The organism is Arthrobacter sp. 01T428, from assembly GCF_056398685.1.
Window position 1 is genome coordinate 1 of the sequence record NZ_JBFTPW010000021.1, and the last position, 57,309, is coordinate 57,309.

The following is a 57,309-nucleotide window of genomic DNA, read 5'->3' on the forward strand; positions in this document are numbered from 1 at the left end:
CCAGTCCTGCCACGCCGGCAGCAGTGCCGACCAGGGCCAGGGATGCGATGACTTTGCCGGTGGTGGTTTTCAGGTTGAGACCCATGATCGTTTTCCGTTTCTTGAAGCCCGTGAGACCGGGACTTTGCTGTCCGATGTCCTCTACTTTCGGGCAGGTTTTTTAGGAAGCCGCAAGGTTCCCGCAAGCTTTTCTCGAAGTTTGGTTAAAGATTCGATCAAGTAGTTTTCGAGTGGTGGGAGGCAAATGCATTGCTGCCTCCCAGTAGTGGAAACGAGTAGCCCGCGGAGCCTCAGTAACCGTGGGCTGCCACATACTGCGGGAGGGTGTCGTCCCGCAGCGCCGCGGCCACTTCCCCGATCCCCGCGTAATCCGGCAGAACGATCGATTGTCCGTCCGGGGAAGTACCCGTGCCCGCGGTGGGCAAGGTGAAGAAGACTGATGCCGCGGGATCCACGGTGCGGAGTCCGTAGGCCAGGATGGCGACGGACATCGGGTCAAAGCCGTCGTCCACGGTGAGGTCATTGGCTGCGAATTGGACGAGTCCCAGCACGCTGGCAGGATTCTGCACGCCTCCCGAAAGCTTGACCAGGAGAGCGCGGAGGAACGTCTGCTGGTCGCGGACGCGCTGGTAGTCGCCGTCGACGAAGGCATGGCGCTCGCGGACAAACTCCAGGGCGGCCTGGCCATCCAAGTGGTTGATGCCGGCCACGAATTGATGCTGGGTCTCAATAGTGGAGGTGAACGGCAGCGTGACATTGACGTCGATGCCACCTAAGGCATCCGTGAGGAGTTTGAAGCCGTGGAAATCAAGCATGACCGTGTGGTCCACATGGGCGCCGAGCAGCGATTCCACCGTACGGACCACCAGGGGGGTGCCTCCCAGCCCAAGGGCCGAATTTACTTTTGACGCGCCGAAGCCGGGGATGTCCACCCAATTGTCGCGCATGATCGAAATACCGTAGACCTTGTGCCGGTCCGCCGGAACGTGGATCAGCATCAGGCAATCCGAACGTTGGTCCGATGCCTGGCCTGTTGTGATGGTCTGGTTGTTCTCCTCTTTGGCATTTTCACGGCTGTCGCTGCCGATCACCAGGATGTTCATTGGCGCCGCCGGAAGCTCCGGGATTGTCGGCGGGGCAGGTGCGGGGGCGGGTGCGGCAGCGGTTGGCTTACGGGTTTGAGTTGCCGACGGCGTGGGGGTCGCGGTGGGGCTTGAGGAGGACGGTGCGGAGGACGGGGTCTTGTTGGATCCGGCGATGACCGCGGCCAAAACCACCACCAGGGCCAGCAAAACTGCCAGTCCCGCCGCAAGCCACAGTCGCCGTCGTCCGTTCATGTCCGGAACGTATCACCCAGGTGGGTTAAAAACGCGGCAGGGAAGGCCTCATTTCGGCCACAAAAATCTCCCGGGCGCAGTCCTGGTGTCTCGACAAAATAACGTCTTGGTAGCACGATGAGAGATAAATCTCTCGCCTTCACATGGGCCGGTTTTGCCGTGTCCTTTCGGTTCCGTAATGGGGGGCTCTCGGCCCACGGAACCGGACGTTATCCCTGCGAGCAAGGGAGGATCCTGCATGGCCCCAACGCCGTGGCGCCGCGCCGTATGCGGGGGACGGGCAGCAGTTGCGAGCTGAAGTTCATAGGGAATTAAAAGAAACCGAGTCACCGTCAAACGACGCCATGGTCTCCGGCGCCTCAAAATTTCCAGGCTAATAACAGCCGGTCAGCAAAGATTTTCCTAAGGAATGAGTCTTATGACTGCTCATCCAAAACCCCTCTTATTGCCGCGCTTTCGGGCGCTCATGATTTTGCTCCTTGCCCTGGTATTGCCGGTCGCGCTCAGCGGCACAGCGGCAGCGGACACTGGCAAATCCCCAAGGACGTGGACCGTCCAGGTCGGCTCCGAATCGTCGGACCAGGCCATCCAGGGAATGTCCTTCCTGCCGAAGAACATCTACATCAATGCGGGTGACAAGGTCACCTGGGAGGCCAACGCGGCCGAAATACATACAGTCACGTTCCTGGCCGCCGGGCAAACCATCGAGTCCACGCAACCCTTTGATCCATTCAGTCCCCTCTATATATCCGCGCAGGGCGGCACCTCCTACGACGGGCACTCCTATTACAACTCCGGCGTGATGTCGAACGTCTCGAACAGTGGGTTCGCCGAAGTCGGTTCCTACACCTTGAAGTTCCCGGATGCCGGCGATTTCACGTACTACTGCCTGGTGCATGGCGCGGCCATGAAGGGCACAGTCCACGTGCGGGCCAAGGGTACGGACTACCCATACACCCAGGAGCAATACAACAACCGGGTAGAGCGGGCTGAACGGGCCATCATCCGTGACGGCAACCAGCTATGGAGCGACGCCCGCGACCAAGCGGACAACCACACCGTGATTGCCGGAGCCGACGACGGCGTGGCTAGTGTCATGCGGTTCATCGAGCCAAAGGTGGTCATCCATGTTGGCGAGAGCGTGAGCTTCGTGAACAACGGCATGGGCGAGCCGCACACGGTGACCTTCGGTGCCGAGCCGGCCAACCCGTTCCCGCCGCTGGGCGATCCGACGAATTATACGGGCGGGCAGCTCAATTCGGGTATCTTGCCGCCGGGCGTGACGTTCACGGTGACCTTCAACAAGGCAGGGGTGTACGACTACATCTGCGCACTCCACGACTACTTTGGAATGGTCGGCAAGGTGGTGGTGAAGGACTAGCTGCTGATTCGAACGCATACTGGGGCTTGTTTCCCGTACGTGGTAGTTTCTTGCATATCCGGGGCTGGTTTCCTGCATGTGCGCTACAAACACCCGGCCGGGAACCAAGCCCCGGGTTGCGGCGGGCCGTGAGCAGGCGGTGCGCACCGCCGTCGTACGCGTTGTATTCTGTACGCTTAGCTGAATTAATAAGCAACCTTATGAAATGAGTCTTTGCGCCATGTTGGACAGCCCTCATACGTACTCGAGTGCACTGGGCGCCCCCGGCTTTCCGGCCGGAACTTTCCTCTTTGACCCGCTCACCGGGAAAGCGGAATGGTCCGACGGGCTCTTCAATCTCCACGGCTACCAGCGTGGGGAAGTAGTGCCCACGCTCGAGCTGCTGATGTCGCACAAGCACCCGGATGACCGGCCGCGGGCCATGGAGATCCTGGCTCAGGTATTCCGCGAGGGCGGACACTTCTGCATTTACCACCGGATCATCGACGCGCAGGGACATGTCCGCAGGGTCCTGACGGCGGGGAATGCGCAACGGGGCCCCTCGGGCACCGTCGCGCTCGAGGGGACCACGGTGGACCTGACGTCCACGCTGCGGCGGGAAACCGAGCAGGCGGCGCGTGACGCCGTCGCGGGCGCCAATGCGACGCGGGGCGTCATCAATCAGGCACGCGGCATCCTGATGGGGCGGTTGCTCCTCAGCTCCGAGGCCGCCTTCAAACTGCTGGCGGGTTGCAGCAGCATGACGAACGTCAAAGTCGCAGTCCTCGCCTCCCACCTTGTTCGCGTGGCTGACACCGACGCGGGGCCGGAAGCAATGGACGAGTTCATCCGTGTTCTCCAGGCCTGCGACCAAGCGGCGGTGAAACGCGCGTTGAGCCCGCAGTAAGAAGCCGGCCGGCCCAGCCATCGCCTCGCGCCCGACGGCGTGGCAGTATGTTGTGGGTCAGGCTCGATGAGGGCGTCTCCGCGACAAGGAGCGACGGTCATGACCTACATCTACAACTTCGCCGATGTCCAGGCAGCGGACGTCGCCGTGGCGGGCGGCAAGGGCGTCGGGCTGGGCAACCTGGTCCGCGCCGGGCTGCCGGTCCCTCCCGGGTTCGTGCTGACCACCGCAGCGTATGAGGCCTTCGTGGATGCCAACGGGATCCAAGCGCGCATCGAGGAGCTGGCGACCCTCCCGTCCGAGGCCGCGCCGCAGGATTACGAGGACGCCTCGGCCGCGATCCGGGACCTTTTCACCGGCGGGACCATGCCTGCGGCCATCGCATACGAGCTCGCCGCCGCTTATGAACGGCTTCGCGGCGGCGAGGGCGGCGAGGGCGGGCCCGAGGGCGGCGAGCGGCCCGACGGCTTCCGGGGCGACGACGGCGACGGCGACGGCTCCCGGGGCGACGACGGCGGCGACGGCGCGCCCGTGGCGGTGCGCTCGTCCGCCACGGCCGAGGACCTTGCCTCGGCCAGTTTCGCCGGGCAACAGGAAACCTACCTCAACGTCCGCGGGGCGGAAGCGTTGGATGCCGCCGTCGTCGACTGCTGGTCTTCCTTGTGGACGGCGCGGGCCATGGCCTACCGGAACCGAGAAGGCATTGCGCCTGGCGACGTACGCCTCGCGGTGGTTGTCCAGCGAATGGTGGAGGCCGAGGCCGCCGGAGTCATGTTCACCGCCAATCCGGCCAACGGTCGCCGCGACCAGATCGCGATCAGTGCCGCGTGGGGCCTGGGGGAGTCCGTGGTCAGCGGAACCGTCACCACGGATGACCTCGTTGTCGAAGCGGGAACGGGCAGCGTGCTCTCCCGCCGGACGGCCGACAAGGAAGTCATGACTGTGTACGCCGAGGGCGTCCCGGACCGCGCCGCCGACCGCGCTGCCGACGTCGCGCCGGACCAAGGAGGCACTACGGAGCAGCCGGTCCCGGCGGAACATCGCAACCGGGCCGTGCTCGACGACGGGGCTGCCGCCGCGCTGGCCCGCTATGGAACGAGGATTTCGGACTACTTCGGAACTCCGCAGGACATCGAATGGGCGCGGGCGGACGGCAATTTCTTCATGCTGCAATCCCGACCCATCACGGCATTGCCTGAACCCGTAGCCGATACCCCGGACACCTGGCCGTTGCCCTACCCGAAGGGGCTCTACTTCCGGGCCAGCATCGTGGAACAACTGCCGGACCCGCTCTCGCCCCTGTTCGCCGACCTCATCGACGGCTCGGTGACCAGGTCCCTCAAGGCCCTGATGAACGAGGCCGTCGGGAGCGAAGTGGTCAGGGACGGCGACGTCGGGCTGCCCACGATCAACGGGTACGCGTACTACTACTACCGCACCGCGGCGATGTGGCGCGTGATGGGCAAGGTTGGTCCCGCCGTGGTCGCCTTGGCTCGTGGCAAGGCGCACATGGGCTTGGCTGGCTGGAGGGAATTCTCGCATCCGCGCTATAAGCAGGTGCTCGAGGACTGGTCCGCAAAGTCCCTGGGGGAGCTTTCGGGAGAGGAGCTGCTTGCGGGTGTCCGGACGCTGCTCGACGCCGGAACCGTGTACTACACGGCCGTGGAGTCCGTCATACCGATCGCCGCCACGAGCGAAATTTCCTTCCGCGCGTATTACGACAAACTCATCCGACGCGCCGGAGATCCTTCGGCGGAGACATTCCTCCTCGGCTACGACAGTGAACCCATACGTGCAGAGAAATCGTTGTACGACCTCGCCGCGTGGGCCCGGGAAGTCGAGGGGCTCGCCCCGGCAATCCTCAATCAACCGACGGCCGCACTGGCCGAGTCGCAGCGAAACTGGCTCCCGCCTGCCGGCATGGACCCGGCCCTTTGGCAGCAATGGCGTCCGCGTTTCCAAGCCCACCTCGATCGCTTCGGCCATGCGGTCTACAACCTGGATTTCGCCAGCCCGGTGCCGGCCGACGATCCTTCGGCGCTATTGGACACGGTGAAGTTCTACCTCCGGGGCCAAGGCAACGATCCGCATGAGCGCCAGCGGCTCTCGGCCGCCCGGCGGGAGGACCAAACCGAGCGCATACTCGCCCGGCTCGGACGGACCCGGCTCGGGCGGAGTCGTAGGGCGCCGTTCATCCGTCTGCTCCGGTGGGCGCAGAAGTCCGCACCGATCCGCGAAGACGCGCTCGCCGACGTCGGGCTCGCCTGGCCGCTGATCCGGCGGATGCTGCTCGAACTCGGACAACGGCTGGTCTACTCCGGCGTCATCGCCCGTCCCGCCGACGTGTTCTGGCTGCGGCAACAGGAGCTGCAAAGCGCCGTCGAGTTCGGCCTCGCCGCGCCGCAACCGCCGGGCTCGACGGAACCGCCCGCACCCGTGGCCGTGGCAATTACCGGGGCGGCGCGCCCCGTCCGCGCCGACGTCGTCGACGAGCGCAAGATGCTTTGGCGCGGCCAGGCCAAGGCGGCCGCGCCGCAACTGCTGCCGGAGACCCGTTGGATGAAGGGCGCTTTCGAATCGATGATGCCGGCACGCTCCCAGGACCAGCCGGGCGACGTCATCAAAGGGGTGGGCGCCAGTGCGGGCCGGGTCAGTGCTCCTGCGCGTGTGCTGGGCGGGCCCCAGGATTTCAGCCAGATGGCGCCCGGCGAGGTCCTGGTTGCCCGTATCACCACTCCCGCGTGGACCTCGCTGTTCGCGATGGCCTCCGCCGTGGTCACGGACGTTGGCGGCCCGTTGAGCCACAGCTCCATTGTGGCGCGGGAGTACGGCATCCCCGCCGTGCTCGGCACCGGAGTCGCCACCCAACGGCTCACGAGCGGCCAACAAATCACCGTCGACGGCGACGCGGGCACGGTGACCGTCGAACCCCCGCCCGCCTAGCGTTGCGCCCCCCCTCCGACGCCCGCTCACTTTTGGGGTGTTTTCGGCGGACGCTCGCTCATTTGATCTGAGCGAGGGTTCGGGGATTTGGCCGTATATCCGAGCGAGGGTTCCGGGATTCGGCCGTATATGTGAGCGAGGGTCCAGGGGTGGGGCCCGACGGCGGCGGGGCGGTTGCGCTGTTGGGGCACCTTTGGGTTGTGCCCCCTCGGACGCTCGCTCACTTATGTCGTGTTTTCTGCGGACGCTCGCTCACATATGGGGTGTTTTCGGCGGACGTTCGCTCACATATGGGGTGTTTTCGGCGGACGTTCGCTCACTTGATCCGAGCGAGGGTTCCGGGATTTGACCGTATATCCGAGCGAGGGTTCCGGGGGTGGGGCCCGATGGCGGCGGGGCGGTTGAGCTGCTTTCCCACCTTTGCTCGGGCTCGGCAGGAAAGCCCGAGATCGCAAGGGTTTCCCTAGGTTTAACCCAAGAAATGCGCAGGATCGCGAGTCTTGACACAGGAAGTCCCAAGGACTGCTCCACGGGGCATTTGGCGTTGCTAAGTTGCTAGAGAGCTGGTGCTGGACCAGCCCACATTCCCCAACTCGCTCAGGAGTTTCACATGTTTTCTCTGGTCTCAAACACCGCGTCCCGCATCCGTCGTGACGAAACCGGCGCCACCGCCGTCGAGTACGGCATCATGGTCGCCCTCATTGCTGTTGTCATCATCGTCGCTGTCACGCTGCTGGGTGGAAACCTGAAGGAGACCTTCAGCAACACGGCTTGTAGCGTGAAGGGCGGCGTCTACACGGCGGCAACCGCTACGGTTCCCGGCTCATGCTCCAAGTAAGTACACCCCACTCAGGGTTGAACGTTAGCCCGGGGCATGTGCCCCCGCTACGTTCGCCGATACATGCTAGGAGATTCAGTGCTTTCCAACGTCCTAAAATCCATGTCCCGCGCGCAGCGTGACGAAACCGGCGCCACCGCCGTCGAGTACGGCATCATGGTCGCCCTCATCGCTGTTGTCATCATCGTCGCTGTGTCACTGCTCGGCGGGAATCTCGTCGAGACCTTCAACAGCACGGCTTGCAGCGTCAAGGGCGGCGCTTGGACCGGGACCGTCGCTGCATCCGGTTCGACGGCGGCAGTTCCCGGCAGTTGCTCGAAGTAGCCGTCACCGCAGGAGCCAGTTTGGTGGGTGGGGCTCAAATCCCACCCACCGACACCCCTTTTTTCTAGAGGCTCCCTTCTTGTTTCAACAGCACGCGACTCCACAGCACGAAAGGCAGACTCTCATGGCCAGGGCAGCAGAGCGCGGTGCCGTGGCGGTCGAATTCGCGTTGCTGGCACCAATCTTGGTCATGCTGCTCCTGGGCATCATGGAATTCGGCAGGGCCTATAACGCGCAGGTATCGCTCTCAAATTCAGCCCGGGAAGCGGTCCGGGTTATGGCGATCTCGAATGATCAAACGGCGGCAAAGACAGCAGCTAAGAACGCAGGCGTCTCGCTGAATCCAAAACTGCAGGACACGAATTTCGTCTTCACTCCCGCCAGCTGCACCTCGGGCGCCCAAATGTCCGTGACGATCAACTACACCCTCAGCACCCTCACGGGAATCGCGGGGCCTTTTCCCATGCAAGGCGTAGGAGTCATGGTATGCAGCGGCTGAGGGGCGAGGAGAGCGACGGCGAACGCGGAGCGGTAGCGGTCCTCGTCGCGCTCATGTTGGTGGTGCTGCTCGGTTTTGCAGCCATGGCAGTGGATGTAGGAATGCTGTACTCGGAAAGGGCGCAGGTCCAGAACGGGTCCGACGCCGCGGCCCTCGCAGTGGCACAAAAGTGCGCCGCCAACACGAGCGATCCGAACTGCTCATCGACGTCTCCCATCGCAAGCAGCATCGCAAACAAAAACGCCATCGACGGTTTGAACAACATCAAGTCCGTCAGCTTGGATCTGACGAACCGGCAAGTCACCGTGACCGCCGGAGCCCAGCAGGCGGGCGGCGCGCCGAACGCCGTCTCGCTGTTCTTCGCCCGCGTCCTGGGCTTCAGCTCGAGCGACGTTGTGACCACGTCCAGTGTTCAGTGGGGGAGCGCCGTAGCTGGTAGAACCGCCTTTCCCCTCGTATATTCCATCTGCCAGGTGCAGGGATACATCGGCGGAGCCCTCCAGCTTCTTCAGGATCATGGCTCCGGTGCCAATCCCAGCTGCAATTACGGCCCTTCAGGCGCCACGGTTGCCGGGGGATTTGGCTGGATTGTCCAAGATCCCGGCGTGTGCGGCGGCACCATAAACCTCGCGGCGAGTGAAGGCGGGAGCGCGCCGGGCAACAGCACACCGGGTAACTGCGCAACCACCCTTCAAAAGTGGGCAGATACCATCACCGCTGGTCGGGACGTCGTCGTTCTGCTTCCGGTCTTCGACGCTGTCACAGGTACGGGAAGCGGCGCCGTTTACCATCTGGTGTCCTTCGCCGCATTCAAAGTGACCGGGTGGAAGTTCAGCGGCAACAACAGTCTTCCCGACAGCTTCCGCAACACGAATTCCGATGTCTCCAACGCTCTTGCATGTACCGGAAACTGCCGCGGGATCATCGGGAGTTTCGTTAAGTACGTTTCGCTGGCGGATGGCTACTCGCTGGGCCCGGTAGACGCGTTTGGGGCGACCATTGTCCGCCTCACCAATTAGCTTTCATCCATTCATTGAGCACAGGAGTAGTAAGTGAAGTCACGCTTGTTGGCCGGATCGGCAGCGGCACTGCTGGCCGTCGTCGGGGTGATTCTCGTCTTCTCCTACGCTCAGGGCGCGGACCAGCGGGCTGTCCAGAACCTGGCTCCGGTTGACGTGTTGGTTGTCAAGGCCGCGATCCCGGCCGGCACCTCCGTGGACGCCATGAAGGATTCCGTCGTTACCCAGCAAATGCCGGGATCGGCCGTGCCAAAGACAGCGCTACACACGCTCGGGGATTCGGCAGGCAAGGTCGCCGCCGTCGACCTCGTCCCTGGCGAGACTTTGGTGGCCGAACGTTTGGTGGCCCCGGATGCACTCAAGACTCCGGGGGATGTCAAGGTGCCGGCAGGGCTTCAAGAGGTCTCCTTTCAACTGGAACCCCAGCGGGTAGTCGGGGGACTGCTGGTTCCAGGTGATCACGTCGGAATCTTCATCTCCATGGCGAATGGTGGAATCGAGGCGAAGCCGGACAAGGAAACCACTGAATTGGCGATTCACAAGGTTCTTGTGACCATGGTGCAGCGCGCCCCGCAGCCGGCAGCGAGTGCACAGGCGACGCCGAATCCGAGTTCCGGTGCGGCCGGCTCCAAAGACAGCGCGCTTCCTACGGGCTCCCTCATGCTCACCGTTGCAGTGAGCGACGTGGACGCATCCAAGATTGTCTTCGCCGCCGAGTTCGAAAAGATCTGGCTCAGCAAAGAGCCGTTGGATGCCAAAGACAGTGGTCCCACCGTCATGCAGAAGAGCGGGGTATACAGGTGAGCCGTTTTGTCCTGATAACCCCCAATACCGATTTTGACCAACGGCTGCGCCAAGCTGTTGCGGGTGGCCTGCCCGGAAGCGTGCAGACATTCTTCACGAGCGTTTTGCCTGCCGATCCTGCTGAGCTGTTTGGCGCGCTCAATCAGGAACAACTCGAAGTGCTGATTCTGGGACCTGACGTTCCCGTTGAGGACGCCCTTCGCTTGGCTACCGTCTTCGATGTGCAATTGCCGGAGCTGAGCGTGATCCTTGTGAGCGAATTGGATCCGTCTTTCGTGCTCCAGGCCATGCGGTCCGGTATTCGCGACATCATGAGCCCGGCAGCGGACGTGGCCCAGATACGGATCATGCTTGAGCGCGCATGCCAGTCTTTCGCCAGCCGGCAGCGCACCATGGAACCCAAGCAATCGGGCTCCCCGAAGGGCTTGGTGATCGGCGTCTTTTCGCCCAAGGGTGGCGTGGGCAAGACGACCATCGCCACAAACATCGCCGTGGGGCTGGGGAAGATCGCGCCCATGAGCGTGGTGATCGTCGACCTGGACCTGCAATTCGGTGACGTCGCCTCCGGGCTCTACCTCAATCCGGAACATACTGTTACCGACGCCGTCACGCCGTCGGCCAGCCAGGATTCCTTGGTACTCAAGGCCTTCCTGACGGTCCACCCGGCAAGCATTTATGCCTTGTGTGCGCCGAAGGACCCCGTTGAAGCAGACGAGATCTCGCCGGAACAGGTGGGCAGGCTCCTCGAACAGCTCGCCCAAGAGTTCCAGTACGTGGTAGTGGACACGGCACCCGGACTACCCGAAATCGGGCTTGCTGCCCTCGAACAATGCTCGGACGCTGTCTGGGTGACGGGCATGGACGTTCCTAGCGTCCGCGGCCTTCGCTCCGGCCTGGACATTCTCCGCAGGCTGAACCTCCTGCCGGAAACCCGGCACGTGGTGCTCAACATGGCTGATTCCAAGTCGGGGCTGTCGGTCCAGGACGTCGAATCGACCGTCGGTGCTCCGGTTGACGTGAGTATCCCTCGATCGAAAGCCGTCGCATTCTCAACAAATCGCGGCATTCCCGTGCTCCAGGACTCGGTAAAGGATCCGGCCGTCAAAGGGCTCAAGCAACTTGTGGAGCGGTTCAATCCCACGTGGCGTGCCACGGCGCAGCGCAAACTGCACAGAAGGGTAGTGGTCTAATGAAGCTTTCCGAACGCCTGCATGCTGCCGAGGACAAGGTCGAGGTGTCTGTCGGCCGGAGGGTCGCAAACACGCCGTCTTCGCCCAAACCGACGTTCGCTGAGTCCACTCAGCAAATCATGTCATTTCCCGCGGGGAAGCCTGGCAGCGCGGTAAAATCCCACACGTCAGTCAAGCTGTCCGACGTCCCTGACTCGCCGAAGCTCAGGACCCCGCAACCGGTGGACGCTTTCGCTGCCCTCAAGCAGCGCGCCGCTACGGCGCTGTTCGAGCGACTTGGGGCAAGGTTCAACGACTCGAGCGTCAGCGAACAGGAGTTGCGGTCTACTGCTCGGGAAGAGCTCATCCGGATCATCGACGGCGAGCAGGTTCCATTGTCCGCGGACGAACGCAGCAGGCTCGTGGCGGACGTGGCGGATGACGTCCTTGGCTACGGGCCGCTTCAACGATTGCTGGACGATGCAGACGTTACCGAAATCATGGTCAACAGGATGGACCAGATTTACGTCGAAAGAAAAGGCAAGCTGACCTTGACGGATTCCGGCTTCAGCTCCGAGGACCATCTCAGGAGGGTCATCGAACGCATTGTTTCGAAGGTGGGGCGCAGAATCGATGAGTCGTCACCCCTCGTTGATGCGCGACTTGAGGACGGGTCCCGAGTCAATGCCGTGATCCCTCCCCTCGCGGTGGGCGGATCGTCGCTGACCATCCGAAAATTCAGCAAAATACCGTTGACCATCAGGAACCTGATCGACTTCGGCACGCTCACACCCGAGATGGCTGAGCTCCTTAACGCTTGCGTCAAGGCGAAGCTGAACATCATTGTTTCCGGGGGTACCGGAACGGGTAAGACCACGTTGTTGAATGTCCTGTCTTCTTTCATCCCCGAGGACAACCGGATTGTCACGATTGAGGACGCCGTAGAACTGCAGATCCAACAGCAACATGTGGTCAGGCTTGAGAGCAGGCCGCCGAACACGGAGGGCAAGGGTGAAGTAACCATCAGGGAGTTGCTCAGGAACTCCCTCCGTATGCGGCCGGACAGGATCGTCGTCGGCGAGGTCCGCGGCGGAGAGTCCCTCGATATGCTTCAGGCGATGAACACCGGGCACGACGGTTCACTCTCAACGGTGCACTCAAATTCCCCTCGCGATGCGGTGGCACGCCTTGAAACCTTGGTGCTCATGGCCGGCATGGACCTGCCGCTGCGCGCAATCCGCGAGCAAATTGCCTCGGCCGTGAATCTCATCATCCAGATCTCCCGTTTGCGGGACGGAACGCGCCGAATCACACACGTCACCGAGGTTCAAGGGATGGAAGGCGACATCGTCACTCTCCAGGACGCCTTTGTTTTCGACTACTCGGCTGGTGTTGACGCCCACGGGATGTTTCTTGGAAGGCCCGTCCCGACGGGTATCCGTCCGCGGTTCATCGACCGCTTCGATGACCTGGGCATCCGCGTTTCTCCCGGGGTATTTGCCGCTCCCCTGGCAACTGCAACAGCAGCAAGGACGTGAGTGGAACATGGTGCTCATGATCGGAATGGCCTTGATGCTTTCAGCCATCCTGCTTTTCGGGGTGGCTGTGATTTTGCCGAAAACCCCGGAAGTTCCGTTCGATAGGAGGCGTCCGTATCACGAAGGCTCGGGGTCCCAGCTGACGCGGTTTGCGGGTTCTGCCACCGAGGTACTTCACGGGGTTCTGGCCAGGCGCAACGTGCGGCTCTTCAATCGTGAAGAACTGGAGAATGCCGGACTGCGGATGAGCCAGGCGGATTTCTTCATCCTTGTGATTGCGGGTGCACTCGTGGGTGCCTTGATCGGGCTGGTGATCGGGGGCCCGTGGGTGGCCATCCTATTCTTCATCCCGGCACCCTTCGTTGCCCGGCTCATCCTCGGTTCCCTGGCTGGCAAAAGGCGCGGGAAATTCGACGCTCAGCTTGGCGACACCCTCCAACTACTGTCCGGCGGCTTGAGGGCCGGACACAGCATCCTCCGCGCCATCGACGCTGCGGCCAATGAATCGGCCAGCCCGACTGCAGAGGAAATGCGCCGGATCATCACCGAGACAAGCCTTGGCCGCGATCTCCAGGCCTCGCTCAACGACGCAGCGGAGCGAATGCGGAGCGAGGACTTTGTGTGGATCGCGCAGGCCATCCAAATCAACCGCGAGGTGGGTGGAAACCTCGCGGAGGTCTTGGACCAAGTCAACGAGACCATACGTGAACGCAGCGAGATCAAGGGACATATCAAATCCTTGGCCGCGGAGGGAAAGTTCTCCGGATACATCCTGATGGCGCTTCCGTTCGGCATCGTGACCATGCTTATGGTTGTCAACCCCGGCTACATGGACGTGATGTTCTCCAATCCGCTCGGCTGGGGAATGATAGCGGGTTCAGCCATCCTGATGACCATTGGCGGTCTCTGGATGCGCAAGATCATCGACTTGAAATTTTGAGGTGACGCGTGAATCCCTCTCTCCTCCTCTCACTGCTATTAGTTCCCCTGCCTGTCGCCTACCTGGCTTGGTCGTTCCTCTCGGTTGACCGCAAAACCCAGCGCGCCGTCCAGGAGCTTTTGACGCAGGGTCAAAGTGTTGCCGAGGCCGGTCCACAAAATCGTGGCGGCGCACTCGAGTACATTGGTTACCGCCTGACGCCTGGAAGCTACGTCCAGAAGCTGGATCGGCTGATCGCGCTGGCTGGCCGCCCGCCGTCGCTCCCTTTGGGACGCGTCCTCGCGGCTAAGCCCTTCCTTGGATTATGCGGAGCGCTCTTGGGCCTATTCATCAGTGCCAACAGCTCGAGTGGGATCATCAAGCTCGTAGGGATTTTTGTTGTATTGCTTGGTTACTTCATTCCGGATCTTTTGCTCTACAGCAAAGGACAAGAGCGTCAAAAAGCCTTGCAATTGGAACTCGCAAATACCATGGACCAAATGCTGATATCGGTCGAGGCGGGCCTAGGTTTCGAAGGAGCATTGGCCCGCGCCGGGGAAAACGGGAAGGGGCCGCTGGCCGAGGAGTTGGTGCGGACACTGCAGGACATGCAAGTTGGACGGAGCCGCCGCGAGTCCTATCTGGCACTGGCCGAGCGTACCAACGTTCCTGAGCTCCGAAGCTTCGTGCAGGCCGTAATTCAGGCGGACACATACGGCATTGCGATCAGCCGGGTCCTGCGGGTCCAGGCAAAGGTGATGAGGGTGAAGCGCCGCCAACGCGCCGAAGAAAAGGCAATGAAGCTTCCGGTCATGATCCTCTTCCCTCTTCTGTTCTTCATCTTCCCGGTGCTGTTCATAGCGATCCTGGGTCCGGCAGTCATCAACACCATAACCACGTTCAGCGGAGGCTGAGCGCAATATCACATTCTCCGAATTGGGCGGACCAGATGAAAAAGGCTTAAATCAAGAAAGGCCTAAGATTTCCTTAAGATAGCCATAACTTCGGTTTTTCCGGAAATTCAGAAAGTAGCATTGGGCTATGTTCAGTTCAGGTTCCAGCGAGGTCAACGAGGATTCAGATCCGAGCCATCCCGGCTCAGTCGACGACTCTACTGGGCTGCCCATCGTCCCGCTGGCCGAACATCCCATACTGGATCTCGCGGAATTCCAACTCCTGGAAGACCAAGTGGACAATCCGCTGATCGCACGCACGTTTGCCGGCGACTTCGCAAAACTCTGGGTTAAGCGATACGAAATCCTGGCCACCGCCGTCGAGCGCGGCGACGTGGCCGCGGCCCTGAACGCGGTCCTAAGCCTCCGAACCTCGTCAATTATGGTTGGCGGTGTTCGCCTCGCGGTGCTTGCAGCGCAACTGGAGGAACGCATTCGAAAAAGTGAATTGCGGGAGGCTCGGCCCCTCCTCAAGGAAGTTGCGGAATGCGGGCATCTGACGGTCCAGGAACTAAAGGACAGCTACGTACTCCGGAACGATTGACCTTCGCCGGCTCAATCTGACCTTTTCGGTGTCAGGCGATACCCGACTCCCCGGACGGTCTGTAGAAATCGCGGCGATTGTGGATCTTCACGGAGCTTTCGGCGGAGGTTGCCGATGTGGGTCTCAACAGCCCGTTCGTCGGCGTCGCTGATGTACGCATCGTCGTCGTAGTAGTCTCCGCGGGCCGCCCTCACAAGGTCAGCGCGCGTCCGCACCTCGCCCTTGGCCCGAAGCAGGTCATAGAGAAGATCGAACTCGCTTCGCGTCAGAGTCAGGACCGAACCTTGAAGCGTCACCATGCGTGACTTGTAGTTCAGGGCCAAGCCGTTGTGCTTGATCACCGCTCCGTCGGGCCCTCCGGTCCCGGCCGAACCACCGCCGCCGGCCGCACCGCCGTCGGGACCCAAGCCCGAACCGCCGTCGGGACCCAGGGCCGAACCGGGCACGTAACCCACGCGACCTTCCTCCGGCAACGCAAGCCTGCCCTCCGCAAGCCTGCCCTCCGCGCGAGGCCGCCGCATCATGGCGGTGACTCTGGCCCTCAATTCACGGGGCAAGAACGGTTTCTTGACGTAGTCGTCCGCGCCGGTCAGGAATGCCGTCAACGTGTCCGGCTCGTCGCGCCTGGCCGTCAGCATCACGACATATGCGTCGCTGAATTGCCGAATCCGACGCAGGACCTCGTGGCCGTCCATATCCGGAAGCCCGACGTCGAGTGTCACCACCGAGGCGTGGTGGTCCCGTACGACCTCCACCCCTTCGCGTCCGGTGGCGGCAGAATGCACCACAAATCCAGCTTCTTTGAGGATGGCGTCAACCAGATTTCGTACATCTTCGTCATCCTCAATGACTACAGCTACCCCAGGCTCGCTCATTGGACATCCTTGTGGGTGCACATCGCCGCACAGCCCAGCGCAATGCGGTAAATGCCACCCAAATACTCACGATACAAGCATTGAAGCCATCTGGCATCTAATATGTGGATTAAGCGCTGCTCCGAACTTCCAGTTGGATCGTTCGGGGCGTCGTATTGTGGTTCCTTGGGGGGAATAGTGGGCTCTGTGCGGTTCCTTCGGGAATCGCGTGGAGCAGTAATTGGTTCGCGAATCTCCAACGAAGGGTCTCGACTTTGAGTGAGCAGCCATTTTTCCGCGCGGCCGCCCGTTTCTTCAGGAAACTCACGCCTCGCGCCCGCCTGGCTGTCTGTGAATTGCCGCTAACGCTTATCATCGCGGGCTTGGCGATCGCAGCCCCAACCCTTTGGCCAGGCTTAATCCAAAATTGGTTGTTCGTCACCGGAGTCGTCCTCCACGGCATCCTGTTCCTGGGCTGTCTGCTGGTTCCTTGGGAGAGATTGTCGCCAAGCGCGGGCCTGGCAATCCCTATTTTGGATTTTGTTGCCCTGTGGTTCACTCGAAACGGCGCCTTCAGCGCGGTACCGGGCCTCATCACGTTGGCTATCTTTCCCGTGATCTGGTTGTCTGCCTCGGGCATGCTTTCCAGGACAAGCCTGATCCTCAGCTTTGTGGGTCCTTTCCTCATCGCGATTCCGCCGGTCATTTCGCACATGCCCCGTCCGACGTCGTCAGACATTTCTTCAGTACTGCTTTTGCCCCTCATGATGTTTGCAATGGCAGTCTCCATTCGTCTGGCCGGCTCAAATGCCCGTCTGCAGCAACGGCGGGTAAGCCAGCGGGATCAGGCCCTGCGGCAATTGTTGGCCGCGAGCAGGGAGCGGGAAACGCTGCTCAAGACAATCCTGGACACGATCGACGTCGGAATTGTCGCCGTCGATTCGAAGGGCGAAACACTCCTGATCAACAACCAACAAAATGCATTCATAAAGATGGCAATGCCCGCGGAAGGCTCGCGGGGACCCGGGGAACAAGACTGGCTGGTTTTCGGCCAGGACCGGCGGACGCCAGTCCCACTTGAAAAGGGCCCTGTTCGGAGGGCCGTTCAAGGGGAAACATATTCCGACTATCTGCTGTGGTTTGGCGCCGGTACCGGCCAACGGGCCATCTCAACCGCCGCGCGGGGTATGAAAAGCGAGCTCGACGACGGGTTTGGTGGTGCGGTGATCGTTTTCAAGGATGTGACGGATGTTGTCGATGCCCTTGCCGCCAAGGACGAACTGGTTGCTAACGTTTCGCACGAATTCGGTTCGCCGCTGACATCGATCCTGGGCAACATCGATCTTGTGCTCCGCGGCGACCAGGAGCTCCAACCAGCAACAAGGCTTGGCTTGGAAGTTGCGGAGCGGAATGCCGAGCGGCTCCGGGCCTTGGTGGAGGACCTGCTCTCGTCAGCCGCGGCAGTAGAGAGCGTGCACCTGCGGCGCACGGATTTGGCAGGGTTGGTCGAAAACAGCCTGGTTTCTGCTCGGGCGCAGGCCGACGCCGCGCACGTGGGACTCGTCGCTGACGTTCCGGCACCCCTGTGGGCGAACGCCGACCCCTTGAGGCTGGGCCAGGCCTTGGACAATCTGGTATCCAACGCGATCAAGTATTCACCCGGTGGCGGACTCGTGACCATCAGGGCCGAGCGGAACGACGGTTGGGTCCAGCTCGAAGTGAAGGACACGGGAATGGGCATGACCACCGACGAGTCGGCCAGGATTTTCACCCGGTTCTTCAGGACAAATGCTGCCCGTCAAGCCGCGATACCCGGCGTCGGCCTCGGGCTGTCCATTACCAAGTCCATCGTGGAACGACATGGAGGCAGCATCTCCTGCAGCAGCGAACCCGGTAGTGGAAGCACCTTCACAGTGGCGCTGCCGGCTGGCCAACCCCAGGAACCGTCACAGGCCGGCGCGCCCGCACTGTATTAGGCCGGGACTGTAGTGGGTCCGTTCCCGGACCGGGTAACTGCACGCGGCGGCAAGTAGTCAGCCGCGCAAAGTAGAGTACCCACTACTCGTGACCGGCCCCGGAGCCGCCAGATTGACTGGAACCCAGTTGGTCTCAATGCAGTTCCTGGTCTCTGGGGGTTATCCGTATGTGTGTTTCCTGCAGTCCTGTTGTGTCCTTTCCGCGTCCCATGGTGACGGGGGCAGTCCGTTGAGCGCGGGGATGGAATCCGCTTCCATGTTCGCCGGTTCGCTGCCCGGGCTCATTCTGATGGACCTGGGCCAGGCAATGGTGGTGGTTTGCGTGTGTTTCGACATGGTCCGTGCCATGTCCGTGCCACGGTCGCATCGGCGCTATGTCGCCAACACCATCTTCAAGACCCTGGCAGTGCCGTCGATTCTCGTCATGGGCGTCAGCGTGCTGGCCAAGGCGATCCAATGGAATTGGGCCGACGTGGCAATGGGCGTTTTCGTGATTGTGATGATCATCTTCCGCTGGCACCAAGACAAGGACGAGGACAGCTGGTGGAAAGGCAAAGGCAAGAAGCTGGCCCGCTGGGCGCGGAAGCAACTGACACCGCGACCCGCCTTGATCCCGGCGTCGGCCTCAGCCTAAGCGCCCACCCCTCCCGACGCTCGCTCACCTTTGGGGTGTTTTCCGCCGACCCTCGCTCAGATGATCTGAGCGAGGGTCGCCGCATTTGGCCATATACGTGAGCGGGCGTCGGGGGGAAAGGGCCATATATCTGAGCGAGCGTCGCTGTCGGTACGCCGGGAAAGGTCCGTTAGTGCCCGACGGCGGCAGTCCCGTTGCGCTGTCGTCCCGCCTTTGCGCCGTGCTCACCCCAGACGCTCGCTCACCTTTGGGGTGTTTTCCGGCGACCCTCGCTCAGATGATCTGAACGAGGGTCGCCGCATTTGGCCATATATGTGAGCGGGCGTCGGGGGAGAGGGCCATATATGTGAGCGGGCGTCGGGGGAGAGGGCCATATATGTGAGCGGGCGTCGGGGGAGAGGGGCGTATATGTGAGCGGGCGTCGGGGGAGAGGGGCGTATATGTGAGCGGGCGTTCCGTTGCCCCGCCCCGCCCCGCCCGGCCTGCTCCACCTGTTGCGTGTAGTGATGCAACGCTTGACGCATCTCGCGCCTTCCGCATATTCTGAACGAACGGTCGGTAAATATTTAGGAGCAACCATGGCATCGCAGAATCTGCAGTCTGTGCCCGCTGAGCTGTCCCCCGAAGAGCTTGAGCGGGAACGGGCCGGTCAGGCGTATTTTGACCGCATCATCTCTGAGGATTCGCGCATCGAACCCCGCGACTGGATGCCGGAGGCCTACCGCAAGACCCTGCTCCGCCAGATCTCGCAGCACGCGCACTCGGAGATCATCGGCATGCAGCCGGAAGCCAACTGGATCACCAGGGCTCCGAGCCTCAAGCGCAAGGCCATCCTCATGGCCAAGGTGCAGGACGAGGCAGGCCACGGGCTGTACCTCTACTCGGCCGCGGAAACCCTCGGCCAGAGCAGGGACAAGATGACCAGCGACTTGATCGCCGGCAAGGCCCGCTACTCGTCCATCTTCAACTACCCCGCGATTTCCTGGGCGGACATGGGTGCGATCGGCTGGTTGGTGGACGGTGCCGCGATCTGCAACCAGGTTCCCCTGTGCCGTGCTTCCTACGGACCCTACGGACGCGCAATGGTGCGCATCTGCAAGGAAGAGTCGTTCCACCAGCGCCAGGGTTTCGAGATCCTCCTTGAATTGTCCAACGGCACGCCCGCCCAGAAGGCGATGGCCCAGGACGCGGTCAACCGCTGGTACGCGCCGGCGCTGATGATGTTCGGCCCGCCCGACGACGATTCCCCCAACTCCAAGCAGTCCATGGCCTGGAACATCAAGCGGTTCAGCAACGATGAGCTCCGCAGCCGCTTCGTCGGCATGATGGTGGAGCAGGTCAAGGTCCTGGGCCTCACGCTCCCGGACAAGGACATCCGTTTCAACGACGAAACGAAGAAATGGGAGCACGGGCCCCTGGACTGGAACGAGTTCAAAGACGTTCTCGCCGGGAAGGGTCCCTGCAACGCGCAGCGGCTTGAGCGCCGGCGCGAAGCGCACGACGACGGCGCTTGGGTCCGCGAAGCGGCCGCCGAATACGCGCGCAAGCAAGCAGAAAAGGAAGACGCAGCATGACCACGCCAGCCCACGAGACCAACGAACCCCACGAGACCCCCTGGAGCCTCTGGGAAGTCTTCGTCCGCTCCAGCCGCGGCCTGTCCCACGTCCACGCCGGCTCCTTGCACGCTCCTGACGCGGCGATGGCGCTGCGCAACGCCCGCGATCTGTACACGCGCCGCAACGAAGGCGTGTCCATCTGGGTGGTTCCGGCCGATGCTATTTCCTCGAGCGACCCGGATTCCAAGGGCTCCTTCTTCGAGTCCCCGCAGGGCAAGGACTACCGCCACGCGACGTATTACACCAAGAGCGAAGGCGTGAAGCACCTGTGACCGCCCCCGAAAACCCCGCAAACGCAAACGAAAACAACCCAGACTTCGCCATCGAGGGCCACGGCGATATCTCCGTCGGAGTCAAAGGCGCGGGTGCTTCCGGAGACGGTTCGGCAAGCGCCACGCGCATCACGCCCGGGAACGCCCTGCGCCCGGAGGACATCGCCCTCGAAATCCGCAAGGGACAAGTCAAGCCAAGTGAAGACGTCGCGGAGTACGCCCTGCGCATCGGCGACGACGGCCTGATCCTGGCCCAGCGCCTGGGTCACTGGATCTCCCGCGCACCCGAGCTCGAGGAAGACGTCGCCCTGGGCAACATCGCGCTCGACCAGCTCGGCCACGCCCGTTCCTTCCTCACCTACGCCGGAGCGGCGTGGGACAAGTCCGAGGACGATCTGGCGTACTTCCGCCGGGAGCACGAGTTCCGTTCCGCGCACCTGTTCGAGCAGCCCAACGGGGACTTCGCCGTCACCATCGCCCGGCAGTTCATCGTGAGCTACTACCAGTTCGAGCTCTACAAACGGCTAACCGGCTCGAGCGACAAAACCATCGCAGCCATCGCGGCGAAGGCCCTCAAAGAGGTCGACTACCACCGCGACCACAGCGCCCAGTGGGTCCTCAGGCTTGCCGGCGGCACGGAAGAATCCCGCCGTCGTATTGTCCAGGCTTTCAAGCTCGTCTGGCCGTACGTGGAGGAACTCTTCGAAGACGACGAGCTCACGGCCCGCCTGGCGGAAAGCGGAGCAGGCGTGCAGCCCTCCAGCCTCCGCGCGGACTTCGACCGGCTCACGGGCGAGATCCTGGGCGAAGCCGGCCTCGATGCCGCTTCGGGGGGCGAACTCGGTCTCGAACGCATTCCGCAGGCTTCAGGTGGCGGCCGCCAAGGTAAGCATTCCGAGCACTTGGGCTACCTGCTCGCCGAGATGCAGGTGCTTGCCCGCGAACATCCCGGTGCAAGCTGGTGACGGTGGACATGTTCGTTCATGACACCAGCGCCAGGACCGCGCAGGTCAAGACTCAGCAAACCGCCGAGCAAAAGGCCTGGGGGATTGCCGCCACGGTCTGCGATCCCGAGATTCCCGTCCTCACCATTGAGGATTTGGGGATCCTCCGCAATGTCCAACTGTTCGACGACGGCGGGCTGGTCCCCGCGGTCCAGGTCACCATTACGCCGACCTACTCGGGCTGCCCCGCGATGGACGCCATCCGCGACGACCTCAAGACCGCGTTCCACAAAGAGGGCTACCCGAGCGTCTACGTCGAGCTCGTCCTGGCCCCGGCATGGACCACGGACTGGATGACCGAGCACGGCAAGGCCAAGCTGCAGGAATACGGCATCGCCCCTCCGAGCGGCAGGGCGGCCGCCGGCGGCCACTCAGGCCCGGTAAGGCTCCAGCTCGCCGTGAAATGCCCCCAGTGTTCTTCGCTGAACACCAAGGAACTCACCCGCTTTGGTTCCACGTCCTGCAAGGCGCTCTTCGTCTGCCAGGACTGCAAGGAACCGTTCGACTACTTCAAAGTCCTGTAAGGAATCCGACATGCCCGTTGTCCGCCAGCCCGCAGCCGAACAAGCGCAGGCCACCGGCCGCCGTCGTGCGTCTTTTCATTCCCTCAGCGTTTCGGAAGTCCGCCGCCTGACTGACGACGCCATCGAGGTCACGTTCGATGTCCCGGCTGAGCTCGCCGGCCAGTATGACTACCTTCCCGGCCAGTACGTGGCCCTGCGGACCACGCTTCCTGACGAGAGCGGGGAGCCGCACGAGGTCCGCCGCAGCTACTCCATCTGCGCAGAGCCGCGCAGCTTCCCGGACGGGAGCAGCGAGATCCGCGTGGCCATCAAGAAGGACTTGGGCGGCATCTTCTCCACGTGGGCGAATGCGGAGCTCAAGGCCGGCGACACCCTGGACGTCATGAGCCCCATGGGTGCGTTCATTTCCAAGCATGGCAAGGACGGCAAGACTGTCCAGCAGAATGTCATGAACTCGATGAACAATCCGGAGAACATGGCGGGGGAGTTCGGCGACGCCGGTTCCTTCGTGGCCATTGCCGCCGGCTCGGGCATCACCCCGGTGATCGCGATCGCCCGCACGCTGCTGGCCGCGAACCCGGGCACGCGCTTCGACCTGATCTACGCCAACAAGGCCGCCATGGACGTCATGTTCCTCGAAGAGTTGGCGGACTTGAAGGACAAGTACCCGTCGCGATTGGCGCTGCACCATGTGTTGTCGCGCGAACAGCGGATCGCCCCGCTCATGACGGGACGTATCGACGCCGAGAAGCTCCAGCAGCTGCTGGGCACCGCCATCCATGCGCAGGATGTGGACGAATGGTTCCTGTGCGGTCCGTTCGAGCTGGTCCAGCTGTGCCGGGATACCCTCGCTGCCCGTGGCGTGGAGCCCGAGCACGTCCGCTTTGAGCTCTTCACCACCGGCCGCCCGGACCGTCCAGAGGGCAACGCCGGCCGGCCCGTTGTGGAGGACGAGTCGAAGGACACGTTCAAGATCACCTTCAAGCTGGATGGATTGACGGGCGATGTCGCCAGCCCCACCCACGCGCGGGAATCCATCCTCAACGCCGCTTTGCGCGTCCGCCCGGATGTTCCGTTCGCGTGTGCCGGTGGCGTGTGCGGCACGTGCCGCGCCAAACTGGTCTCCGGGACGGTCAGCATGGACGAGAACTACGCCTTGGAGCAGGATGAGTTGGACAAGGGCTACGTGCTGACGTGCCAGTCCCACCCCACGAGTGAATCCGTCACGGTCGATTTCGACGTCTAAGGAATATACGAATGATCGAGCTCTCCATCGCCAACGGCATCGCCGAAATTGTCCTCAATGCCCCTGAAAAGCTGAACTCGCTGGACGAGGCGGCGCTCGCGGAACTGGATAGGGCGTACGACGACGCCGCTGCCGCCGCCTCCCGCGGGATGGTGCGGGCGCTGCTCCTCCGCGGAGAGGGCCGCGCCTTTTGCGCGGGACGCGACATTGCAGGGGTGACGCCGGAGAGCGACGACGCGAAGGCGTACTTGAACGGGCTCGTGGAGCCGCTGCTCAAGAAGATGGCAGCCTTCCCCGCCCCGACGTTCGCGGCAGCGCACGGCGCGTGCCTCGGCGTCGGGCTCGGCCTGTTGCTCGCTACCGACGTGGTGTACGTGGCGGAGAACGCGAAGTTCGGTTCGCCGTTCGCCAAACTGGGTGCCACTCTGGACTCGGGCGGGCACTGGTACTTCACCGAGCGCCTGGGCATGCACCGGACCTTGGACCTCATCTACACCGCGGACCTGATCAGCGGCGCCGAGGCCGTGGCGCAGGGCATGTTCAGCCGGGTCATGCCGGACGACGCCTTGCTGGAGGCCACGCGGATCATCGTGGAGCGGGTCGCGGCGGGTGCCACCGGTGCGTTCACAGCCAGCAAGGAGCTCGTGGCCCATATCCGCGATCAGCGCCTTGGCCTGTGGGCCGCCATGTCCGAAGAGAACGACGAACAGGCGCGACTCTGCAAGACCGAGGATTACGCCGAAGGTTTCCGGGCGTTCCAGGAGAAGCGGGCACCGGTCTTCAAGGGGTAGCTTGTCAGCATCGCGTCCCATACCTAGACTCTCTAGGTATGGGACGAAGTTCAGTGAACGGACAACTTGACCTGCTGCTGCTCAGCTCGCTCGGAGCGGGCGAGGCGCACGGCTACGCGCTCATCGCGCGCATTCACGAGCGCAGCGGCGCGCGGATTGACCTTCAGGAGGGCTCGGTCTACCCTGCGCTGCACAAGCTCGAGGCTGCGGGGTGCGTCGCGAGCCGCTGGGCGGACGACGACGGCGGCCGCCGTCGCGTCTATGCGCTCACCGGGGCCGGACAGGCCGAGCTTTCACGCAAGGTGGAGGAGTGGAAAGGCTTCTCGGCGGCGGTGCGGGGCGTTCTTGGAGCGGCATCGTGAACGCGGGGAACGGCGCCGGGGCCGAAGAGGGGCCCATCGACGCATACCTCGACGAGCTGTTCGTAGCTGCGCGCGACGGCGATCCCGCTGCCGCTCGCAGGCTCCTCGCTGAGACCGAGGCGCATTTGCGCGAATGCGCCGCCCGGCTCCGTGCGCAGGGCTTGGACCCGGTGGACGCCGAACGCGAGGCCGTCAAGCGCTTCGGCCCGGTCAGCACCGTGACGCCGGTCCTGCGCCCGTCACTTCGAGATGTTGCCCGGCTGCCGTTGCGGGCGTTCGTGCGGCCCTTGGTTGGCCTTGCGGCTGTGGGCGCGATCGCCGTCGGCGTGAGCGGCGTCGTATCGGAGCTGTTCGGCCGGATCTGGGGCGCGGGCTTCGTAGCCGGCGACCTCCCCGGCGTCGCCTACACGGCCGCGAGATGCGCGGTCCTGCAGGCACCTTACGCTGGCCTCGACTGTGCCCAGGCCGCTGCCCAGCACCATTGGGGCGAGGTGGTCGAATATCGGGTGGTCCTCGGGGTGCTGGGCCTTGTCCTCCTGCTCGTATGGCGGCTCCTGCCGCGCGACGCCGCGCTCCCGGCAGGCCTCGCGCCGTCGCTCGCGGCCGCGGCTTTCCTGCTCGCCGCCGCGGCGACCGGCGTCCTGGCCCTTAACGCTGCCGTCCAAGGCTGGCAAGGCACGGGCGCGTGGCTGAGCGCCGTCGTCGTCGCCTTGCCGCTCGCCGTCGTGTTCGCGGTAGCCGCCCTGCGCCGGATGCGCATGAAGCCCGTGGGTTCCTAAGGCCGCACGGTGGCGGGGTTTGATGATGCCCGGGCACGGGCAGCCGCTGTAGGCACGGGCCGGTGGATTGCCGCCTCCGATGCCGAGTCCCTGGTCCACGACGCCGCAGCCCTCTCCGCGGGACGGTCCACCTTCCTGGCGGATATCTTTGGCACCGGGCTTTTGACGCTTGAGGGCATGGCGCCACTGGTGGCCGCCCGCAGGCGTGCCGGCCGCCCGCTACCGTTCTGTACGGATTCCCCCGGCGCACTCTTCCGGGCCGGCGGATGGAGGAACGCCGTGGTGGTCCAGGCCGGACAGCCCGCAGCAAACTTTGGCCGGCTTACCCGGACCCCGGAAGCCGGGGACGCAGGGCAGCAAAGCAATCTCCGCACCCATCTGGTGACCGCGGCTCTTTGAGGACGCCGCCGAACGCCGGGACCCAACGGTGGCGTTGCTCAAGCTGGCTGGCGTTGCTCAAGCGTCCTGGAGTGTCACGCGACCTGGAGTTGCGTGAGATGGGCGTATCTCCGCGCCTTGGCTTGGTGGCGGAGTTTGCGCCGGCGTCTGGAATGTGACGGCGCGGTGTCGGGTGGGCCGGTGCCTGGTAATGGCGGGGCTGTTGATTGGTAGTGGTGTCCGGTAGGGGTGCGGATGCCGAGGACGTGCCGTGTCCCGGCGCGTGTTGTTGCTCCGGTTTGTGCTGTCCAGCCGGGGAGTTCTTTGGTGTGGTTGCAGGCTTCGCAGAGGCCCGCCCCGTTGGTCAGGGTGGTGGGTCCGCCGTCGTGCCAGGGGATGATGTGGTCGAAGTGCCGGATCGGTGCGTCGCAGTAAGGGGTGCGGCAGGTGTCGTCGCGGGCCTCGATGAAGCGCCGCAGCCCGGCCGGGAAAAGCCGGGACCGGGAATCGACGGCGACAAGTTCCCCGGTTCCCGGAGCGGTGAAGAGGCGCCGGAGCCAGAACTTGAGTTCTTGCCCGCCCTCAGACTCGCCAGGACCGGCGCCATGTTTGGTGTTCCCGCTGCTGCCGTTGAGAAGGGTTCTTGCCCAACCTGCGGGGACGATGCCGTAGCCGGGGAGCCGGGCGGGTTCGCTGTCGCCCTGGAACAGGGTCCGGTCGGTCATGACGAGTTGGATGGCCACTCCGGTGATCCCGCCGGGGGTGCCGGTGGTGCGTTCGACCAGGGCATCGGCCATGATTTGCCCGCGGCTGCGGGTGTCTCCGCCGGAGCGGAGCGAGTCTGCATGCCGGGACAGGGCCGCGTGCACGGCCACGCCCTGGGCGACGGGAAGCAGGGCGGTCAGGTAGGTCATGGTGTCCGGGGCCGGGCGCAAGCTCACGTGCCGCTCCGCCGCGGCGTGGCTGGCGCGTTGCGTCACCGACCGGGGGTCCCGCCGGTAGGCGGCGGCCCGTGCGGCGGAGATGATGGTCTTGTCTCCGGCGCCGTCGAAGGTCCCGGTGTCGGCGGCCAGTTCCTCATCCACCGCGCAGCGGTCTTCGGCGCTCAGGCAGGCTGTTTCCTTCACCAACAGGGTGGCGCGCCATTCGTTCAGCTGCCCGGTGTCCAGGGCGGCGAGGGTGCGCGGCATTTCGCTCACGAGGGCTTTCGCCAGGCCCAGCAACCGGGATCCTTTGGCGGGGGATTCCCGCCGGGCCAAGGCAATCTGGGCTGCGACGCCGCGGCCGCGCTCGTCGGCGGGGACGCCCAGGTTCGTCTCGGCGCTGCGCTGGGCCGCATCGAAGGAGACGGCAATCCGGGCTTGCGCAGCGGCGGCCGCGGACTTCAGATCCTCCAGGGCACGCAACTGGTCGATCAGCTCGGCGCGGCCATCGGGTACCGTGCCGTTCGGGAGGGCTGGCCGGAACGAGGTCAGGGCATCGATCACGTCCCGTACCCAGGCACCTGACAATGGAGCCGCGCCGCCGACTGGCGAGCCCGTCTCCATCAGCTGTGTTCCCCGAATCCCTTCCATAACCAAAGCATTCCAGGGGGGTCTGACAATTTAGGGCCCAGGAAACCGCTTCCTCACCGAAAACCAGGAAAATTAGTAAAACTTTTTCGGGACCGCAGATGTCCGCGTTGTGTATCGAACCCCCTCAGCGGAGCCCGAAGGTCGAACTTGAACCTGGTGCTGGAGGCCGGGTTGCTCGTTGTGGGGATCTCGGCCAATTCGCTGGGAGTGCTCGCGGAGGGCGCGGACTACTTTGCCGATGCTCGTCTTTAGCGTCGCGATTCGAGTAGGCCCGGCTGTGCAAACCGAGGACTACGCCGAAGGTTTCCGGGCGTTCCAAGAGAAGCGGGCGCCGGTCTTTAAGGGGTAGCAGGCTCCTCGCAGCAAGCCCTGGTCTGTTGAAATCGTGGGGGAGGTCCCACCGCTGCGTTCCGGTACCTAGCGCTGGGCCCGCGCCCACGAACCGGCGGTGACAAAAAAGCGAGCAGGTGCCCTCACTCGCCCTGCTAAGCCGTAGGGGAGTGCTGTCGATTCCGTGCCCGGTGCAGCCGGTACTCACGGGCGGTGATCCAGACGATGAAGATGTCGAAGGCTGTCAAAAGGACAAGGCCCCAGGAGAAGGCCACGACGATCCGGTAGCCCTGGTAAACGATGAAGACCAACAGGAACGCGATCATCCACGGGTAGGCCCAGAGTTTGTCCTTCAGGACGGCCCAGACGAGGACGATCTTGACCAAGCCGTGGAGCAGTAGGTAGATCGCGCCGAACAGCGTCGCGGACCCTGAGAGGTTGGAGCTCAGGTGCACCAGGCTGTTCGCCAGGAAGTCGTGCGGATCCTGGGCGAGTTCGTGCTGGGTGAGGAAATGGACCAGATCACCGATTTGTTGAGGCGTCACCAGCAAAAGAAGAACGCCGCCGATCAGTTCCAGGACGCCATCCAGGCCCTTCAGGATGAGGCTCACGCGAAATGTCCGGTCGAGCAGGGTTGTTTCAGCTGGTTTCGTTTCCATCACACTTCCCTCCGCTACCTCAAGATACATTCTTTCTTATGCCCCTCTCTTCTGATCCCGCAGGAGCTTACGCGATTGAAACACATGGCCTGAGCAAGCACTTTGGCAGGCATACCGCCGTCGACGGCTTGACCATGCGCGTGCCTCAGGGAGCCATCGCAGGGTTTATTGGCCCCAATGGGGCAGGCAAGACCACCACCCTTCGCCTGCTCTTGGGCCTGGTGCGGGCGGATGCGGGCAGCGCCACGGTTCTGGGCCACTCGCTCACTGAATTCGAGCGGTACCTGCCGCGCGTCGGGGCACTGGTGGAAGCGCCGGCGTTCTATCCGGGCCTTTCCGGGCGGACAAATCTGGAGGTGCTCGCCCGTCTTGGAGGCCATCCCGGTTCCCGCGTGAGCGAACTGCTGGAAGTGGTGGGACTCTCCGATCGGGCCCGTGACCGGGTAGGAACGTATTCACTGGGCATGAAGCAACGCCTTGGGGTGGCGATGGCCCTGCTGCCCGATCCGGAGCTCCTCATTCTCGACGAGCCAGCCAATGGCCTTGATCCCCTCGGCATCATCGAGATGCGCGAGATGCTGCGCCGTTTGGCCGGCCAGGGGAAAACCATCCTCCTCAGCAGTCACTTGCTCGGCGAGTTGGAACAGCTCACCGACTGGCTGATCATGCTCAATCAAGGGAAGGCCCTGTTCTGCGGACCGGCACGGGAGCTGTTCGCCGAACGCGTCGAGGTAGTGGTCGAAGCCCAGGACTCGGTCCAGTTGGATCTGGTGGCCCGGATCGCGGGCGAGGCCGGTTATACGGTCACGCGGGAGGATCAGGCCTTGCGCGTCGCCTGTTCTGCCGGTTTTGCCGAGACCTTGAACCGGCAGGCCAGGGACGCCGGCGCGCCGGATCTGACCATCCGAGTGAGGGAAGCCAGCCTGGAGCAACTGTTCCTGGCTTTGCTGAAAGGAGACCGCTCATGATTTCAGTGATCCGTGCGTTTCGCAGCGAATTGCTCAAGTTCCGGCGCTGGAGTGTTTTGGCGGTCGCGGGGGCGATGCTGGTGGTGAGCACCTTTATCGCTTACTTGACGTTCCACCAGATCGCATCCGGAGCCACCGGCCGTGAGATGACCGGCCTGATTGCCGCGTTCCCCACACCTCAGGGATTGGTCTCGATCATTGGCCAAGCCCGCTCCGTGATCATTGCCATCGCGCTGGTGATGGTGACGGCCAATCTCGCCGCGGAATGGTCGCAAGGGACGCTGCGCAACCTGTTGGTCTGTGAGCCGCGCCGCCTGCGGTGGTTGGCGGGCAAAATGCTTGCGCTGATACTTTTTGTGCTGCTCGCGATGCTGCTCACCCTGCTCATCAGCGGCACATTCATCCTTGTTGTTGCCGAAGGACAGGGGATTCGGACGGATGCCTGGACGTCTTCGGAGGGGCTGCAGGTCTTCCTGGCGTTCTTGGGCAATGAGGTGCTTTGCCTCATCGGGGTGAGCGCCCTAGGCATGGTCATCGCCATGCTCACCCGTTCGGTCGCGGCCGCCGTCGGGATCGCACTGGCCTACATCCTGGTGGTCGAAGGCATCATCGCGGTGGTTTTGCCGCAGGTCAGCCAGTGGTTCCCGGGCCGGGTGTTCAACACCATCGTGGGGACCACCGTGCCCCTCGTAGGTCCGACGCCTCTCCAAGGTTATCCGGCGGCCCTGGGAGCAGCGCTCCTGTGGATGGTCGGCTTCGTCGTGGTGACCGCCGTCGTCTTCCCACGCCAGGACGTCAAAGCGTGACAGAAAGAGCACGCAATGTCCCCTCCGGCGTCGTCGGCAACGAGCGCCTGACCGCCCTGATCGGTGCTGTGGTTCTGGTGCTGTCGGTGGCCGAGATCGCCACTGTTCCGACTCTGGGCAGCCTGATCGTGGCGCACTTCTTCGTTGGCGTGTTCCTGGCGGGCCCAGTCGTGGCCAAGACGGCCAGCACTGGCTGGCGATTCATTCGCTACTACTCGCGGGATCCCGCCTACCGCCTCAAGGGTCCGCCCCGGCCGCTTCTGCGCGTGATCGCTCCGTTGCTCGTCGCATCGACGTTCACGCTGCTCGGTAGCGGGATCGCCTTGGCCATCACCGGGCCTGCCCCCGAGATCTTGGTCCGGGTACACGTTGTTAGCTTCTTGGTCTGGCTCGCCAGCCTCGCAGTGCACGTCTTCGCTTATGTGAGGCGGGTACCCAGGCTAATAGCCGAGGACTGGCGCCGCCCCCTCCGGCGGAGGCGCGAGGACGGGGCCGCACCGGAGCCGTCGGGACGCCGGATGCGGCTGGCGGTCAACATTGCGGTGCTCGTGCTGGCCGCGATTGCTGCGGTGCTGCTTTTGCCGACTGCCGCACCATGGGAGGGGTGGCGTGGTCAGGCCGTGACTGGACCTGGGGTCCTCGCCGTCGCAGTGTGCATCGGGACCGCGATCGCGGTCGCGGTCAAGCGCCGCTAGAGGGAAACCACGACGGCGGTGAAGCTCGCACATGTGGGCGCCCGGCCGACACCTAGTCAGTGACGTCGGCGTGGTGGTGGCGCGGGGTTCCCTCAAGGGAGTGTTCGGCCTGGAAGATCGCATCGGTAACGAGTTGACGGACGTGCTCGTTCGAGAGGCGGTAGTACACGCGGGTTCCGGCTTGCCTCGTGGTGACCACGCGCCCGAGGCGCAATTTGGCCAGATGCTGGGACACCGCTGCCTGGGATTTGTGGACCAGTTCCGCCAGCTGGTTGACGGGCAACTCGCCGTCGCGCAGTGCAAGAATGATGCGGACCCGGGTGGCGTCGGCGAGCATCGCAAACACCTCGACGGCTAGCTCGACGTACTGGCTGTCCGGCTCCCGGCCGCACACAGCGTTATCTGCATCCATGCTTATATTGTTTCATACGGATAAAATGAGGTATATATATTGAGCAAGGTGCCGTTCGTTAGCTGAGGCTCCTTCGCGGAAACATGCCAGCGACCCCCAACGTCGAGAGACGCCCCGGGTCAGGACAGGCCGCCCCGGCATTAAGGGGTGGTCCCGATTGGCTCCTGGACACAGTCCGGGTTCACGCCGCGAAGTGCCAAAGGTCTTACGAGGAGGGGCATGTGCGGGCCTCTATGCCCGCCCTCCCCGCGGCACGTCCAACAGCAGCAGGAGGTGACGGTTCCATCATGAACGATGGTCATAAACCCAGTCTCCCGTCCCGTTTTTCGGACTCCGCTTCAGCCTCCTGAAACTCTGCGCTGATTCGGTCCGGCACGCCGGAGCCTGATCCAAGCGGCACGTACGTGCCCACACTTACGCAAAAACGCCCGCCCATGCCACGTGCCCCGGTGAGGCTTATCCATGACTTTTTTGTGCCCGTTTCCGGGCAGAAGGCCGGTACATCATGACCGAAACCAAGACCCCGCTAGCGCCCTCCGCAGCCCTGGACACAGCTCACATCGGTGACATCAAAGGTGCGTTCGGCACCATCCGCGTCAACGACGAAAAGCCCCGCTCGGGCATCAAAGCACGCCTGAAGACCCTGCTGGCGATCATCGGACCCGGGCTGATCGTCATGGTCGGCGACAACGACGCCGGCGCTTTCGGCACCTACACCGAGGCCGGACAGAACTATGGAACGTCTCTCCTCTGGACTCTGCTGCTGCTGGTTCCCGTGCTGTACGTGAACCAGGAAATGGTGCTGCGCCTGGGGGTCGTCTCCGGCGTCGGACATGCCCGCCTGATCCTGGAGCGCTTCGGCAAGTTCTGGGGCGCCTTCAGCGTCATCGACTTGTTCATCCTCAACGCCCTGACCATCGTCACCGAATTCATTGGCATCAGCCTCGGCCTGGACTACCTCGGAATCCCCAAGATCCCGGGAATTCTCCTTGCCACCGCAGTGATCGTGGGCGCCGCGAGCACCGGCTCCTTCAAGCGCTTCGAGCGGGTTTGCCTGACCCTGGTAGCCGGGTCCCTGCTGCTGGTGCCGATCATCTTCATGGTCCATCCCGACGTCGGACAAGTCGCCCACGATTTCGTCGTGCCCGGCATGCCCAAAGGGGCGGACCTGTCCACGGTGACCTTGCTGATCATCGGCATCGTCGGAACCACCGTGGCGCCATGGCAGCTCTTCTTCCAGCAGTCGTACATCATCGACAAGCGCATCACTCCCCGGTTCCTGAAGTACGAGAAGGCCGATCTCTGGCTGGGAATCACCATCGTCATCGTGGGCGCCGCAGCGATCATTTCCTTCACGGCGGCGACATTTGCCGGTACCCCGGAGTTCGGCAACTTCACCGACGCCGGTGGTGTCGCCGTCGGCCTCGAACAGCACGTCGGAAAGGTTGCCGGTGTCTTGTTTGCCCTGGCACTGATCGATGCCTCGATTATCGGGGCCGCCGCCGTCGGGCTTTCCACCTCCTATGCGCTCGGCGACGTTCTGGGGCTCAAGCACTCCCTGCACCGGAAAGTGTCCGACGCCAAAGGCTTCTACGCAGTGTTCGCTGGAGTCCTGCTCCTCTCGGCCATTGTGGTCCTGATCCCGGGCAGCCCTTTGGGTCTGCTCACCGTCGGGGTCCAGGTGCTGGCCGGGGTCCTGCTTCCCTCGGCCACGGTGTTCCTGCTGCTGCTCTGCAATGACAAGCAAGTGCTGGGACCTTGGGTGAACGGTCGGTTCATGAACTTCTTCACCTCGGCTGTGATCGCGGTCCTGGTGATCCTTTCCTTGGTGCTGACCGCCGGGGTGTTGTTCCCGGACATGGGCTCGGAGGCCATCCTGGGCATCCTCATAGGAGGCGCCGCCGTTTCCGCCGTCGCGGGGGTTGTGTTCCTGATCTACCGCAGGATCCACCCCGCAGCGCCGAGCCCCGATGCAGTCGACCGTTCACAGCGGGCAACCTGGCGCATGCCCCCGATTGCCCTGCTCACCGCCCCCAAACTGTCCACTGGGCACCGGATCGGCCTGACGGTTCTGCGAACTTACCTGCTGATCGCGATGATCCTGGTCATCGTCCGGGTGGTCCAGCTAGCCCTTGGCACCTGATGGTTCCCGCGTCATCGAGGCCATTACGCGGATGGCCGATTACAATCTGCTTACCCGCTGGTCGCGCCGCGGACCCAGCCACCACGCCAACCGCGGCGGGGACAGGAGAATTCCATGAATGATGGGCACCGCACAAGCTCTCAAGGTCCCCGCCATATGCGCCCCAAGTCCCGGCGCAAGTCCGTCATCCTGATCTCGGCGACGGCGGTCGCCGCAACCGTGGCCTTGGCGGTCGCCGTCGCGGTCACCTATGTGGGCGCGACGGCGGTTGCGGTGAACAACAACGTCCACCGCTCGGATGTCCTCAAGGACCTGAAAACGCTGCCCCAAGCGGTGCCAAAGCTGAGCCAGGACACGAACATCCTGATCATGGGCCTCGATACAAGGGTCGACGAGAAGGGCAAGCCACTTCCTCCGGAGATGTATGACGCCTTGCACGCGGGGGATGAGAATATCGGCGGCTACAACTCCAACGTCCTGATGCTCATCCATATCCCGGCGGACGGTTCCAAAGCCGCGGGGATCTCCATTCCCCGGGATGACTACGTCCAGGTGGATAGCATACCCGGGAGCGGCCCCTTCAAAGCCAAAATCAAAGAGGCCTACGGCTACGGTTTCGCAGCGGAGAAGACCTCCTTGATCAATGCGGGAAAGCCCGACGACGATACCACCTACCAGGCGGCGCGCGACGCCGGGCGCAAAGCCGAAATAGCTACCGCGACCAAGTTCCTAGGCAGCGTACATATCGACCACTTCCTCGAAGTCACCATGGCCGCGTTCTATCAGACGGCCCAAGCGATCGCCCCCATCACCGTGTGCGTCAACCGGGCCACCCAGGACACCTTCTCCGGGGCCGACTTCAAAGCGGGCATGCAGCAGATTGACGCCAAACAGGCCATGGCTTTCGTGCGGCAGCGCCGGGACACGTCCGACCCGACGTACCTCTTCTCGGACCTGGACCGCGAACGCCGGCAGCAGGCCTTCATCGCCTCGGTCTCCCACCAGCTCAAGGACGCCGGGACCTTCACCGACCTCGGGAAAATGCAGGGTGTCCTGGATGCCGTGAGCAAGAACATCGTGGTTGATTCGGAGCTGAACCTGATCCAGCTCGCCCAGCAGGCGACGTCCCTGACCGGGGGCAACATCTCCTTCAGCACCCTGCCGATCACAGGCTTCGGCTGGTCCCCGGATGGCGCCTCCATCAACACCGTGGACGTCAACCAGGTGCACGCCACCGTCAAGGAACTCCTCACCCCGGTACCGCCGGCTCCCGCACCGACGACGACGGCGACCCCGACGACGGCGGCTGCCTCACCTGCGGCACCCGCACCCGAAGCGCCACCCGCCTCAGGGGCTGCACCAGCCACTCCGTCGGCACCCGCAAGCAACGTCTACGCGGATTCCACCGGAGCACTCCAAGGCGGTGCCATTGCCTGCGTGAAATAGCGCAGCATCTAGGTAGCTCTCTCCGATAGGCTCGGCGAATGAGCGAAAATACACCGAAGCTCGCAGGTTACCTGGACAAGCAACAGCCGGGGCTTTATCAGGCCCTGTCCGGCTACGCGGGTCAGGTCACTGCCGAGGCGGACAGGACCGGGATCCCGCGTCGCACTCTGGAGTTGTTGAACTACCGGGCTTCGCAGATCAACGGCTGCGCCTTTTGCCTGGATCTGCATCACCGTAGGGCCATCGGCTACGGGGAAACTGAGCAGCGGCTTTCCCTGGTGTCCGTGCATGGCGAGGTGGGGCTCTTCAACGAGGCCGAACAGGTGGCGCTTGAACTGGCCGAACAGATCACGCGGATGAGCACCGCCCGTCCGACGGCCGAGCTGTTCTCACGCGCGCGGAAGGTCTACACCGACGAACAGATCAGCGTGCTGTGCATGGCGTGCATCGGCATCAACGCCTTCAACCGCCTGTCTATCCTGAGCGACCATCCGGTGCGCAAGGCCCATTCGTCGGGATGAAGCGTGCGAAGTCGCACGATTCCTCTTAGCGTTGTGGAGGCTCGGTGCTTGAATTCTTCCGCCTACTGCGCCACCACAGGTAGAGGCCCCAGCATCCGAGGCCCAGGACCAGAACTGATGCGACAGCCCGCCACCAGACAAAAGGCTCCCACAAGGCAAAGAGAAGTGCATAGGCAAAGAACGAAGCGCTTATCCAAGGATTCGGAATCTTGTTGGCCATCGGGCCACCTTTCGGATGTGAGTGCTTGGCGTCAGTCCGCTGCCGAAATGACGAGGTAAGGTCGGTGGAAATATCGACCGGGATGCTCTCCAATGCCGGTAGCGCCTCCACTTTTGCCACGAGGCGCGAGGGACCAGCGAGGATGCTGGAGTCCAAGTCGATGTTGGTAGCGAGGAACCAGGTTTCGTCTCGAGGCCAGAGATAACTTGGCGTGATCCCGTTTCCGGCTGTCCAACCGAATTGAGGACGCGCCATGAATGCCGCCCCGGCAAGGTCGCTTGAGGTGAAATTGTAGAGAAGAAATTGGTTGCCTTGGATAGAAACCGTTTGTCCCTTTCGGATGGCTTTCCCCGAAGACCGATCTTCCAGGAGCGGTTCCCACCCTGCCCAGAAGGCAGCGAGGAACTCGCCGGCCGTCAAAGCCACTAGCACGTCCGCGAGAGCGCTGAATCCTCTGGCATCGAGTCGCCCCTCTTCGGGAGGAAACACCGTACCGACTCCGGACACTGTCGCTGGTTCTCCGTAGACCCCTGACAAGTCGGCCCAAATTGTCCCAGGCTCCAACTTCAGGCCTCGTGAGGAAGCCACCTCGGTCCAAGTGACCTGTGGTTCGGGTTCAGTGCCGGGGCCCGGTACGGATGTGCTGTGAGCTCTATGAAGGATGCGTAAGTATGACTCGAAGCCCGCAGGGACGATCCCTTTGACCCTCGCGGAATCGTCAAGTCCTGCTTGCCACTTCACCAGGTTGTGGTCGTTCTCAGATCTCACTGTCTTTCCGATTTCCACTCAATTGACCCCTGCTTTCACTCGGCGATTGACCAAGGCGCGCGAACACGGGCCGCCCTGGGCCATCGATGCTTTGCCGGCCGTAGGATTCTGATCCTAAGCAGTCGTTTCCACCTTTGGGTCTGGATTCCGCAGAATTGAGTGCCAAATCTGACTAATTGAGTACCAAAGCTGAGCAAATTGAGTGGTGCACAGACTGCTCTCTGTGAGTGAGCGTGCTTCGCCTGGGAGCGTAGGTAAGCAGCCGGCGTGCCGAGGAACAGATCAGCGTGCTGTGCATGGCGTGCATCGGCATCAACGCCTTCAACCGACTGCCCATCCTGAGCGAGCATCCGGTGCGGAAGGCCCGTTCATCGTCGTGAGAGTGACTCACTCCGTAAACGTAAGGTGGAGGAATGACCCCACATCATGACCCGCGGGCAAAGGCAGCAGTTGTAGGCACGGGCGGTTGGATTGCCGCTGCGAGAGCGCTCGAGACTGCCCGCCCTGACCGGCTGTTCAACGATCCGTGGGCCGAACTTCTGGCGGGAGAAAGCGGAAAAGCCGCCTTGGAAGCCGCGGACTACAATCCGTTCCTGCCGGTCCGGACACGATATTTTGACGATCGCATCCTCGGAGCCGCCCAGAAGGACTCCCAGATCGTCCTGCTTGGTGCTGGCTTGGATACGAGGGCCTTTCGGTTACCGTTGCCGGCCTCCTGCACCGTGTTCGAGATTGACTACGCGGATGGGTTCACGGAGAAGGAAGCCATCCTGCGCACCACACCGGCCCGATGCGAACGAAGGTGCGTCCACGCCGACCTGTCCGGCCCGTGGACGCCGGCGCTTCTCGATGCAGGCTTTGACCAACGCACACCAACGATTTGGGTTGCCGAGGGGCTCTTCTTTTACTTGGCTGAGGCCGACGTCGAGTCGCTGGTCCGCGACACCGCAGCTTTGTCCGCCGCTGAGTCCATCTTCCTGGCGGATATCTTTGGCACCGGCCTGTTGGACCTGGAGGGCATGGCTCCGCTGGTGGCTGCGCGCAGGAGCACCGGCCGGCCGCTGCCCTTCTGTACAGATTCACCGGAGGTGCTTTTTCGGGCCGGGGGCTGGAGCGAGTCGACGGTGGTCCAGCCTGGACAGCCTGCGGCAAATTTCGGCCGATTAGCCCAGGTCCCCGATACAAGAGACGCCGGACACCAAACCAACCTCCGCACCTACCTGTTGACGGCCACGCTCTGAGGCCCGGAGCTAACGACTTCTTGCCCGGACACGCCGAAATCTTGCATCAGGGATTAGCGTTTTTGAAAATCCATTCGTAAGATTTGCCGTATGTCTATGGGGAGATTAGTTCGTAAAGCAGTTATTCCGGCCGCTGGATTGGGCACGCGCTTCTTGCCTGCCACCAAGGCGATGCCGAAGGAAATGTTGCCGGTAGTCGATCAACCGGCCATCCAATACGTGGTTGAGGAAGCCGTGAAGGCGGGCCTCAGCGACGTGCTGATGATTACAGGCCGCAACAAGCGCGCCCTTGAAGACCACTTCGACCGTGCGCCTGATCTCGAACGCACTTTGGAGCTGAAGGGCGACGAAGCTCGCTTGGACGCCGTGCAGCATGCGTCCGGGCTTGGGCCTATCCACTATGTGCGGCAGGGCGAACCGAAGGGCCTGGGCCATGCAGTGCTGTGCGCCAAGCAGCACGTCGGTGACGAACCGTTTGCAGTGCTTTTGGGCGACGATCTGATTGACGAGCGGGATCAGCTTCTGTCAACCATGATCGACGTTCAAGCCAAGACTGGCGGCTCGGTGATCGCGCTCATCGAAGTGGAACCGTCGCAGATCAGCGCCTATGGCTGCGCGGACATCACACCCATCGAGGGGGAGGACTACGTCCGGGTCAACAGCCTTGTGGAGAAGCCTTCCGTTGAAGAAGCGCCATCAAACTTGGCTGTGATTGGACGATATGTCCTGCACCCGGCCGTGTTCGATGTCCTCGAAGAGACCGGGCCCGGGCGCGGCGGCGAGATCCAGCTGACCGACGCGCTTCAGACCCTCGCCAAGGGCGAAGGCGAAGGCGCCGGCGTTTACGGGGTCGTCTTCCGCGGACGTCGCTACGATACCGGGGACAAGCTCAGCTACTTGAAGGCCGTCATTACGCTGGCGTCCGAGCGGGCCGAATTCGGTGAAGATCTCAAAACCTGGATGAAGGAATTCCTGGGTTAGGAGTGCTGCATGCTTAGCCGGGCATAGCGGAGAATCCTGAGGATGGCCGGAGCCAGCTCGTCTTCCATCCGCAGATATGCTTCGGCGCCCTGTTTGTAAGGGTCGGCGACGTCGTTGTCCGAGGATTTCGCCGCCAGGACGAGGTGACGCACGGAGGACGCCCGCGCCGGCAGTTCTCGCCATAGTTGGTTGTAGTCAGAGTCCGACGGCGGCGCGTCGCCTCGTTCTTCAAGGGCCGTCACCATCCGCGCGAATTCGCGGATGGTGAACGTCCGCCTGAGCAGGGAAGCGTCCAGCTGCAGAACTTCCCCGCGATGGTGGGATGCCATAGTGAGTACCAGGTCCGCTTCCCTCAGGATCTTTGAGGTGAGCTGGCGCGCGGCAAAGTCATCAGGGGTGCCGCCGTACGTGCGGATGATGTCCGCTGAGAGCGGCTGGACGGGGCTGCCCACCATGGCGCGGGTGCCGGCGCTGCGCACTTCGAAGCCGCCGGCGAGAACCTGGTCCAGGCCCGCCTGGAGCAAACGTTCGGCTACGGGGGAGCGGCAGATGTTGCCGGTGCAAACGGTCAGTATCCGAATGGGTTGGGGCGATTCCAAAGGTATAGCTCTTTCACTTAGCTGGCAGGCGCGCGTGACACCTGTGTTTTACAAGTTAACACGAGAGTCATAATCACGAGTGCCGTAGCAGGGCGAAGGCAGCCACGCCGAAGGAAACCGCGGCCAGCAGGATCAAAAAAATGATCGGCCAGGCCGCTCTCGGAATCGCTGGAAATGGTGGAATCGCTGGCAACCCCACCCTGAAGCTCAGCCGCTTGCGGCGTCGCCAATGTCTCCCCATGTTCATAAATTACCGTATGCGCAAACAAGGAGGGGTTGTTTCCGGATCACCGGAAACAACCCCTCCTCTTGTTTAGCGTTTAGGCTGTTGTTGCGGTTTCGTTCTTTGCGCGGCGGCGGGCCACCACTACAGAAGTCGTGCCTGCTACGAGTGCGCCAGCGCCAACCAGGCCCCAAAGGATCAGGCTGGAGTCGACGCCGGTGTTGGCCAGGCCAGTACCACCGGTGTTGGCCAGTGCTGCTCCACCCGTGTTTGCCAAGCCCGCACCGCTGACACCGGCGGCAACCACAGTTGCGGTCACGGTGTGGCCGGAGCTCGCTCCGACGGCGGTCAGCTGGTAGGTACCTGCCGCGCTCAGCGTGACGTTGGTTGAGAAAGCGCCCGAGCTGTTGGCAATAGCGGTCACCGCAGTGGGAGCCAGGTGAAGACCGCCTGGGACCGCCATAGCGATGCCATTGCTCGTGCCGGGTGCTGCTGCGCCTTGGGCAGTAGCAGTAAAGGTAATCGTGATGTTGATGGTTTCGCCGGGCGTGAAGCCGGTGCCGGAGAATACGACGGTTCCGCCGACCGTTACGGTTGAACTGGAAACGGTGCCCGGTGCCGGTGCCGGGTAATCAACGGCCATTGCTGGTGCCGAAGCGGCAAGTGCGATGGTGCCCGCAAGCGCGAGCGCTGCAAGTGATTTCTTCAATTTTAGTCCCCCTGAGACCCTGGTACGTACTTGAGACCTGCTACGCAATTCATTGTGTTGACGTGATTTCATCCACCACGAACACGTGAACTGAAATCTGAGACCTACCCAAGAGAGAAACTACCATCCTAAGGGTGCTTACCGCAAAGTAAATCCAAACTCGTTACAAAGGGTTAACGTGCCGTCTATCCCGCGGCGCCGCATGTTTCCGATTTGGTAGGGAGAACCACCTTGTCAACGGATTCGACAGTTGGTGTCACCACCACTTCAGGCTGGTTGTGCTGCACGATTTTTCCGAATGTGAATTCCACGGTGCTGCTTTGCCCCGGTGCCAGACGCACTGAAAGGGTTGCAACGGGCCTATTGTCGTGTTGCTGTGCGCCGAAGGGGACTTTGTTCCCATCTTGGGTAGCCGTTACCACCTGGGACTGGGCAGGCCCGTAGGCGATCACATTGCTTTGGGCCGTGCCGGGCGGCACTCCGTAAGCACCGCCGCCGGTCACGTAGGCGGGCAAGGAGGTGGCCGCATCAGCTGGAGCGGTGTTGGTGCTGGTGATCCGAACCTTGACGGTTCCGTAGCCATCGGCGGGGCACTGTGTTACCAGCTGGACGGTGCGCTTCACGTAATAGTCCATTTTGGCGCCCGTGCCGTCGTTGAAGTAGGCCCCGAATTGGGCAGCTGGCACACTGGGTCCTGAGATGGATCCGCTCAACGGGTATTTCCCGAGAGTGGACTGTTCGCTGGCCTCCGTAGACCAAAGCAGCACTCGGTGCTCTTCGACGCCTTTCCCGAGTCCGGTAAGAATGCTCTTGGTGTCGCCCTTTCCTGAGGAGAGCGCTCCGAAGACTTCCTTGGCCACCGCAGCGAAGTAGAGGTCTTGCGGTTTGGGATTATTGAATTGGACATAAACGTCGGAGAGAAGGGTTTTCACCACGTTGCTGCCAGAGAGTTCGCTGGGCAGTTTTCCGGCAGTGAGCGCGAGCAACTGCGGGTCTTGAAGAGTGACCGGTCCTGTGGCGTCGAGGATGTAGCTAAGGGCTACGGGATCGATCGAGACGGCACCGTCAAGGCGCTCACCCTTTTTCTGTTCCCACATCTTCAATGCGGTGGTGGCGGCGGTTGGGAAGTCTGGAGTGAAATTTACGTCCTGCATAAAGGTGCCCAGGCGATTGCTATAGATACGCTCTTGCTCGGCGTCAACATCCACAGGCGGCGTGAACGCACCAAGATCGTGGGCGCTGGTCTGGGAGGCGAGGCTGAGTTTGCCTTTGTCTGCTGTCAGCACTGCCAGCGCGCCGGGAATGCCGCCACTGGCCCGGGCCTCGGCATTGTTCTGGACAAGGAGCAGGTAGTGCCGGGGTTTGTCGGAGCCCAACATCCCAGGTGCTAGGCCCGCGACGTCGGAGGCAGTGTCCAGTTCATTAACAACAGAGCCAAGCTGTTGCCTGGCCTGTATCAAAGGTCCGGCGACCTGGGGGAGCAGGCTGCCGGGGTCGATCCCATCCAGCCGTTCGGCCGAGACACGCACGGCGTGTGCTGCGGACGCGACGGCGGGGGCAGCCTTGCGGATTGGGTCAAGGTCCGTGCCGCTCGCGCTTGGCATCAGCTTGTCCCAGTTCAGCGAATCATAGACCTTCGCCAAGGGCGCGACGCCAAGAGTGGCCACATCGTCCGCTGATCGGGCGATTTCAGCTGTCGCGGAGAAGTTGGCGCCCAACCAGGGAATCGCCGAGGCGACTGACCAGAGGGGGTCAGCGGCGGCGTCCCGAGCAGCGGCAGTGTGGTGCCGTAGTTCGTCGACAAGAGAAGCTGCATCGGCCGGACGGTTCTTGAGAACGCTTTCTTTGAGTTTGGGAACCAACTGGGTCGATGCTTCAAGTTCTGACCTGATGGTCGAGGCCTTGGCAACAAGCCACAGGGCGGCGGCTCCGGCGATCACGGCGAAGACCACAAGGCAAAGTCCAGCCGTCAGCAACCGACGGCGACGCTTGCTTGGAACGGAGCTTCGCTCTCCCCTGCGTAGTTCGGGTTCCTCCGGGATGGTTTCGGATTGTTGAGTATCAGTCACGCTTAAGGCCTTCCGAGTCCGCGGTAGTGCCAACCGGCGGCACGCCATTTCGCTGAGTCCAAGACGTTTCGTCCGTCCAGGATCCGGAGTCCGGCGACGCCGCTGCTCACCTCGAAGGGGTCAAGGTCTTTGTATTGCTGCCATTCGGTGAGCAGGAGGAGGGTATCGGCTCCAGCCATCGCCGTTTCCAGGTCCGGTTCATACTGCAGTTCCGGGAACCGTTTTTCCGCGTTTTCCAGGGCCTTCGGGTCGGTCACGGTGACCACCGCGCCCTGGAGTTGAAGTTGCGCGGCGATACTGAGCGCTGGCGAGTCGCGGACGTCGTCGCTCTCGGGTTTGAAGGCGGCACCGAGGACGGTGATGCGGTGTCCCAGCAGGCTTCCTCCGCAGAGTTCGCGAGTAAGCTCTACGACGCGCGTGCGGCGTCGCATATTGATGGAATCCACTTCTCGCAGGAAGGTCAAGGCCTGATCGGCCCCCAGTTCGCCGGCCCTTGCCATGAAGGCCCGGATGTCCTTGGGGAGGCATCCACCGCCAAAACCGATGCCCGCGTTGAGGAATTTGCGGCCGATCCTGTCATCCATTCCGATGGCATCTGCGAGCCGGGTGACGTCTGCGCCTGCCGCTTCACAAACCTCGGCCATGGCGTTGATGAATGAAATTTTGGTTGCCAAGAACGAGTTGGCAGCCGCCTTGACCAGCTCGGCAGTGGGGTGGTCGGTCACCAGACGCGGGGTTCCCGTGGAGAGCGGAACGGCATAGACCTCGTCCAGAACAGAAACGGCCGCGTGATCTTCCGAGCCATCGGCGACGCCGTAGACCAAGCGATCGGGTGAGAGGGTGTCCTGGACGGCATGACCTTCGCGCAAGAATTCGGGATTCCACACGAGGTGTGTCCCTGGTTCGCTCTCGGTGAGGACGTTACCTAAGCGGGAGGCAGTTCCCACCGGGACGGTAGATTTTCCGACCACAAGGTCGCCGGACCGAATGTGGGGGAGGAGCGCCGCTACAGCTGCATCAACATAGCGAAGGTCGGCGCCGTTTTCGCCTTTCTTCTGGGGTGTCCCCACGCAGATGAAGTGGACAGCGCTACCTGCTGCTGCGGAAATGTCTGTGGTGAAGGACAGCCGTCCCGTCTCCTGGACGTCTCGAAGGAGTTCATCCAAACCAGGTTCGAAGAACGGGGCACGGGCGGCGGACAGCGTGCTGATCTTCCGCTCATCCACGTCGATGCCGACCACCTCGTGGCCAAGCTTGGCCATGCAGGCAGCGTGGACTGCACCGAGGTAGCCGCAGCCGATGACTGAAATTCGCATTGTGTTGCCTTCCCCAGAGGGTCGTTCCTGCGTCAGTGGTAATTAGTAGGCTCCGTGCCCAGTGAGGACAGCCCTCGCAGTGCGGAGCAGAATAATCAGGTCACCGGCCAATGACCAGTTTTCCACGTAATAGAGGTCCAAGCGGACCGAGTCTTGCCAGGAGAGATTAGATCGTCCGCTGACCTGCCAGAGCCCAGTAACTCCCGGTTTGACCAGAAGGCGCCGACGCACGTCCTGTTCATAGGACTCCACTTCAACGGGCAATGGTGGGCGTGGCCCCACCAAGCTCATGGAGCCGGACAGAACGTTGAACAGCTGTGGAAGCTCGTCCAAGCTATATCTGCGAAGGAAGCCCCCCGTGCGTGTTAAGCGTGGATCGTTCCTGATTTTGAAGAGAACTCCATTCCCTTCATTCCGGTGAGCGAGCTCAGCGAGCCTTGACTCAGCGTCGGCCACCATGGTGCGGAATTTGAGCATCCTGAAGGATGCGCCCTCAAACCCGACGCGCTCTTGCCGGAAGAGGATCGGACCAGGGGTATCGAGCTTTACCATGAGGGCCAGCACTGTCAACAATGGCGAAGACAGAACAATCAGCCCAGCCGAGACCGCCACGTCGAACAATCGTTTCGCGACGCGTTGACCGGCCTCAAGACTGGGGGTGGTGACGTGGATGAGCGGGAGTCCGGCAATCTGCTGTGTGTGGATGCGTGGTCCGGCAACGTCGGTGAGGGCTGGTGCAAGAATGAGACCGATGTTGCGGTCGGCCAATTCCCACCCAAGTTGGCGCAGCGTTCTCGGATTGAGCTGCATCCCCACTGTGACGGCGACGGCGTCAGCTGAGCACCGTTCGATCGCGTCGAGAATCGCGTGGGTCGTCGGCTCATGGCCAAGTACCGGGAGCCCGATGGCGGCCAGTTCTTGAGAGTGGGCGGAGTCGCCTGTGGTGTAGGCACCGATGGGAGTGTAGCCGGCGTGCTTCTCGCGGACCAGAGTCTCAGCGAGGTGGATGACTGCCCCAGAACTTCCGAGTAGCAGAAGGCGCGACATTCGCCGGCCCTTCTGTCTGTGGATGCTGAGGTGCTGCCGAAGAAGCCAACGTGCCAGAAGGAGACCGCCGAGCCCTGCAGGTAGGGCAATCCCGACGTATCCGCGGGCGGTGTCTACCCGGAAGACATAAGAGAAGATGGCAACAAAACCAAATAGCCAAAGGGAAGCAGCTGCTACCCTCTTGTACTCATCAGGTCCTGAGCCGAGGATCCGGCTCTGCCTCGTGTTCCACGCCCCAAGCATGAGCCACCATGTGATGGCAAGGAGTATCGACAAGGAAACATAATCTTGTCCAGATATTGAAACGCCCGAGTCCAGTCCGAACCGGATGCTGTAGGCGCCAGCAACAGCCCAGACGATCACCAAGGCGTCAACTATTCGGAGGGTCCGCGAAGTACGCGCCCTCCAGTTTGCCTCTTGACTCAAAGAGTCCCCCATTTCAACTTGAGTGCCTCTTGGACTTCTCAGTTACGGATTTCAGCCAAATTTGATCTGTACCAGTCCACAGTGGCCTTGATCCCTTCTTCCAGACCAATGGAAGCAGACCATCCAGCGTCGGCGAGCTTGGAAACATCCAGCAGTTTTCGTGGTGTGCCGTCGGGCTTGGAAGTGTCCCATTCGATGTCACCGGAGAAACCGACGGAACTTGCCACGATCTCGGCAAGCTCCTTGATAGTCACATCCGTCCCGGTTCCGACATTCACTTGTTCCGGGCCGTCGTAGTTCTCCAGCAGATGTAGGCAGGCGGCGGCCATATCGTCCACGTGCAGGAACTCACGCCGCGGCGACCCGGTGCCCCAGTTGGTGACCACGGGGGTACTGGACTTGGCCGCTTCGTCGTAACGACGAATCAGCGCAGGCAAAACGTGGGAACCTTCCGGCGAGAAATTGTCGCCAGGCCCGTAGAGGTTGGTGGGCATGGCTGATATCCACGGGAGGCCATACTGTCGGCGAACTGCCTGCACGTGCATGATGCCTGCGATTTTCGCAATCGCATAGGCGTCATTGGTCGGTTCGAGGTGACCAGTGAGTAAAGAATCCTCGCGGATTGGTTGCTCTGCGAACTTCGGGTAGATACAGGACGACCCAAGGAAGAGGAGGCGTTCGACACCGTGCTCGCGGGCCGCGTCCAGAACATTCACCTGGATACGCAAATTGTCGCTGAGGAAGTCCACAGGATACGTGTTGTTGGCGAGAATACCGCCCACTTTCGCGGCTGCCAGCACCACATAGCGGGGCTTGCTCCGCGCAAAGAACTCGAAGACAGCGTCGCGGTCCTTGAGATCGAGCTCGGCCGAAGACTTGCCCACAAGCTGGGTGAACCCCTCGGTTTCCAGCTTGCGCCAGATAGCGGATCCCACCAAGCCGCGGTGTCCTGCTACATAGAAGGTCGAGTCACGGTCAAGGCTGCCCGGCATGAACGAGATGGGCTCTGACATCAGTTCTTCCAACTATCGAGATCGACGCCATCGATCCAATCGTTGCCCGCGTGCTTCAAGGCCTCGATGTCGGCGTCCACCATGATTCGGGCGAGCTCCGGTGTGTGAACGGTTGCTTTCCAGCCAAGTTTCTCTTGTGCCTTCGAAGCATCACCCACAAGGGCGTCTACTTCGGTTGGGCGCAAATAGCGCTCGTCAAAACGCACATGGTCTTCCCAATTCAGGCCAGCGTGCTCAAAGGAGATTTGGAGGAAGTCACGGACGGTGTAGTTGCCGCCCGTAGCCAGAACAAAGTCGTCCGGTTCGTCAACTTGGAGCATGCGCCACATTCCCTCCACATACTCGGCTGCGTATCCCCAGTCGCGTACAGCGTCGAGGTTTCCCATGAAGAGGGCGTCCTGTTTGCCAGCCTTGATGGCCGCCACGGCCCTGGTGATCTTCCGGGTGACGAAGGTTTCTCCGCGGCGGGGCGATTCGTGGTTGAAAAGGATGCCGTTGACGGCAAACATTCCATAGGCCTCACGGTAGTTCTTTGTCACCCAGTAGCTGTACACCTTTGCCGCACCGTAAGGAGAACGAGGGTAAAAAGGAGTCTCTTCGTTCTGCGGAGGCGGTGTGGCGCCGAACATTTCCGAGGAAGACGCTTGGTAGAACTTCGTTTCGATACCGGACATTCGGACGGCCTCGAGCAGGCGAATAGTGCCGATACCAGTCGTGTCTCCAGTGTGTTCCGGCTCGTCGAAGGAGACCCGGACGTGCGACTGCGCAGCGAGGTTATATACCTCGTCGGGCCGGATTTGGGCAAGCAACGTCACAAGGCGTGCGCCGTCGCTGAGGTCTCCATAGTGGAGGAAGAGCCTCGCCTTGACGTCGTGGGGGTCCACATAAAGGTGGTCGATCCGTGCCGTATTGAAGGTTGATGCCCTGCGGATCAGTCCGTGGACTTCGTACCCCTTGCTGAGGAGTAGCTCCGCCAGGTAAGACCCGTCCTGTCCGGTGATACCAGTGATGAATGCACGCTTTGCCAAAATTGCCCCCATGATGCGTTATTAGATTTTGCGATGCCTAGCGGCCGCGCCCTGATGCAAGGCCGGACAGGAACTCATCATAGTGGGCAATAGCAACGGCTTTGGACAATGTGACTTGTCGAAATTCGAGCCCACGGATGGCCAGCTCCCTGGAACGATCGTGATCTGAACTCAGGTCCTCCAGCGCGTCCAGAAGTGCTGCAGGATTACCTGCGTCAACCCTTATGCCACCTCCCGACATTTCAATTTCTGATGCGGTGACGCTGCCTGGGTCTGTCGCAGCCACCACAGGTACTCCGGCATTAAAATAAGACGTCAGTTTGCTGGGAACGGCCATGTCTTTGACCCCGCCGCGTTCATTGACAAGCAGGATGTCAGCGGCTGCCAAGGCCTGCTGGAATTCGTCTCCTGGCAGAGGATCAACAAAATCAAGGTTTCGGACCCCGTGAGCTGTCGCTTCCAAGACCTTGCGCTGATTGCCGTCGCCCATGAGCACAAATCGAACTTTGCTCTGCCTCTCGCTGGCTAGCCGGGCAGACGCGACCACATTCTCTAGTCCCTGTTTTTGACCCATGTTCCCCGCGTGGAGGACGATGATGTCATCATCTGACCACTTCATTTTGTGCCGAATGGCGGTTCTATCCGATGGCGGAGTAGGAGGTAGGTGCGTCCAGTTTCGAATGACTCGGATATTGCTAGCCGGGACGCCAACTCTTGACACCATGAAGTCCCTGAAACGCTCATGGATGGCGACAACCCCGTGACAAGACCTGAGAATCAATCCTTCAACCGTCGTCATTGCCTGGGACAGCCGTTGTCCCCCAGTCCCTGTTTCGACGACGCCGTGGCTGTAGATGTCTTGGACCCAAATGCCAACTCTTGGGCGGCGAGTTCCGAATTTTGCCTTCAAGAGGGCCAGTCCGGAGGAGAACAAAGCAGGGCTGACGAGGAGGATGACGTCCGGGGAATGCCAACTTGCCAGTATCAAACGCAGGCCGAAACTCAACTCCATTATCAGTCTGGAGAGGGCAGTCGGTTTTCCTGGGATGAAATGGCGTACCCGCGTCACCTGGATTCCATCAATTTCTTCCTTGGACGTGAGCCCCGTGTACCCATCCCGGAGCCTCCACTCGGGGTAATGCGGGTATCCCGTGATGACGTGGACCTTGTGTCCAGCTTCCCGCAGCCCCTCAGCCAGGCCGGAAGTGTAAGGTGCGTTTCCGGACGGTTCGGGGGAGTAGTTGAGACCAAGGATTGTAATTCTCATGACCTTGCGCGCCTTAATGTCATTTGCCGAGCATTTTCGTGATTCCACTTGTGAAATTCTCGACCATTCTGTCGATCGTCGGATAGCGCCATTGCGTCGGTGCAGTCTCAGGCCTATGGGCGGGGAGAGTGCGCAAGAAGCTCTCTATCAGTCCGACGTAGGAGGCAACATCGTTGGCGGATGTCAGTCTGCTTTGACCCTCAACAAGGAATTCGACCTCCGGCGCGTGGAAGGGCCAGTCCGTGGTGAGGAGCGGGACGCCCAGCACCAAGGCATCAACCGCGACAAGTCCGATTCTTCCTGGGCTCAGAAGCCCGCAGCTGACAGCGCCGATCGTTGCTAGCTCGGACGAGCCCACGTACCCCATCATGATTGATTGTCCGCGGTCTACCGAGGACTGAAGCAGGTGGGCGTCTGATCCCTTTCCGCCGATAAGTACGCGTACATCAGGCTGTGATGTCCAAAGCATGTCCAAGGCGGAGGCGAGAAAATCGATCCTCTTGCTGGAATCCAAGCCTCCGACATAAGCCAAGGTCCGGTGCCGTCGGAGACCGTGGAGGGCCATGAATTCGGTGACCTGCTCGGGACTGAGCCTTGCCTTCGCTGTGGCCAGTTTGGAGGTGTCAGTGGCATTCATGACTGTGGTGACGTTTTGGCCGGGGACGCCCGCTTCGAGCGCGTAGTCCTTGCCGCCTGGCGCATATGCAAATACATGGTCGGCTTGCCGCAATTGCCAACGTTCAAGTGCCAGATCTACCGGGTTTCCGGCCTGGACGTATGGCTTGATGTGGCCCCAAAGACCAACTTTGAGGCGTCCTCTGCGGGCGTCATTGATCGCAAGATAGGTATCCAAAGACGAGCCCAGATGACCAACGATCACGCCGTCAGCGTCTTTCCAGAGCTTTCTCGCACCGCCCAAGCCGACGGTGACACCGCCGATGCTTAGCTGTCGAGCGTCGTAGCGCCTGATCCACTCAGCGTCAATTGAATCGCCGCGCTCAGCTTGTGCTCCTAGGGGGGAAGAAGCAGCTACGACACAGTCAACCTGATGGTGATCTTTCAACCTGCTGATCAGATTGCAGAAAAACTCCGAGCGATACTTTGGAACATACGGTTGGACAATAACCACTGACAAACGCTTCGTATGTCGGGACAGGCTATCCATGATTGGCCACCACTCGAGCATAGGTTTCGACGATCGTTTTCGATATCCGTCTCATGCTGAACTCACGCTTGGCAAGTGCCTCGGCGTTTCGCCCAGTTTCCTGCCGCAAAAGTTTGTCTTCAATGAGACGGGCGACCGCATCAGTAAGGGTATCCGTGTCCGATCCGACCACGAATCCTGCTTTGGCGTTCTCGATGAAGGGCGCCAAGCCACAAGTGTCAGTAACGACAACCGGCTTGCCCAGTGAGAGTGCTTCGAGGACCGACATCGGGAAGGGCTCATTGACGGACGGAAGAACGTAGATCGAACAGCATGCCAGGCGTTCAGCGACGCGTTCCGGTTCGAGGGCGCCTTCCCAGCGAAGGAATTCGCTCATCCCGGTTGCGGAGACTGCATCACGCACAGCTTGGCCCTGGCCTTCGTCCGGACCCACCATGACGAATCGAGCTTGGGGGAACCGCAGATGCAGTCTTTTGGCCATTTCGACGAATACTATCGGTCGTTTTCGAGCCTGCAATCTTGCCAAGAAGAGAATCTCAATTGTTTCAGACTGTGATTGCGCCGATTCCGCCGGGGAGTCCGGAACGCCGTTCAGCAGCTTCGCGAAGTGAAGCGAGTCCGGCGCTAAGCCCTCAAGATCCTTCCGCTCCTGTTCGGTGAGATAGAAGACCCGACTCGCTGCCCGGAGTACCGGGCGCGTAAGATATCGGTCAAAAGGGCCCGCCAGCACTCGTGAGGACGCGTCGATCATGCCATGCGTCTGGACAACGTAGGGCACACCAGCGCGAGCGATAGCGTTTGCGGCCGGCATCGTCAGCAAATCGCGCCCCAGATGAACATGACACACATCGGCAGTGTGAGCTGTTTTCCTGATCCAACTGTGCAGCCCCGGGGACATCGTTCCGGCGAAGCCGAGTTTGGGGATGAGCTTGGCATTGAACAGCTTTACCGGAACTCCATCAAAGCTGTTTGGGAGGGTCGTTCCGAAGCCAAGTGCTCCGGCGGCAAGGGTCACGTCGTGTCCATCTTCAAGGAGCGCACGAGTCTGGTTGATGGCAACCCGTATCGGGCCCCCATAGGCGCCCTCCGGAGTCACAAGAGTCGCGATCTGGATAATTTTCATGGGCGAGGCGATTCTTCGGCGATCCTGGCAATCGGCGCTAGAGCCCGGCCACCAGCCGGAACGTCTTTCACGACGAGTGCCGTCGCGCCGACGACGGCATCTTTGCCTACTGTCACGCCTCTCAGAACGGTTGCCCGGGCAGCAATCCAGGCGCGATCGTGAATTCGGATCGGAGCATTGTCGAACTCAAAGCTGGGCGATTTTGGGTTGTGGCTTCCAGTGCAAATGAGCGCGCCCTGGGAGATGCAGACGTCGGATCCGATCTCAATGGGTTCCAGATTTAGCAGCCAGGCGTCAACACCTATCCAGACGTCGTCTCCAATCACCAGCTTCCAGGGCCAATGGATCCTTACGCCCTGGCGAATGAGGACCCGCTGTCCGATCTTGGCGCCAAAGATCCGCAGTATTTCAACCCGAAGCGGCGAAGGGCACCAGATGCGTTCAACCACGGTGGCAGAGGTCAAAACCCAGAGGGCCTGAACGAACTTCGGACGCCCCTTGTTGTATCCAGAACCGGAGAAGTTCGCGAGTCGCCTGACGATCGGCAATGGAATCCCCCTCGTTGAGACCGAGAAAACAAAAAATCGATTGATTAACGCGTTACGCAGCCAACCTATCAACTTCGAGGCGCTAGCGGCTGCTGGCTACCGCAGCCCGACGAATTGCGTCGCTGAACGTGTCTGCGAATCGCTCCGGAGTCCACTGCAAAATTTCAGGGTTTGGGATCTTTCCGCTCCAAGAATCGCGGGACTCCTGAAGGCGCGCGGCCAGGTCATCTAAACTGCGATTCGCAACGAAGACTCCCTGCATCGATTCCACGGATGGAACAACTCCACAGTTCGAAGAAACAACAACATGCAGCCCCGACGCCAGCGCCTCGTTGACTACCATGCCCCAGACTTCATCGGACGAGGCAAGAACAAGCGTGTGATGCTTCGCCATCAGTTCAGGAAGTAGATCGTTGGCAAGATACGGATGAAATTGAACTGCACCCCCCTCCTGCCCAGCCAGTTTCGTCAAGTCGTCCTTGAGGTGGCCGGAGCCAACGATCGTGAGCGTGTCCTCAGGCCCCGCGATATCCCTGAAAGCCGTGATAATGGCATCGACTCGCTTTAGTGGGATTAGTCGTCCAACGTATAGGTAGTGGTGGCCGTCGGATAACCCGCGAGGGGCCTCGGCCTGGGAGGACTTTTGATGAAAGGACCTAACGTCAACGGCATTGAAGCCTTCAAGAATCTTGGATCGGTGTACTCCAATGTGCAGCAGGGCTTCTCGGGCTGCCGGCCCAGGCACCACGACCGAATGCATCTGGCGAAAGAAGCATGAGCGAATCCACGCGACTGGTCCTCTTGGATGCTTCATCGTGGCCAAAGTACTTTCATAGAAACCGACCCGTCCCACCCCGAAGACCATGGACGCTAAGAGCAAGAACCAATATGCCGGTGATTCCCACCCCCCGAAGACCACTGCATCTTGATCGCCGACGGCCAGGATCGGCAGAATCCCTTTGAGCACGTAGTACCTAGCCTCACCAGCTTTCAATTTCCATGTAGGTATCTCGACGAAACGTGCACTCGGCGTCTCCTCAACCTGCCAGTCCGCACCTCTATTCGCCTTGGAATCTGCTGCGAGGGATTCTCTCGACTCAAGAAGTCCAACGGTTAAGTCATGGTCTGTCCGCAGGTGATTCCAGACGGGCATCCGGTAGGGAGCCGCGAAGTTTGTCACCCAAAGTACTCGCGTTAGAGCGTTCATGCTTCCGGCCTTGGGCCGCCCCCGATGCTTCACGACTTGAGTCGCCCTTCTAATAAGTACGGGCAAGTTACGGCGCTAGACTGCAGCCGATCGATTGCCAAGCCATTGGTCGCGCCGATGATACATCGTGAAAGTGGACTAAAAAGAAACCTGGAAGCAAACAGAAATTATTTTAGTCAGTCTCGGGACGGTTGACTGTTTTCGGAATCGCGGCGCGGTGGCTCCATGCCAGAGGGGGTTCACCCAACCGGTATGATTGCGCCGATGGCTGGAACCATTCCGTCCGATGGCGAATTTGACTGCACGCCAGAAGTTCAACGACACAGGGGGTACACGGTTTGGATCTGAGGGATTACCTTCTCACTCTGCGCCGCAATTGGGCACTGGTTTTGGCGGCGACGCTTTTGGGACTCTTGGGCGGGGGAGGAGTATCGCTCTTGGTCAAACCCACCTACACGGCTGATACCCAGCTTTTTGTCGCGACCCAAAGCTCCGGTAGCGTGACGGAGTTGGCACAGGGAAACTCCTTCAGCCAGGCCCGGGTGCAGTCATACGTCAAGACGGTGACAACGCCCATTGTCCTACAGCCCGCCATAGACAGTCTTGGGCTCAACGTGACCACAGACGAGATGGCCCAGAGGGTGAAGGCCAGCACCGACCTTAACACGGTCCTTATCAACATTTCCGTTTCGGACAGCTCGCCGGCTCAGGCGGCTGCCTCGGCACAGGCAATAGCCAACAGCTTGATCAAAGCCGTTGACCAACTGGAGCGGCCCAGAGGTGGTGGCGCGTCCCCTGTGAGTCTCTCGGTCATCACACCCGCCCAAGCGCCGACCCAACCTTCTGCCCCGAACCCCAAGCTGAACTTGATTCTCGGTATTGTGATCGGTCTTGCATTGGGAATCGCGGCCGCGATTCTTCGAACCGCGCTTGATGTCAGAATCCGCACCGAAGCTGACGTTCGGCGCGTGACGGACTCGGCTGTCCTAGGAGGAATCGCTTTCGACCAAGACGCGACCAAGAAGCCGCTGTTGACACAGGCCGGCCCACAAAGCCAGCGGGCCGAGTCCTTCAGGCAGCTTCGCACGAACTTGCAGTTTGCAAATGTCTCAGGCCACGCCAAGTCTGTACTGATGACGTCCTCTTTGCCAGGCGAAGGCAAGAGCACCACCGCCACAAATCTCGCAATTGCGTTGTCGCAGTCAGGTCAGAATGTCTGTCTTGTCGACGCCGATCTTCGCCGGCCGATGGTCGGCGAATACTTGGGACTCGACCGGAACGCAGGGCTGACTACTGCCCTCGTGGGTGCGGCCGACGTAAATGATCTCCTCCAGTCATGGGGTCAGGGTGGTCTCTATGTTTTGACCTCTGGCCAAATTCCGCCCAATCCCAGTGAGCTGTTGGGTTCCGATGAGATGAAGGATCTCATTGGACGCTTGGAGCTTGCGTTTGATGCGGTAATTATTGATGCTCCTCCACTCCTTCCCGTCACTGATGCCGCGGTCCTTGCCCAGCACGTCGGAGGCGTATTGATGGTGGTTGGTTCGCAGAAGATCAAGCAGCACGATCTTAAGAAGTCACTCAGTGCGCTTGAACTGGTTGGCGCGAATTTACTTGGAGTCGTGCTGAACAGGGTTCCTGCCAAGAGTGGTGACGCATACGCCTACACGTATTACGGAAGCGAAGGGTCCCGGGGTTCGAGTCGATTGGCGGAAGGGACGTCCGTGGACAACCTTGAGGCCTCTGACCGGGAATCTGAGGATCGCGGCGTCGTCAGATCGCCATCCGTATTTCCCAGGGTCCGCGGGTAGCGCTGGTGGATAGCCAGCGTCGGCGGCGCGTTCTGGTGGTGGAGGGGAACGCCGACGGCCACAGACTTTATTACCTGTCGCTTCTGGTCGCGGCTGCTTTGGAAATGGGGGATGAAGTTCATGTCGCGACAACTTCGAGCGCCGTCAACTCTAGTGAGTGGCGCGTGCACATGGAACACCTCGCTTCGGCAATTTCTCTTCAATTGGTGAGCGAATTCTCCATTGAGAGTCTGGGCGCGCTTTCCAATGATCTCGGTGTAGACCACGTGGTTATTCCAGACGGCGACTCTTGTGCATACGAGATTGCCAAGGGTCGTCGCTGGTTGGGGCGCGGTACGATCGCCATTTTGGTGATGCGTGAAAAAGGACAACCGACCAGGGTTCCTGGCTTGGCTCCCATCAAGACTTTCGCCAAGCGGACCGTACTCCAGTTTGCGAATCGGGCTCCCCGAGTTCAGATTCGCGTGTTGAAAAGCGCACCTTGGCGAGGACGCTCCGCTCTCGCTGTTTCACGTGATCCGGTGAGCTTCATGACGCATGAGACATCCAGTGAACTCAGGGCCATTCTGCCGCCAGGAATATTTTGGTTCGGTGTCGTTGGTAGTGTCGATCCGCGGAAGAACCTTCCGCTGGTTGCCTCTGCGGTCGCTTCTTTGAATCGCAACGACGTTGGACTGGTCGTTGCGGGACGGGTTCGTGATCACGTGCTGGAGAATGCGCAGTCATCGTTTCAGCTCATTCGTGCGATGGGTGGAAGAATCCTCGTGATTGATCGCTTGCTTGAGGAACCGGAATTCGACCAGATCATTGCTGAACTTGATTGCGTCGTGCTCGCGCACTCAAATGAAGGATCAAGCGGGATCCTGGGAAAGGCTGCGGCCGCAGGAACCCGCATAGTTGCCGCTGGCGCGTCAACGCTGCGTACAGATTGTAAGAACATCGGCCCAGGTGCCGAGTGGTCTCCGTTGGATGTCCGGTTTCTGGGTGAGTCACTTGCCCGGGCGACAGCAGCGCCGCGCCCGGCCCCCCGGATACTGGCCTCCCCGGGACAATTTGCCTCGGGTCTTCTCGGTACGCGTCGGTGAGGAACCTTCTGAGAGACTCATCTCCCTGCCCACGTCGGCTGAGCCCCTGAGCGTCCTTACCTGAGCCCGTCTGTGGCCGATACTTATTCAGGGATCACTCAGGGATATCAAAAATGGAGGACGCTTTGCCGGGCTATGTGGACATCAACCCTTATCGAAAGTCCACCCGGAAACGGTTCAAGTACGCCGGGCTGCTCGTCTTGTTGCTGGTCACAGCGGGGGTGGTCTACCTGGCGCTGTCGCGCTAGTCCTACCGCGTATCCAGATCCTCGAACACCAGGAACGTCTGCGTATCCTGCACCCCTGGCATCGACTGCAGTTGATCAAAAATGACCCTGCGCAGGTGAATATTGTCGGTGGCGCGGACCAGTAGGATGACGTCGAAATCGCCGCCTACCAGCGCAATGTGCTGCACCTCCGGAATGAGCCGAAGTTCTTCACGGAGTTCGCGCCAGGAGTGCTGCTGCACCTTGAGCGTGACGTAGGCCGATGACTTCAAGCCGGCCTTGATCGGGTCCACCAGCGCGGTGAACTTAGTGAGCACGCCTTCGCCCGTCAGTCTGGAAATTCTCGAGTACGCGTGCGCCCGGCTGATGTGGACATTTTCCGCCACCTGCGTCACCGACATACGGCCGTCCCGCGTCAGCTCGGCAATGATGTCCCTGTCCACTTGGTCAAGCGGAACCTCAGCCTGATCCGCTTCCACCTCGGCCATTGCACCTCCAATTCGTCCACAGCGTGGGCCCGTTACCCAGCTCACATTTGCAATCCGTCTTCCAGAATAGAGGTTTCAGGCAAGCTTTTCCACGATTCTGCCCAGAGCTGGATACGAAACTTCTCCAGGGAACATACTGGTGACAAATAGTGGATACAGAAGGACGGACCAATGACGATCTCCGCGGACCATGAGGCCCAGGGTCTGGCTGACGCTCGGCCGGACGACACCGAAGCCAACGACCAAGCTTCCGAAGTGCGGCGCAAGTTCGGAATCAGCGTGGAAGACTACATGCTGCCCGCCCGCCATCAGATCCAGATGGTCGATCCTTCTGGCGTGCTCAAGCCCGAAGCTGAGCAAGGTACGGAGCCCGGTCACGAATATCCTATCCCTGGCGATGCCGAACTCATGGCTGCTTACGAACAACTCGTCGTCGGGCGCCGCGTCAATGACCAGAGCTCCGCCCTCGTCCGGCAAGGCCGCATGGCGGTTTACCCGTCCAGCCACGGACAGGAGGCGTGCCAAGTAGCTGCCGCTCTGTGCCTGCGCGAAGGCGACTGGCTGTTCCCCACCTACCGAGACGCCGTAGCGGTCATGTCCCGCGGAGTCGACCCGGTCGAAACCATGACCATCTTCCGCGGCGACTGGCACGGCGGCTACGACCCCACTAAGCACAAAGTCGGTATCCAGTGCACCCCGCTGACCACCCAGCTTCTCCATGGCGTCGGAGTTGCCCATGCGGCCAAACTCCGAGGCGAAGACACCGTGGTGCTGGCAATGTGCGGCGACGGTGCCACGAGTGAAGGGGACTTCCACGAAGCCCTCAACTTCGCGGCTGTCTTCCACCTGCCCGTCATCTTCTTCGTGCAGAACAACAAATACGCCATCTCGGTACCCCTGAGCCAACAGTCCGTGGCGCCGTCGCTGGCGCACAAGGCCGTCGGCTACGGCATGGCCGGTGAACGCGTTGATGGAAACGATCTGGTCGCTTTGCTCGCCGTGCTGGACCGCGCCGTGAAATTGGCCCGCGAAGGCTCCGGCCCGCTCCTCATCGAGGCCCACACCTACCGCATGCAGGCCCACACCAACGCCGACGACGCCACCCGCTACCGCGAGGACAGCGAAGTGGCCGAATGGACCGCCAAGGACCCCATCAGCCGCATGACGTCTTATCTCACGGGCCGTGGACTCCTCGACGATGACGGTTCCTCCCGAATCGTGGCGAAGGCCGAGGCCGTTGCCGCGCAGCTTCGCGAAGGCCTGGGTGAAGACGTACCCGTAGACCCGCAAAACCTCTTCCGCTACGTCTTCTCCACACCCACTCCGCAACTGAAGGAGCAGTCCGCCCTGCTCGCCGACGAACTCGCCCGTGAGGCATCCAGCCAGAAGGAGGCAGGCAAATGAGCCCCGCCGTCACCACATCCTCTGAGGCCACCGAGCACGCCGCAACCGGTGACGTCAGCTCCGCCACCGCCAGCGCGGCAGCCAGCGCAGCTGCGGTCGCCGAAGCCTCCGGCCCGCAGACCGTCACCATGGCCAAAGCGCTCAACACCGCGATGGCGGACGCCATGGAAGCCGACTCGTCCGTTCTGGTATTCGGCGAA

56 protein-coding genes and 1 riboswitch (1 of these 57 only partly in view) are annotated in these 57,309 nt (G+C 61.7%); of the genes, 38 read left to right on the forward strand and 18 right to left on the reverse strand.

The window, feature by feature from the left end; genetic code table 11:
• Positions 1-223: hypothetical protein (locus AC1DJB_RS18960; protein WP_476910694.1), on the forward strand; the 223-nt coding region annotated here is incomplete at its 5' end.
• A gap of 67 nt (positions 224-290) precedes the next feature.
• Here the strand turns inward: AC1DJB_RS18960 and AC1DJB_RS18965 are convergent.
• Positions 291-1,337, reverse strand: a complete 1,047-nt coding sequence (locus tag AC1DJB_RS18965; RefSeq protein ID WP_441433091.1) for an LCP family protein — start codon at positions 1,335-1,337, stop codon at positions 291-293.
• Positions 1,338-1,755: 418 nt separating this feature from the next.
• Between AC1DJB_RS18965 and AC1DJB_RS18970 the strand changes: the two genes are divergently transcribed.
• The 13 genes from AC1DJB_RS18970 to AC1DJB_RS19030 all read left to right on the forward strand — a co-directional run bounded on the left by AC1DJB_RS18970 (position 1,756) and on the right by AC1DJB_RS19030 (position 15,154).
• Positions 1,756-2,718, forward strand: coding sequence for a plastocyanin/azurin family copper-binding protein (locus tag AC1DJB_RS18970; protein ID WP_441433090.1), 963 nt, complete (start codon positions 1,756-1,758; stop codon positions 2,716-2,718).
• A 205-nt stretch (positions 2,719-2,923) separates the two neighbouring features.
• The gene (locus tag AC1DJB_RS18975; RefSeq protein WP_476910695.1) at positions 2,924-3,604 is read left to right on the forward strand and encodes a PAS and ANTAR domain-containing protein; all 681 of its coding nucleotides are present in this window, start codon (positions 2,924-2,926) and stop codon (positions 3,602-3,604) included.
• A gap of 99 nt (positions 3,605-3,703) precedes the next feature.
• Complete coding sequence (locus tag AC1DJB_RS18980; RefSeq protein WP_441433089.1) at positions 3,704-6,547, forward strand: PEP/pyruvate-binding domain-containing protein; 2,844 nt, start codon at positions 3,704-3,706, stop codon at positions 6,545-6,547.
• A gap of 610 nt (positions 6,548-7,157) precedes the next feature.
• Complete coding sequence (locus AC1DJB_RS18985) at positions 7,158-7,385, forward strand: Flp family type IVb pilin (protein WP_441433088.1); 228 nt, start codon at positions 7,158-7,160, stop codon at positions 7,383-7,385.
• 78 nt (positions 7,386-7,463) lie between these two features.
• Positions 7,464-7,709: a Flp family type IVb pilin gene (locus tag AC1DJB_RS18990; RefSeq protein WP_284990039.1), complete on the forward strand. Its 246-nt coding sequence runs from the start codon at positions 7,464-7,466 to the stop codon at positions 7,707-7,709.
• 124 nt (positions 7,710-7,833) lie between these two features.
• Complete coding sequence (locus AC1DJB_RS18995; RefSeq protein ID WP_284990038.1) at positions 7,834-8,208, forward strand: TadE/TadG family type IV pilus assembly protein; 375 nt, start codon at positions 7,834-7,836, stop codon at positions 8,206-8,208.
• Complete coding sequence (locus AC1DJB_RS19000; protein WP_284990037.1) at positions 8,196-9,227, forward strand: Tad domain-containing protein; 1,032 nt, start codon at positions 8,196-8,198, stop codon at positions 9,225-9,227. The genes AC1DJB_RS18995 and AC1DJB_RS19000 overlap by 13 nt, the downstream gene beginning before the upstream one ends.
• A 33-nt stretch (positions 9,228-9,260) precedes the next feature.
• Positions 9,261-10,031, forward strand: a complete 771-nt coding sequence (gene cpaB, locus AC1DJB_RS19005) for a Flp pilus assembly protein CpaB (RefSeq protein ID WP_284990036.1) — start codon at positions 9,261-9,263, stop codon at positions 10,029-10,031.
• Entirely contained in the window at positions 10,028-11,221 is a 1,194-nt protein-coding gene (locus AC1DJB_RS19010) for a CpaE/TadZ family protein (RefSeq protein ID WP_284990035.1), read from the forward strand. The genes cpaB and AC1DJB_RS19010 overlap by 4 nt, the downstream gene beginning before the upstream one ends.
• Positions 11,221-12,738 carry a TadA family conjugal transfer-associated ATPase gene (locus tag AC1DJB_RS19015; protein ID WP_441433087.1) on the forward strand — a complete coding sequence of 506 codons (1,518 nt, stop codon included), beginning with the start codon at positions 11,221-11,223 and terminating at the stop codon, positions 12,736-12,738. Before AC1DJB_RS19010 ends, AC1DJB_RS19015 begins: the two co-directional genes overlap by 1 nt.
• Before the next feature lie 7 nt (positions 12,739-12,745).
• Positions 12,746-13,678 (forward strand): type II secretion system F family protein, encoded by a 933-nt coding sequence (locus tag AC1DJB_RS19020; protein WP_476910696.1) that lies wholly within the window; start codon positions 12,746-12,748, stop codon positions 13,676-13,678.
• An 8-nt stretch (positions 13,679-13,686) separates the two neighbouring features.
• A complete protein-coding gene (locus AC1DJB_RS19025) occupies positions 13,687-14,571 on the forward strand; it encodes a type II secretion system F family protein (protein ID WP_284990032.1) in 885 nt (294 codons plus the stop codon).
• Between the two features lie 127 nt (positions 14,572-14,698).
• Positions 14,699-15,154: an Hpt domain-containing protein gene (locus AC1DJB_RS19030; RefSeq protein ID WP_284990031.1), complete on the forward strand. Its 456-nt coding sequence runs from the start codon at positions 14,699-14,701 to the stop codon at positions 15,152-15,154.
• 11 nt (positions 15,155-15,165) lie between these two features.
• Here AC1DJB_RS19030 and AC1DJB_RS19035 read toward each other — a convergent pair whose 3' ends face one another.
• Entirely contained in the window at positions 15,166-16,029 is an 864-nt protein-coding gene (locus tag AC1DJB_RS19035; protein ID WP_476910697.1) for a response regulator transcription factor, read from the reverse strand.
• Positions 16,030-16,439: 410 nt separating this feature from the next.
• Here AC1DJB_RS19035 and AC1DJB_RS19040 point away from each other — a divergent pair, with 410 nt between their 5' ends.
• The 11 genes from AC1DJB_RS19040 (at position 16,440) to AC1DJB_RS19090 (ending at position 25,611) form a co-directional block, all read left to right on the forward strand.
• The gene (locus tag AC1DJB_RS19040; RefSeq protein WP_253257456.1) at positions 16,440-17,984 is read left to right on the forward strand and encodes a sensor histidine kinase; all 1,545 of its coding nucleotides are present in this window, start codon (positions 16,440-16,442) and stop codon (positions 17,982-17,984) included.
• A gap of 241 nt (positions 17,985-18,225) precedes the next feature.
• Complete coding sequence (locus tag AC1DJB_RS19045; RefSeq protein WP_059389568.1) at positions 18,226-18,618, forward strand: hypothetical protein; 393 nt, start codon at positions 18,226-18,228, stop codon at positions 18,616-18,618.
• Between the two features lie 578 nt (positions 18,619-19,196).
• Positions 19,197-20,192 (forward strand): 1,2-phenylacetyl-CoA epoxidase subunit PaaA, encoded by a 996-nt coding sequence (gene paaA, locus AC1DJB_RS19050; RefSeq protein ID WP_441433085.1) that lies wholly within the window; start codon positions 19,197-19,199, stop codon positions 20,190-20,192.
• Entirely contained in the window at positions 20,189-20,506 is a 318-nt protein-coding gene (paaB, locus tag AC1DJB_RS19055) for a 1,2-phenylacetyl-CoA epoxidase subunit PaaB (protein ID WP_284990026.1), read from the forward strand. The genes paaA and paaB overlap by 4 nt, the downstream gene beginning before the upstream one ends.
• Entirely contained in the window at positions 20,503-21,471 is a 969-nt protein-coding gene (paaC, locus tag AC1DJB_RS19060; protein ID WP_441433084.1) for a 1,2-phenylacetyl-CoA epoxidase subunit PaaC, read from the forward strand. Before paaB ends, paaC begins: the two co-directional genes overlap by 4 nt.
• A gap of 8 nt (positions 21,472-21,479) precedes the next feature.
• A complete protein-coding gene (gene paaD, locus AC1DJB_RS19065; RefSeq protein ID WP_059389572.1) occupies positions 21,480-22,034 on the forward strand; it encodes a 1,2-phenylacetyl-CoA epoxidase subunit PaaD in 555 nt (184 codons plus the stop codon).
• 10 nt (positions 22,035-22,044) lie between these two features.
• Positions 22,045-23,280 carry a 1,2-phenylacetyl-CoA epoxidase subunit PaaE gene (gene paaE, locus AC1DJB_RS19070; protein WP_476910698.1) on the forward strand — a complete coding sequence of 412 codons (1,236 nt, stop codon included), beginning with the start codon at positions 22,045-22,047 and terminating at the stop codon, positions 23,278-23,280.
• Between the two features lie 11 nt (positions 23,281-23,291).
• Positions 23,292-24,071, forward strand: a complete 780-nt coding sequence (locus AC1DJB_RS19075; RefSeq protein ID WP_284990023.1) for an enoyl-CoA hydratase/isomerase family protein — start codon at positions 23,292-23,294, stop codon at positions 24,069-24,071.
• Between the two features lie 38 nt (positions 24,072-24,109).
• Complete coding sequence (locus tag AC1DJB_RS19080) at positions 24,110-24,433, forward strand: PadR family transcriptional regulator (RefSeq protein ID WP_441433082.1); 324 nt, start codon at positions 24,110-24,112, stop codon at positions 24,431-24,433.
• Positions 24,430-25,212, forward strand: coding sequence for a permease prefix domain 1-containing protein (locus AC1DJB_RS19085; RefSeq protein WP_476910699.1), 783 nt, complete (start codon positions 24,430-24,432; stop codon positions 25,210-25,212). The genes AC1DJB_RS19080 and AC1DJB_RS19085 overlap by 4 nt, the downstream gene beginning before the upstream one ends.
• A 9-nt stretch (positions 25,213-25,221) precedes the next feature.
• Positions 25,222-25,611: a hypothetical protein gene (locus AC1DJB_RS19090; protein WP_441433080.1), complete on the forward strand. Its 390-nt coding sequence runs from the start codon at positions 25,222-25,224 to the stop codon at positions 25,609-25,611.
• Between the two features lie 74 nt (positions 25,612-25,685).
• On the opposite strand, the gene AC1DJB_RS19095 is transcribed toward AC1DJB_RS19090, so the two are convergent.
• Positions 25,686-27,137 carry an HNH endonuclease gene (locus tag AC1DJB_RS19095; RefSeq protein ID WP_476910700.1) on the reverse strand — a complete coding sequence of 484 codons (1,452 nt, stop codon included), beginning with the start codon at positions 27,135-27,137 and terminating at the stop codon, positions 25,686-25,688.
• Between the two features lie 512 nt (positions 27,138-27,649).
• Positions 27,650-28,153, reverse strand: a complete 504-nt coding sequence (locus AC1DJB_RS19100; protein WP_441433078.1) for a DUF2127 domain-containing protein — start codon at positions 28,151-28,153, stop codon at positions 27,650-27,652.
• Positions 28,154-28,191: 38 nt separating this feature from the next.
• Between AC1DJB_RS19100 and AC1DJB_RS19105 the strand changes: the two genes are divergently transcribed.
• The 3 genes from AC1DJB_RS19105 to AC1DJB_RS19115 are packed head-to-tail and all read left to right on the forward strand — an operon-like array spanning position 28,192 to position 30,622.
• The gene (locus tag AC1DJB_RS19105) at positions 28,192-29,121 is read left to right on the forward strand and encodes an ATP-binding cassette domain-containing protein (RefSeq protein WP_441433077.1); all 930 of its coding nucleotides are present in this window, start codon (positions 28,192-28,194) and stop codon (positions 29,119-29,121) included.
• On the forward strand, positions 29,118-29,927 hold the full coding sequence (locus AC1DJB_RS19110; protein ID WP_476910701.1) for an ABC transporter permease: 810 nt from the start codon (positions 29,118-29,120) through the stop codon (positions 29,925-29,927). Before AC1DJB_RS19105 ends, AC1DJB_RS19110 begins: the two co-directional genes overlap by 4 nt.
• Entirely contained in the window at positions 29,924-30,622 is a 699-nt protein-coding gene (locus AC1DJB_RS19115) for a hypothetical protein (protein WP_476910702.1), read from the forward strand. Before AC1DJB_RS19110 ends, AC1DJB_RS19115 begins: the two co-directional genes overlap by 4 nt.
• Before the next feature lie 52 nt (positions 30,623-30,674).
• Here the strand turns inward: AC1DJB_RS19115 and AC1DJB_RS19120 are convergent, their stop codons facing one another.
• The gene (locus AC1DJB_RS19120; protein WP_476910703.1) at positions 30,675-31,034 is read right to left on the reverse strand and encodes an ArsR/SmtB family transcription factor; all 360 of its coding nucleotides are present in this window, start codon (positions 31,032-31,034) and stop codon (positions 30,675-30,677) included.
• Positions 31,035-31,081: 47 nt separating this feature from the next.
• Positions 31,082-31,256, forward strand: a riboswitch (M-box (ykoK) riboswitch).
• A 283-nt stretch (positions 31,257-31,539) separates the two neighbouring features.
• Here AC1DJB_RS19120 and AC1DJB_RS19125 point away from each other — a divergent pair.
• From AC1DJB_RS19125 to galU, 5 genes are all read left to right on the forward strand, one after another.
• Positions 31,540-33,177 (forward strand): NRAMP family divalent metal transporter, encoded by a 1,638-nt coding sequence (locus tag AC1DJB_RS19125; RefSeq protein WP_476910704.1) that lies wholly within the window; start codon positions 31,540-31,542, stop codon positions 33,175-33,177.
• A gap of 156 nt (positions 33,178-33,333) precedes the next feature.
• The gene (locus AC1DJB_RS19130; protein WP_476910705.1) at positions 33,334-34,623 is read left to right on the forward strand and encodes an LCP family protein; all 1,290 of its coding nucleotides are present in this window, start codon (positions 33,334-33,336) and stop codon (positions 34,621-34,623) included.
• A 38-nt stretch (positions 34,624-34,661) separates the two neighbouring features.
• On the forward strand, positions 34,662-35,144 hold the full coding sequence (locus AC1DJB_RS19135; RefSeq protein ID WP_476910706.1) for a carboxymuconolactone decarboxylase family protein: 483 nt from the start codon (positions 34,662-34,664) through the stop codon (positions 35,142-35,144).
• Between the two features lie 1,401 nt (positions 35,145-36,545).
• Positions 36,546-37,373, forward strand: coding sequence for a class I SAM-dependent methyltransferase (locus AC1DJB_RS19140; protein ID WP_476910707.1), 828 nt, complete (start codon positions 36,546-36,548; stop codon positions 37,371-37,373).
• A 90-nt stretch (positions 37,374-37,463) separates the two neighbouring features.
• On the forward strand, positions 37,464-38,354 hold the full coding sequence (gene galU, locus AC1DJB_RS19145) for a UTP--glucose-1-phosphate uridylyltransferase GalU (RefSeq protein ID WP_476910708.1): 891 nt from the start codon (positions 37,464-37,466) through the stop codon (positions 38,352-38,354).
• Here galU and AC1DJB_RS19150 read toward each other — a convergent pair.
• The 12 genes from AC1DJB_RS19150 to AC1DJB_RS19205 all read right to left on the reverse strand — a co-directional run bounded on the left by AC1DJB_RS19150 (position 38,351) and on the right by AC1DJB_RS19205 (position 52,094).
• Complete coding sequence (locus tag AC1DJB_RS19150; RefSeq protein WP_476910709.1) at positions 38,351-38,953, reverse strand: arsenate reductase/protein-tyrosine-phosphatase family protein; 603 nt, start codon at positions 38,951-38,953, stop codon at positions 38,351-38,353. The genes galU and AC1DJB_RS19150 overlap by 4 nt on opposite strands.
• A gap of 320 nt (positions 38,954-39,273) precedes the next feature.
• Entirely contained in the window at positions 39,274-39,885 is a 612-nt protein-coding gene (locus AC1DJB_RS19155; protein WP_476910710.1) for an LPXTG cell wall anchor domain-containing protein, read from the reverse strand.
• A 185-nt stretch (positions 39,886-40,070) separates the two neighbouring features.
• Entirely contained in the window at positions 40,071-41,954 is a 1,884-nt protein-coding gene (locus AC1DJB_RS19160; protein WP_476910711.1) for a DUF4012 domain-containing protein, read from the reverse strand.
• Positions 41,955-41,956: 2 nt separating this feature from the next.
• Entirely contained in the window at positions 41,957-43,270 is a 1,314-nt protein-coding gene (locus tag AC1DJB_RS19165; protein WP_476910712.1) for a UDP-glucose dehydrogenase family protein, read from the reverse strand.
• A 42-nt stretch (positions 43,271-43,312) separates the two neighbouring features.
• Positions 43,313-44,755 carry a sugar transferase gene (locus tag AC1DJB_RS19170; protein ID WP_476910713.1) on the reverse strand — a complete coding sequence of 481 codons (1,443 nt, stop codon included), beginning with the start codon at positions 44,753-44,755 and terminating at the stop codon, positions 43,313-43,315.
• A gap of 26 nt (positions 44,756-44,781) precedes the next feature.
• Positions 44,782-45,756 (reverse strand): GDP-L-fucose synthase family protein, encoded by a 975-nt coding sequence (locus tag AC1DJB_RS19175; RefSeq protein WP_476910714.1) that lies wholly within the window; start codon positions 45,754-45,756, stop codon positions 44,782-44,784.
• Positions 45,756-46,784, reverse strand: coding sequence for a GDP-mannose 4,6-dehydratase (gene gmd, locus AC1DJB_RS19180; RefSeq protein ID WP_476910734.1), 1,029 nt, complete (start codon positions 46,782-46,784; stop codon positions 45,756-45,758). The genes AC1DJB_RS19175 and gmd overlap by 1 nt, the downstream gene beginning before the upstream one ends.
• Positions 46,785-46,821: 37 nt before the next feature.
• Positions 46,822-48,051, reverse strand: coding sequence for a glycosyltransferase family 4 protein (locus tag AC1DJB_RS19185; protein ID WP_476910715.1), 1,230 nt, complete (start codon positions 48,049-48,051; stop codon positions 46,822-46,824).
• 19 nt (positions 48,052-48,070) lie between these two features.
• Positions 48,071-48,931 (reverse strand): glycosyltransferase, encoded by an 861-nt coding sequence (locus tag AC1DJB_RS19190; RefSeq protein WP_476910716.1) that lies wholly within the window; start codon positions 48,929-48,931, stop codon positions 48,071-48,073.
• A gap of 277 nt (positions 48,932-49,208) precedes the next feature.
• Positions 49,209-50,339 (reverse strand): glycosyltransferase, encoded by a 1,131-nt coding sequence (locus AC1DJB_RS19195; protein WP_476910717.1) that lies wholly within the window; start codon positions 50,337-50,339, stop codon positions 49,209-49,211.
• On the reverse strand, positions 50,336-50,887 hold the full coding sequence (locus AC1DJB_RS19200; protein ID WP_476910718.1) for a DapH/DapD/GlmU-related protein: 552 nt from the start codon (positions 50,885-50,887) through the stop codon (positions 50,336-50,338). The genes AC1DJB_RS19195 and AC1DJB_RS19200 overlap by 4 nt, the downstream gene beginning before the upstream one ends.
• Positions 50,888-50,969: 82 nt before the next feature.
• Positions 50,970-52,094, reverse strand: a complete 1,125-nt coding sequence (locus AC1DJB_RS19205) for a glycosyltransferase family 4 protein (protein WP_476910719.1) — start codon at positions 52,092-52,094, stop codon at positions 50,970-50,972.
• A gap of 338 nt (positions 52,095-52,432) precedes the next feature.
• On the opposite strand from AC1DJB_RS19205, the gene AC1DJB_RS19210 reads away from it, so the two are divergent.
• The 3 genes from AC1DJB_RS19210 (at position 52,433) to AC1DJB_RS19220 (ending at position 55,238) form a co-directional block, all read left to right on the forward strand.
• A complete protein-coding gene (locus tag AC1DJB_RS19210) occupies positions 52,433-53,905 on the forward strand; it encodes a tyrosine-protein kinase domain-containing protein (protein ID WP_476910720.1) in 1,473 nt (490 codons plus the stop codon).
• A gap of 5 nt (positions 53,906-53,910) precedes the next feature.
• Positions 53,911-54,990: a glycosyltransferase gene (locus tag AC1DJB_RS19215; RefSeq protein WP_476910721.1), complete on the forward strand. Its 1,080-nt coding sequence runs from the start codon at positions 53,911-53,913 to the stop codon at positions 54,988-54,990.
• A gap of 113 nt (positions 54,991-55,103) precedes the next feature.
• Positions 55,104-55,238, forward strand: coding sequence for a hypothetical protein (locus AC1DJB_RS19220; RefSeq protein ID WP_476910722.1), 135 nt, complete (start codon positions 55,104-55,106; stop codon positions 55,236-55,238).
• Positions 55,239-55,240: 2 nt separating this feature from the next.
• On the opposite strand, the gene AC1DJB_RS19225 is transcribed toward AC1DJB_RS19220, so the two are convergent.
• On the reverse strand, positions 55,241-55,705 hold the full coding sequence (locus AC1DJB_RS19225; protein ID WP_234748882.1) for an Lrp/AsnC family transcriptional regulator: 465 nt from the start codon (positions 55,703-55,705) through the stop codon (positions 55,241-55,243).
• A gap of 171 nt (positions 55,706-55,876) precedes the next feature.
• Between AC1DJB_RS19225 and AC1DJB_RS19230 the strand changes: the two genes are divergently transcribed.
• The gene (locus AC1DJB_RS19230) at positions 55,877-57,109 is read left to right on the forward strand and encodes a thiamine pyrophosphate-dependent dehydrogenase E1 component subunit alpha (RefSeq protein WP_476910723.1); all 1,233 of its coding nucleotides are present in this window, start codon (positions 55,877-55,879) and stop codon (positions 57,107-57,109) included.
• Positions 57,106-57,309 carry the start of an alpha-ketoacid dehydrogenase subunit beta gene (locus tag AC1DJB_RS19235; protein ID WP_476910724.1) on the forward strand. The gene runs 930 nt beyond the window's last position, so 204 of the gene's 1,134 nt are visible here — the first part of the coding sequence; its start codon is at positions 57,106-57,108; the stop codon falls past the right edge of the window. The genes AC1DJB_RS19230 and AC1DJB_RS19235 overlap by 4 nt, the downstream gene beginning before the upstream one ends.

Coding starts and splice junctions, on each gene's coding strand:
- AC1DJB_RS19130 (WP_476910705.1), top strand. CDS start 33,334: ATGCGCCCCAAGTCCCGGCGCAAGTCCGTCATCCTGATCTCGGCGACG.
- AC1DJB_RS19080 (WP_441433082.1), top strand. CDS start 24,110: ATGGGACGAAGTTCAGTGAACGGACAACTTGACCTGCTGCTGCTCAGC.
- AC1DJB_RS19000 (WP_284990037.1), top strand. CDS start 8,196: ATGCAGCGGCTGAGGGGCGAGGAGAGCGACGGCGAACGCGGAGCGGTA.
- AC1DJB_RS18970 (WP_441433090.1), top strand. CDS start 1,756: ATGACTGCTCATCCAAAACCCCTCTTATTGCCGCGCTTTCGGGCGCTC.
- AC1DJB_RS19035 (WP_476910697.1), bottom strand. CDS start 16,029: ATGAGCGAGCCTGGGGTAGCTGTAGTCATTGAGGATGACGAAGATGTA.
- AC1DJB_RS19105 (WP_441433077.1), top strand. CDS start 28,192: ATGCCCCTCTCTTCTGATCCCGCAGGAGCTTACGCGATTGAAACACAT.
- AC1DJB_RS19030 (WP_284990031.1), top strand. CDS start 14,699: ATGTTCAGTTCAGGTTCCAGCGAGGTCAACGAGGATTCAGATCCGAGC.
- AC1DJB_RS19125 (WP_476910704.1), top strand. CDS start 31,540: ATGACCGAAACCAAGACCCCGCTAGCGCCCTCCGCAGCCCTGGACACA.
- AC1DJB_RS19095 (WP_476910700.1), bottom strand. CDS start 27,137: ATGGAGACGGGCTCGCCAGTCGGCGGCGCGGCTCCATTGTCAGGTGCC.
- AC1DJB_RS19045 (WP_059389568.1), top strand. CDS start 18,226: ATGGAATCCGCTTCCATGTTCGCCGGTTCGCTGCCCGGGCTCATTCTG.
- paaD (WP_059389572.1), top strand. CDS start 21,480: ATGTTCGTTCATGACACCAGCGCCAGGACCGCGCAGGTCAAGACTCAG.
- AC1DJB_RS19100 (WP_441433078.1), bottom strand. CDS start 28,153: ATGGAAACGAAACCAGCTGAAACAACCCTGCTCGACCGGACATTTCGC.
- AC1DJB_RS19170 (WP_476910713.1), bottom strand. CDS start 44,755: ATGGGGGACTCTTTGAGTCAAGAGGCAAACTGGAGGGCGCGTACTTCG.
- AC1DJB_RS19015 (WP_441433087.1), top strand. CDS start 11,221: ATGAAGCTTTCCGAACGCCTGCATGCTGCCGAGGACAAGGTCGAGGTG.
- AC1DJB_RS19205 (WP_476910719.1), bottom strand. CDS start 52,094: ATGAACGCTCTAACGCGAGTACTTTGGGTGACAAACTTCGCGGCTCCC.
- AC1DJB_RS19225 (WP_234748882.1), bottom strand. CDS start 55,705: ATGGCCGAGGTGGAAGCGGATCAGGCTGAGGTTCCGCTTGACCAAGTG.
- AC1DJB_RS19230 (WP_476910723.1), top strand. CDS start 55,877: ATGACGATCTCCGCGGACCATGAGGCCCAGGGTCTGGCTGACGCTCGG.
- AC1DJB_RS19175 (WP_476910714.1), bottom strand. CDS start 45,756: ATGTCAGAGCCCATCTCGTTCATGCCGGGCAGCCTTGACCGTGACTCG.
- galU (WP_476910708.1), top strand. CDS start 37,464: ATGTCTATGGGGAGATTAGTTCGTAAAGCAGTTATTCCGGCCGCTGGA.
- AC1DJB_RS18995 (WP_284990038.1), top strand. CDS start 7,834: ATGGCCAGGGCAGCAGAGCGCGGTGCCGTGGCGGTCGAATTCGCGTTG.
- AC1DJB_RS19195 (WP_476910717.1), bottom strand. CDS start 50,339: ATGAAAATTATCCAGATCGCGACTCTTGTGACTCCGGAGGGCGCCTAT.
- AC1DJB_RS19135 (WP_476910706.1), top strand. CDS start 34,662: ATGAGCGAAAATACACCGAAGCTCGCAGGTTACCTGGACAAGCAACAG.
- AC1DJB_RS19165 (WP_476910712.1), bottom strand. CDS start 43,270: ATGCGAATTTCAGTCATCGGCTGCGGCTACCTCGGTGCAGTCCACGCT.
- AC1DJB_RS18975 (WP_476910695.1), top strand. CDS start 2,924: ATGAGTCTTTGCGCCATGTTGGACAGCCCTCATACGTACTCGAGTGCA.
- AC1DJB_RS19075 (WP_284990023.1), top strand. CDS start 23,292: ATGATCGAGCTCTCCATCGCCAACGGCATCGCCGAAATTGTCCTCAAT.
- AC1DJB_RS19185 (WP_476910715.1), bottom strand. CDS start 48,051: ATGAGAATTACAATCCTTGGTCTCAACTACTCCCCCGAACCGTCCGGA.
- paaB (WP_284990026.1), top strand. CDS start 20,189: ATGACCACGCCAGCCCACGAGACCAACGAACCCCACGAGACCCCCTGG.
- AC1DJB_RS19020 (WP_476910696.1), top strand. CDS start 12,746: ATGGTGCTCATGATCGGAATGGCCTTGATGCTTTCAGCCATCCTGCTT.
- AC1DJB_RS19120 (WP_476910703.1), bottom strand. CDS start 31,034: ATGGATGCAGATAACGCTGTGTGCGGCCGGGAGCCGGACAGCCAGTAC.
- AC1DJB_RS19220 (WP_476910722.1), top strand. CDS start 55,104: ATGGAGGACGCTTTGCCGGGCTATGTGGACATCAACCCTTATCGAAAG.
- AC1DJB_RS19140 (WP_476910707.1), top strand. CDS start 36,546: ATGACCCCACATCATGACCCGCGGGCAAAGGCAGCAGTTGTAGGCACG.
- paaA (WP_441433085.1), top strand. CDS start 19,197: ATGGCATCGCAGAATCTGCAGTCTGTGCCCGCTGAGCTGTCCCCCGAA.
- AC1DJB_RS18980 (WP_441433089.1), top strand. CDS start 3,704: ATGACCTACATCTACAACTTCGCCGATGTCCAGGCAGCGGACGTCGCC.
- AC1DJB_RS18965 (WP_441433091.1), bottom strand. CDS start 1,337: ATGAACGGACGACGGCGACTGTGGCTTGCGGCGGGACTGGCAGTTTTG.
- AC1DJB_RS18985 (WP_441433088.1), top strand. CDS start 7,158: ATGTTTTCTCTGGTCTCAAACACCGCGTCCCGCATCCGTCGTGACGAA.
- paaE (WP_476910698.1), top strand. CDS start 22,045: ATGCCCGTTGTCCGCCAGCCCGCAGCCGAACAAGCGCAGGCCACCGGC.
- AC1DJB_RS19110 (WP_476910701.1), top strand. CDS start 29,118: ATGATTTCAGTGATCCGTGCGTTTCGCAGCGAATTGCTCAAGTTCCGG.